A 52,082-nucleotide genomic window follows, 5' to 3' on the forward strand; every position below is an offset into this window, starting at 1 on the left:
TGCCGTCCGCAAGCCTCATCTGCTCCACGACAGAAATGTAATCCGTCCGATTCAAAAAGCCCTCAATCGGACTGTACCCTCCAATCCCGATTAACTCCAGGTCTGAGAGGGCAAATGCATCCATCTCCACCTCATGCGTAATCAATGACAGGTCCGCATGTGGATCAAAGCGATTTACCAGCTTGCCCCCGTGAGGTTTTCCACTCATATAAAACTCCCTCCTCCTATCTATCTTTTATCTATCTTGCGAGATGCAGGCCACACTCTGTTTTGCCCGCTTGCGACCAGCGCCCTGCCCGTGAATCCTCGCCTTCTTTTACCGGTCGGGTGCAAGGTGCGCAGCCGATGCTCGGATAGCTCTGGTCGTGAAGAGGGTTGTAGGGCAATTCAAATGCCCGAATGTACTGCCACACTTCTTCCGACTTCCAATGAATGAGCGGGCAAATTTTGAGTGACTGGAACTTGTCATCGCGATTGATAAACTCGACATTCGCTCTCGTGGCAGACTGCTCTCTGCGAAGTCCTGACATCCAGGCAACCGCGCCAGTCAGCACGCTCTCCATCGGCTGAACCTTGCGGATATGGCAACACAAATCCGGTTGCTTGAGCCACAATTCTTCACCATGCAAATCTGTCTGCTGTGCCAGCGTGATGTCCGGCTGCTTGATCGTCAGACGCAGCGCAGGATACCTCGCTTTCACCTGCTCAATCAAGCTGTAGGTCTCGGAAAAGTGGAGATTGGTATCCAAAAAAGTGACGCGGGCATCCTTTTTCACATCACTGATCATATCGAGTAGCACCATGGCCTCGGCACCAAAGCTACACGAATAAATCAAATCATCTGAAAATGTCTCGTAGGCCCATTTGATTACGTCGATCGTGTCGCCTTTTGCGAGACGGTTATTGATGAAAGCGAGTTGTTCATCTGTAGCTGACGCATATTTCAGCTGACCCATATGCCCCCTCCTTGATCATACAACGTCTATCTTCCCTGCGGAACAGTCGCCGACAGGACAAGAGTCTCCCTGCACTTGGTATTGTCTCGCCACGCAAGGATTCCGTACATATCGCCTGCGTGCTCTGCATGCCTGCCCATTGTTTGCCAGCCCATTTCTCTCGCTGCATCTGCTGTTTCCTTGCCGACGCATAATAACGGTGTCCTCGCCCAAGCATCGCCAGCGAAATGCGCCAGTGCTGGCAGTGTATGAACGTCGTCCGTCGCCAGCCAGTCAAATGACAATCCTGTCCCATTGGCACAAGGGTTGGTCTCATCCCAATCTACCGTGCCTGCTTGGATCACTTGTATCACCCTGCCGTGGCCGAACTGGATCGTTTGCCGCTTGCCTGCCCCAAAATAAAGCGCCTGCTCTTCTTTTGCCAAGGCAAGTAGATCCGGTATTGCCAGCAGGGATGTGTTTTCATCCAGCAGCAGCTCCGGATAAATTCCTCTTTTTTCGAAAGCATCAAGAGCCCGTTGTCCACAAACAGCCAGCTTACACGTCAAGCGCCTGATATCATATCGCTGTTGTCGTAAGGCAGAAGTAAAAAAGGATACGTGCCGCTCATTCTCGAAGACTAGCCAACGATAAGTAGCGAGCTCCGTTAGCGGTGTGTCAAAAGCGTAGTGTTCGATTAATGGAATCGGCATGACTTCTGCGCCGAGCTGCTCCAGTATACTCACGAGCTCGCCTTGTCCTTCATCGCTCGCTCCCCTAGCAACTGCCACCCGTTGCCCGAACAACGGGCGTGATTCGTACCAGTTCAGCGATTCCCGCAGACGAACGACCTCCCCCACGATGATGATGGCGGGTGCAGCAAAACGTGCTTGCTCTACTTCTTTATCGATGGTGCCAAGCTTGCCGATCAACGTTTCCTGCTCGCGTACCGTTCCCCAACGTACCACAGCAACTGGTGTATCTGCGCCTTTTCCATACGCAAGAAGATGCTCCTTGATGCGAGGCAGATTTTTCACACCCATGTAGATGACCAATGTCTCCATGGAGGAGAGGGCTGCCCAGTCCGGCTCCTTGCCTGCATTTTTTTCGCACAAATGCCCGGTGACAAACGCCACGGAGGAGTTGTAGTCACGATGAGTCAGCGGAATACCTGCGTAGAGCGGAGCCGCCATGCCGGAAGTAATCCCCGGCACGATCTCGAACGGGATGGCATGCTCGCGGCACATCTGCGCTTCCTCTCCTACCCGCCCGAACATGCTCGGATCTCCGCCTTTCAGTCGTACGACGTTTTTCCCTTTTTGGGCTTCCCGGATGAGGAGGAGGTTAATCTCCTCTTGCGGCAGCGTATGGTGATCGGCTTCTTTTCCGCAATAAATGAGAGTGGCACCCTTTTTTGTGTGCGAGAGAAGCTGCGGACTGGCGAGGCGATCGTACACGATTACATCCGCCAAGCGAAGCGCCTCCATGCCGCGTATCGTCAACAGCTTGGGGTCACCAGGCCCGGCTCCGACAAAAACGACTCTGCCTGTGTTCATCACTGATCTGTCCTCCTTGCTGTATGGTTTCTTCACAGGAAGAGCCCTACCCGTTTTGGTATCGTTAGCCAAACTGAGAGGTTTCCACTACATACCCTACTCCTTGGCGTCCGAGCGGCTTCTTTTCTACCAAGCTCAGCTCTTTCATACGCGGTGGGGCTATCGTATGCCGCAGGAGATTGTTCTCTGCGGAAGAGAAGGCTCGATCATCCGTTTTGGCTATCACCACAACCGTCAACAATCGTCCTTCCTCTAGTACGGCTTCCAGCTTGTAAAGGTAGCTCTCGGTTTGTTCCTCAGCCATGACACGTCCCTCCTCGACTGAAATACAACCGCACACATTACACTGGTTGCAAAATAGAATCTACCTGAGCCTGGATATGGGAGAGCCCTACCCGCTCCACGTAACGCCAGTATGGTTCGCCTTCCTGACGATCTGCCTTGTAGAGCGTAATCAATTGGGCAAGGAACGGGCCAAGTCTGTCCACGGTGATCCGCGCGTTGAGCTTGCGGTTGAATTGTGGCTCTTCCAATGTCCCACCTACGTGGATGTCGAACGCCTCTACCATTCCGCTCGGTGTCTTGACTAATGCCCCTTGCAGACCGATATCCGCAATCTGACGCTGACCACAAGAATTGGGGCAACCGATCATATGAATTCTGAGAGGTGTATCGAGATCGACTGTATCATCCAAATATTGCGCCAGCGAACGCATCCGCTCCTTGGTCTCCACGATAGCCAGATTGCAGTATTCCGTACCTGTGCACGATACGGCATACCCGACGAACGTATTGGGCGTTAATTTGAAGCGGTTCACGATTATCGGCTCATTGCGAAAAGCTGCGACCCTCTCTTGCGGGATGTTGCGAATCAGGACATTTTGGGTGTTACAGGTGCCAATCGTCCCATCACCATATTCGTCTGCCAGACGGGCCAGTTCATTCAGTTCCCCTGCATTCATCCGCCCAACAGGTACAGACAAGCCTGCGTAGTAGAGTCCTTCTTGGCTCTGCTCGTGAATGCCGTAAAAATATCCGCCATTCCATCCGGAGATCAAATCAATACCGCCTGGCTCAAGCTCGCCAACCAGCTCCATTAATTGCTCCTTGAATTTTTCCGGTCCCCAGTCAGCAACCAAAAACTTGAGACGGGCATGCGTGCGTTTTTGTCGGTAGCCGAAATCGCGGAACAAGGTCGTGACCCCTGCCGCTACTTTGACGACCTTTTCTGGTCGCACGAAAACATCCAGCTGCTTCGCCAAGTACGGCTTTGCCGACAAGCCCCCACCTACCCAGACATGGAATCCGATGACTTCCTCGCCAGCAATGACTTTTTTGGCTGGAGTGAAGGCCAGATCGTTGATTTGCGCATGCGCGGCGTTATGGACATTGGCGGAAACCGATATTTTGTACTTGCGTGGCAGATTGGAGAAGTCGCGATTAAGCAACAAGAATGTTTCCAGCTCTGCTACGATAGGACGTGTATCCAAGACTTCGTGTGGATCAATTCCTGCCAGTGGATTCCCCATAATCTGCCGTGGGCAGTCTCCACATGCTTCAAACGAGGACAGCCCCACTGCTGCAAGCCGAGCAAATATGTCTGCGAGCGATTCTACCGTGAGCCAGTGAAATTGGACGGCCTGACGTGTGGTCACATCCACCAGATCACGTCCATAGTCTTCAGCGATTTTGGCGAGTGTACGCGCCTGCTCACTGCTCAAAATACCTCCTGGAATACGTACGCGCATCATGAAGTGGCCATCCTTTGGACGCTGCGGATAGACTCCTGCCCATTTAAAACGATCCATGTCAGAAGATTCAATCGACGCAAAACCTTCTTTGGAATAGGTGTTTATGATCGTTTCGATGACGTCCAGTCCGTCTTTTTCCAGCTTCGTAAACTCCATATGGTTGAGGGAAGGATCATCAGCCCATTTCCACTGCTTTCTCTCTGCCATGCTCGTACATACTCCTTTGGGAGAAGATGTCAGTAACCAAAGCCATTCGGATGGATTGGGTCATCCAGTCCGCAATCAGAGGATGGGGCAAATACGCACTGCCCTCATAGCGATAATCCACGCCCGCAAGCCGTTTCGGAATCGCTTGTCGCGTGAAGTAGCCCTGGCTGACGAACAGAGGAAGCACGAGAACATCCCCTTTTTGTGCCAGTAAACAGGCTTGTTCGTACAGCGTATCAGGCCTCAGTGTTGCATATCCGGCTGCGGCAAATGCATAGCGGTTTTGCAAGCGGAATGTCAGACGCAGGAGCAGCTTTTCCCAGCGCTCCTCACATCCAGGTAAATCACTGCCATGCCCGACGAGCAGTAATGCTTCCTGACTAGGCAAACGTGATAGACTTGCGATTCGCTCGGACACGATCTGTTCCACGTTTGGGTGATCCTCCAATGGCGGGCACCAGATCAATCTTGACTGAACGGGAACGCGAGTCAGGTCTGTCTCTCCTGTCGGCCACGGGTCCAGTCCCAGCATCGCGCGGATTTCTCCGACGTGATTGCTGCCGGCGGTTGCGAATAGCGGAACGACGACAATGGTTGTCGCTCCCGCTGCTTCCAGACGTTTCACTTCATCGCTGATGCTTCGTCCTTCCACTCCTCCCAAGTAAGCTACCCGGATCGGCAAATCAGTGCGGCACTGCCCAACGGCTGTTTCCACCAACGCCAACCAGTCAGGATCGGGCGAGCCATGAGCAATTACCAAAACCGCTGTTTTCGCCATCGGATAATCCCCTTATTCAAACTTATTTTGTAATTCTTATATGTTTACTCGGAATTATAATTGGGATATTTTGCTCCGTCAATAACAAAATCATATTTCACTTGAACATAGTGGTTTTTGTCGTTGTTGTTGTGGAAGGAAGAAGTTCATTTCCAGTCTACGCTTCGGCCTACGCCCCACAAGGGGGATTGACTGTCCGCTTCGAAAGAAATGGCGGGAGTGCTTCAAACCAGAAAACGCTAAAGCGTTTTTGTATGTGATAAAAGCTGAAATTCCCCGCCATTTCTTCCAAAGCTAAGATGGGCTCCAGAGGCGCTTGGACTGGAAATGAACTTCTTCCTACGCAGCTTTTGTAACCCATTATGAAAGTGATTCAATAGGAGAAAAAAACTGCCAAGTCTGATGACCTGACAGCTAGTTGCCTTCCCTATTCCTCACTCTTTTTCCTCGTTCGACGATACAGCAAATCCACACTTTCTTTGAGCGTTTCATACTCTCGCTCGGTCAAGCTTTCGATCTGCTGGATGTTTGCGATCGCCTGCTTTTTGATCTCTTCGGTCAAGCGATCTGTCTCATCCTTGCTCTTGCTTTCATGTGCCTCTGTCCAATGCGTAGCAAAATTCGCCGTCAAAGCGCCAAGCATTCCAATCCCTGTGATCATCAGGATCGTCGCCATGATTCTTCCACCTGGCGTCACCGGTGAAATATCGCCGTAGCCGACTGTCGTGGTAGTGACGATCGACCACCATAGCGCATCTGGAAAGCTCTTGATGTTCTCGTTCACACCGTATTCGAGCAGATAAATAGCAGTCGAGCTCCACAGCATGATGATCGTGACGACGCCAAATACTTGACGCATGGGCCCAGATCGAATGATCCCCAACAAAAATGGCGAAGCACGCACGATGCGCACAAGCCGAAGTATGCGCATAAATCTGGCTAAATACAAGTAAGAGTCCAATGGAATCATGGCAATCAGATCGAACCAGTTGGCATAAACAAATTTTCGCTTGTCTTTCGCCCTCCATAGCCGGAACAAATACTCAACAATCAGCATGATGATCAGCCCATTGTCTACCTTGTCCATCAGCTCATCAGTCAGCAGAGGATGATTAGAAAAGTCTGCGAACAACAGAATCGCATACGTAATCACAAGCATAATGACAAAAATCTCATACATGACGCGCCAGAACAAAAAGACTCCTCCCTGTGCTCATTAATGCATGTTCAAAAAATTATCTGTTCAGCACCGAAAAAGAGGCGAGAACCTGAAGCGGGAGGAGCCGAATGTAGCTTAGTAGCTGATCAGCGCAGCCATCAACAAGCCCGCTGCAATACTCAACCGCGAAGCGAAAATACCGACGGATACGTTCCCGTTCGGAATTTCAGACACGACTTTAAATGGTGTGACCCATTCGAACAAATAAAAAATGATGACTTGAAATACCATTCCTACAATACCCCAAATGACCAAATCCCACAAGTTAACGGAGTGGTATACAGCCGAAGCGAGGACGATTGCCAAACCGATGATTTTGCCTCCCAGATCGTGGGCTGCGGCTTTTGCTGCTGCCATTTTTTTCGGATCGTCAGTCTGTGCGCCCTGCTTGATCAGATCAAACTCCTTGTAAGGAGTCGTAATAGTAAAAACAAATATTCCCACTGCCAATATCGGAATGGTCACTGCCAAATACGCCAAAAAGTTTAGTACGTAATCCCATTGTCCCAACATGTAAGTTGTCCTCTCCTTTCGCTACCTGTCTATGCCGACCGGCAAATAATATGATAGGTTGTTCGTAATCTGACCACCGACGCGAGCAACAATCGCCGATGCTTCTGTCCCGATCCAGAAGGACCCCCAGAGCAGCCGTCCAGCATAGGCTCCCTTCGTCGTCTGAACCGTTATCTCTGGAAGCTCCGCCCGTTTCTGATAAATCATTGGCTGCTCCCAGTAAAACTCTTCCTGATCCTTCTCTTGCAGTGTACCATCTGAAGCAAACAGCATGACACCGCCACCTTCCCGCCCAAAAATCGGCTTCGTGACGTAGTCCGCCTTGCCTGCAAACCTATTTTCAAAATAAGTCGGCAGCATATAAGCCTCGATGATCGCATGTTCCTCTTCTGTGAAAAACTCATTCGCCTCGTGCAGGTTCCAGATCAGCGCCTGCAAGGCCTTCGTCTGAATGAGAAACGCTGAAGGCGGATTAATGATGGCCAGCTTTTTGCGGGCAATCAGCGAAAGCACATGCTCTCCAGTCGGGTAGCCATCTTCATCCCGTTCTTCCGCCAGCTTTTCCAGAGCATGCAGGCGGTACAGCACATCGACTGGCAGAAGCTCCTCATTCTCTTTTACGTAGAGTCGATCCTGCCAAACACGCAGCTGCTCCAAAGCGGCAAACCGTGCAGACAAACCCGATTGGTTCAGTAAGTACAATGTCGTTCCTTTGTCTTCCTCATGCCAGTCGAGCGAGCTGAACCAGACAGAATCCGTATCATAGCCCCTCTCTCGATACGCGTCGAGTACTTTGCTGAACGCCGATCGAAGCTGCTGCTCCATCCCGTCATTCGGGTCCTCGCACAGGAAATGACGGCAAGCACGACCATTTACGTAAAAAGCCTCAACAATTCCAGTAGGGGTATCACTATTGCACTCCAGCATCTTCAGCCCATCTGTCGTCTGGGCAAAATCAAAACGCCCAATCACAGTAGGCAGCATTTGGGAAACGACAACTCTTACCGCCTGCAGAGCCTGCTTCGGCACTCCTAATTCCAGCAACAAGGAATCCTCTGCACGCTGCAATACCGGAACGACCTTGGTAAAGATTTGCCCAAGGCGATCTGTCGCCAACGCGATTTCCTCTCGAAACGAGGGGGTAATCAGATGCATATCATAAAGCGCGTATTCCTCCCCGTACATCCAGTCCCAGGTAAACACGCCCTCTTCCCGCATCGGGCCGTACAGCGCCTCACGTTCTCGTCGATGGTGATCTGTCACTTCCATCACCTCACCCGGAGCTGGAATAGCCAGAGCTTCCGATACCGCCCTTGGAGCTACTTGTACTTATCCCGCTCGATACACCGGATTTGCTCTTGTACGACTTGTATGTGGAGCCCGAACCCCCACTACTGCTGCTGTCGTCACAATAGCCGTCATTGTCATTATCGTAGCAATCGTCATCATAGTCGTCCCCGGAAGAGCAACCGCTGATCGCAAGTGCTGCCGCGACAAACAGACCGACCACTTTCTTTGATTTCGTTTGTGCCATTTTTCTTCCTCCTACCCTGTCGGCATCGCGTAGTAAACATAAACCTGCCGATCTTCATCCACCTCGGCCGATGTCTTCTCCCATTCGCGCCCATTCAGATACAAATAGTCGCTTTGCAAATGCAAGAGAGCATCGTCATCGTCCTTGAAATAAAACGTGTGTACGAGCGGATAAACGCGTGTGCTTTCCTGATATTCACGCATTTCGATCTGGATGCTGCCCCAGCGAGTGGACACTGCCTCTGCATAATCGACAGCCTGCTCTTCTGTAGAGTGCTTGACATAAATCACATACGTGCCATTTTCGATTGCGCATGACGTCTTTTCATAAACGACATGCCCCTTCACCAAATAATCACAGGCAAAACGCAAGGAGACCTCATCTCTATTCACGTGGTCGTAGTAAAACAGAACAGGGTATCCCCTCGCCTCATCCAGCAGCCGGTATTCCATCCGTGCCATTTTCTCACCTCATTTATCTATCACAGAATAACAAATGATTCGCAACAATTTATACGTACGCCGAAACATTTGGTTGCCAATAAATGAAAAGAAAACCAGCAGAGCCATAAACCGCTACATAAGTCCTGTTTCTTTTGTGCCCGTTACTATCGGATCATGCCGCGAATCGTCTCATGCAAATGTCCGTTGCTCGCCACTAATGATGGAGTGTGATCTTGTTGGAATGGTTCATGCTGATACGGCTTTCCAGCCCAATCCGTGATTGTTGCACCTGCCTCTTGAGCAATAACAATTCCCGCAGCCACATCCATAATACTGGAGCGTTGCATCACGATATAATCGAGCCACCCATTTGCCAGCAAGCACCAATCCAATGCCGGAGCGATATTGCGCATGAGACGCTTGGTCTGGAAAACAAACGGTTCCGTAAAAGCCATTTCTTCTTTCTTCGTAACGGTGTCGCGTCCGCGAATGTACGTACCTACTGCACGTGTGAGGTCTTGGCGACTATTGATGGTTATGCGCTTACCGTTCAAGTAGGCGCCTTTTCCTTTTTCCGCCCAAAACATCTGGTCAGCTACCGGATTGTAGACGACGCCCAGCACCAGCTCACCCTTGTGTTGCAGCGCAATCGAGATTGAGAAATACGGATAGCCAATAAAATAGTTATTTGTTCCATCCAAAGGATCGATAATCCACAGATACTCTTCCTCGCGCGAAACCATTCCGACCTCTTCAGAAAAAATCGTATGTGTCGGAAAGTGACGATGCAGCACCTCAAGGATACGCTTTTCACTGCCCTTATCCTCCGGCAGCTTCACGTCGTTATGCAACTCCTCATCAGGCACGAGCTGTTCGAGAAAACGTTCCTTCAAAAATGCACCTGCGACACTTGCTGCTTCTTTTGCAATCTCTATCATGACATTTCGCTCCTTTTTCTTTTTGAACAACCTTCTAATGCGTGTTCAAAACGTCGGCTTTTCAGCACCGAGAAGATGGCGAAAATCGAACGAAGGAGGAGCGGAGTGTAGGAAGTCTACATGAGCACCGGACTTCGGAGATGAACGCCATATTCGAAGTCGAATTCGCTGTCTTGACTACTTCGTGATCAAAAGACGACTTTTTGAACAACCTTCCACTTGCACTTATACAGGGAACATTACTATCATAGAAAGACACCCGAAGGAGGGGGATATAAATGAACACCGACTTCATTCGGCTGAAAAATATGGAGGGTGAACTCAAATTCACCCAAATGAACAATAGCTACGGCTTCTCTGTCACCACAAAGGAGCTTGTTTTTTTCAAGCCACACATGACCTATCATTTGTTTTTGCAGGATATCGTCAGCATGATCCCGATGAAGCTGGACGTTGCCCCTGTCACGTTTCGGCATCAGAGTGAGACGGTTCACGCCTCATTTGGTTCCGATTACTACAAGCTAACAGCCAAGTGGGCACGAATTGTTTCCAGGTCCGGTATTGTCGAAAAAGAAAACATGGAATTTATCGTGCCGGTTTCATCCAAAATGCTCAATTACATTTCTGAATACAGCGGCCTCGTCGTTATTCGGTAACACCGTTAAGCCTCGCTCTCGCCTTTTTATGTGGAGCGAGGTTTTTTATTTCCGATCTTTTCGGGGAAGCACGATGAACGATCCTGTACCGTGGGCGATCCGCTTGTTCCGATCATCGTAGACACTGCCCTCCATCACCACCAGTGTCTGTCCACGATGCAAAAAGCTCGCCTCTGCACGCAGCCGCTCTCCTTTTCCCGGACGTAAATAATTGAGCTTCAGCTCAGTCGTCACTGCGTAGTAATCGGGTGGCAAGGAACGATTGATCAAGGAGCCCATCGCGGAATCGATCAAGGTAGCCAGAATTCCTCCATGAACAGCTCGTCCTGAATTGTGCATAAAAGGCGTCAGCGGCAATTCGAAGCGGTACGACTGTTTTTCTTCGTCAATAAACTCTCCCTTTAAGCCGAGAAACCCTGAGATAAACGAGCTATTCCGTTCCCGCTTCTGATGAATGGCATGGACGGCCAGCTCGAGTATCCGGCGCTCCTCCTCATTCCCGTCAGACCAGGTGCTTTTTAGTTCATCTAACATTTTGTTCACTCCAACCAAAATAGAATCGATTCTTCTATTTTATCCCAAACACCTTGATTTCGCTATGATTCCTAAGCTTATCGTGATCGAGAGCAGAGTTCCGAACCCTAGAGACTGAGCAAATGTTCAGACTTTTACGGTTGTTTCTCTTATTAAAAATTGATAAGATAGTTCAAAACATAAGACAGGCATTATCCGTATTGGAAGGGAGTTTTTCAAATTGGCCAGACAACGAAGTGATATGATCAAAAAAGGATTTGACCGCGCACCACACCGCAGCTTGCTTCGAGCAGCGGGTGTAAAGGATGAGGATTTCGATAAACCGTTTATCGCCATTTGCAACTCGTACATCGACATTATTCCAGGTCATGTGCATTTGCAGGAGTTTGGAAAACTGGTCAAGGAAGCTGTTCGTGCTGCAGGCATGGTTCCATTCGAATTCAATACGATCGGCGTTGACGATGGAATCGCTATGGGGCATATCGGGATGCGTTACTCCCTCCCGAGCCGCGAGATCATCGCAGACAGCCTGGAAACCGTTGTCGCTGCTCACTGGTTTGACGGCATGATCTGTATTCCGAACTGTGACAAGATCACGCCTGGTATGATCATGGGTGCGCTTCGTGTCAACATTCCAACCGTATTCGTCACCGGTGGCCCGATGAAAGCCGGAAAAACAAGTGATGGTCGTTCCATCTCGCTTTCCTCTGTATTCGAGGGCGTAGGAGCTCACCAAGCTGGCTTGATCAATGACCAGCAGCTCGAAGAACTGGAGCAATATGGATGCCCGACTTGCGGTTCCTGTTCCGGTATGTTTACAGCGAACTCGATGAACTGCCTGCTCGAAGCTATCGGTTTGGCTCTGCCTGGCAACGGTACTGTACTCGCTGTCTCGCCTGAACGTCGCGAGCTGGTACAATCATCTGCTGAAAAACTGAAAAATCTGATTGAGCGTGACATTAAGCCACGCGACATCGTGACACTCGAAGCAATCGACGATGCATTCGCACTCGACATGGCGATGGGTGGATCAACGAATACCGTTCTCCATACACTGGCCATCGCACAAGAAGCAGGCATCGAATATCCGATCGAGCGCATCAACGAGGTAGCGAAGCGCATTCCGCATATTTGCAAGCTCGCGCCTTCCTCCGACTATCATATCGAGGATTGCCACGAAGCAGGCGGCGTATCGGCTGTTCTGAAAGAAATCTCGAATAAAGCAGGCGCGATCCATCCAGATCGCATCACCGTAACAGGTAAAACTCTCGGTGAAAACTTCGCCAATGCTGAAATCAAAAATGATCAAGTCATCCGTCGTCTGGACAACCCGTACAGCGCTTCCGGCGGTCTCGCTGTTCTGTTCGGTAATCTAGCAGAGCAAGGCTCGATCATCAAAACAGGCGGTGTCGATCCTTCTATTAAAAAGCATGAAGGTCCAGCCATCTGCTTCGACTCCCAAGAGGATGCTCTCGCTGGAATCGCCGCTGGCAAAATCAAATCCGGTCATGTTGTCGTCATCCGCTATGAAGGTCCAAAAGGCGGCCCAGGTATGCCAGAAATGCTGGCTCCTACCTCGCAAATCGTCGGCATGGGTCTCGGCAAGGAAGTCGCTCTCGTCACCGACGGACGCTTCTCCGGTGCTTCCCGTGGTATCAGTATCGGTCACGTGTCTCCAGAAGCCGCTGAAGGCGGTCCTATCGCCTTCGTACAGGACGGAGATATCATTTCGATTGACCTCGAGGAGCGCACGATCCAGCTGCTCGTAGATGAAGCCGAGCTGGCTCGTCGCCGCGAAGGCTGGAAAGAATTCGAGCCAAAAGTAAAAACAGGCTATCTGGCTCGTTACTCCAAGCTGGTAACCAATGCGAGCATGGGTGGTATTTTGAAAATCTAGTGTTTCAAGTAAAGGCGAAACCCTTCCTTTGTGAATCACCGTCACATGGGAAGGGTTTTTATATTGACTTTTCCAGCTCCTCCCATCTACAATCAAGTTAATAAATCTTAACTGGTTAAAAGGATCGTGATGGAGTTTGGAGCAAAAGTCGATTTTTATTATCGAAAACTACGATCAGCTAAAAGTCATTAGTGACCCGCTGCGCACGAAGATGCTGATGCATCTCGTGGAAAAGCCACATACTGGGCAACAGCTCTCACAGCTTTTTGGACTGTCCCGCGCGAAGATTCTGTACCACCTGCGTGAACTGGAGAAGCATGGCATCATCCAGTTGGTTAAAAAAGAAGAAAAGGGAGGCAACATTCTCAAATACTATCAGGCGGTCGCCAGAGGCTTCATCCCTGCTGATCATCTGCTCACGTATACGGAGTCAAAGGAGGCTACCAGGCAATCCTATGTCGAAGTCTTGCAACGGGCGAAAACAAGAGCGCTCAGTGCTCCTGAAGAAGCCTTTGCGCTGACTTCATCGGAAGTCGAGAAATGGCCACGCATCTCCCTGCAATCTGAAGTCAGAGTCAGCGAGCAGGCGTTTGTGTCCTTTTTGCAAAAATACCGGAACCTGCTCCACGAATTGCAGCAAAGCTCCCTGGATGACCCATCTGCGAAGAAGGATTACTACCTGATGATTACGGGATTTCAAATCGATGAACCGTCATTTAAAAAGAATAGGCAGGAGTAAAAACCTATTTTGCTAGGTTTTTTCTTTCGGTCTTACGGTTAATATTTTTTAACCGGTTAATTAAAAGGAGAGTTGATACTCATGGAAACGATCCCCAAGCAATCCAGCCCTCCCTCGGCGGATACTTCCCGCTTGTTTACAAAGCCTTTTACCCTACTTTGGATGTCTGCTCTCTGTTCCGGACTCAGTATCTCTCTCTTTCTTTTCTCGCAAACCTGGTATATCATTCAGGTTTTATCTCTTGAGGCCTCATTAGGTATAGTGTTTATGGCTGCGACAATTCCAAGAATCGTTTTCATGCTGGTAGGCGGAACGATCGCGGATCGGATGAGTAAAAAGAGAATCCTGTCGGTCACCAGCTTGCTCAAAGCACTTTTGATGCTGTTGCTTGGGGGAATACTCTGGTGGGGGCATTCCTCGTTTGCGCTGTTTGTTTGGTTCGCTCTCTTCTTCGGTACCATTGATGCCTTTTATTGGCCCGCTCAAAATTCGTTCCTGCCGTCAATCGTACCCTCTTCTTCACTTTTGCGCGCGAATTCTGTGCTGCAAACAACAAACCAAACCTCGCAGCTGATTGGTCCTGTCCTTGCGGGGTTGGTGATTGAGTGGGGAAGCTATCCCCTATTATACGGCTTGGTTGGACTGCTACTTCTTATTGCAGGTATCTCTGCATGGAGTATGCCGAATCAGGAGTTTGTCCTTCTTACAAAACCACAACAAACGCTCAAGGAATCTATAAAGGAAAGCTTCTGTTATGTCAAACAATCGGATTTCCTGCCCTCGCTATTGACCGCCATCATCTGCCTGAACGTATTTTTAATGGGGCCCTTATACATCGGCTTGCCGATTTTTGTAGATCAGGTGTTATCCGGTTCTACCCTGCAGTACAGTTTTCTGGAAGGCGCCCTCGCTTTTGGCATGCTTGCAGGGGCACTCATACTTACCCTCACTACGCTTGGCCAGAACAGATTACAGATCGCCTTTCTTTTCATGATCATGCAAGCGCTCGTTTTCTTTGCTTTTAGTCTCACTCAACAGTTCTGGCTAAGCTTGGTTATTCTTTTTACGCTTGGAATGACGTTTTCTCTTATTAATGTTCCGATCCTCTCCTTTGTTCAGGAAAAAGTGCCGAAAGCCTCATTAGGGAAAATCATGAGTCTGGTCTCGCTCTCCTCTTTAGGCTTGCAGCCGATTTCACAGGCGATGACGAGCCTTTTGATTGCTTGTGGACTTACAGCCAAGGAAGTTATGCTCCTTGCTTCTATCCCCCTCTTTATTGCCTCCTGTTTCTTTTATTGGAGGCAAAAGAACGCTCGGCTCGTAAAGAGATCCCATTGAGAGAGATCCGATTGAGCTTTGCACGAAAGCAAAAAGGGACGATCTGTAATGGATCATCCCTTTTCCCTATTTTATTTGCATCATTTGCCTTTTTTCCAATCGCAACTTCCCAGAGTGCGAAACGTATTAGTAAGTAGAGAGCCAGACGAGCGAATTACAAGACTCGCCGTGCCGAAACGAAGCGCTTATCCCAGGACGTACCCTTGAAGGTCGAATACGTCACTCCTGGCTTTCCATATGTATGTAAGAGTTTGTTGTTGCCTGCATAGATCGCCACATGTGTAATCCTTTTGGACTTCGTCGTCGTACTCGCCTTGAAGAACACCAAGTCTCCCTTTTTCAGGCTCGACTTGGACACACTCTTTCCTACCTTGGCTTGATCTCGAGAAGTACGCGGCAAGCTCTTGCCGACTGCGACCTTAAATACACGTTGTGTAAAGGAAGAGCAATCAAAAACAGCTGTTGTATTTTTGCTCGCACCGAATTTATAAGGAGTACCCAAATACTTTCTTCCCGTGGCAATGACCTTGTCCGCCTTGGATTGCGTCCATGCAGCCTCTGCTACATTTTGCACTCCTGGCAGTGGAGCGACAATCGATGTAACACCAAATGTTACTCCCATTACGATTCCTATGAGGGCTTTATGTAATTTCATGTTGTTCATCCTCCCTTTTCTTTTGAAAAAGATCCCTGCGCAACAAGGGACCATTTTATGCAAAGTTTGGCTGACCTCTCACTTGTTCTCTACTTTACCAAAGCTCACACTCTATGAAATTACCAAAAAGTTACCAAAAACTATTTTTTCAACTGGATATCATTACTGCTTGACGCCTTCGTGCCTGATTTTACAGGCATTCCTCAAATTTTCAGTCTATTTCCTTACCATAATGTCCCTCTCAAATTGGCAAAATTTATCCAGTCTCCATTTGTGTAAACCCGCATCCCATGCGACTTTCGTCCTAGTCCCATTTACAAAAAACCCCTTTCCACTCTTTTTTCTCGTAATCTGCGTCTGGAATCTCGCTTGCCTTTCTTCTCTCTCTACTTGCAACTAGCAGGGAGTCATCGTAAAGTAGATAGGAGTTCGTTTTGAAGGAGGCACATATGCGACTGCGTAACATTCCAGGTGCCGAATCGGCCCTGAGAGAATATCCGACGTTCGTAGACAATCCCCTTTCCTATAAAGGAAACTGGAAGGAACGCTTCGGGAATAACAATCCGATTCATGTGGAGATCGGCTGTGGAAAGGGACGCTTCATTAATACATTGGCCGAGCGTCACCCTGACATCAATTTCATTGCGGTTGAACTGAAGGCGGAGGTCGTTCTGCGCGCTGTCCAGCGTACGGAGTACAAGGCTGTTCCGAATCTGGCTTTTGTCCAATACGACGCTTCCAAGTTGACCGATTTGTTTGCTGATCACGAAATTTCTCGAATCTATTTGAATTTCAGTGATCCGTGGCCAAAAACCCGTCATGCGAAACGCCGCCTCACTTACAAAAGCTTCCTGAACACGTATCGTCAGGTGCTTGTGGCAGACGGCGAGATTCATATGAAGACAGACAATGAGAATCTGTTCGAGTTTTCGCTCAATCAATTCGCAGCCGAGCGGTTCCAGATGCGCAATATCACCTTCGACCTGCACCAGTCCAAGCTGGCGGCAGATAATGTGATGACGGAGTACGAGGAGCGCTTTTCTTCTCGTGGGCAGCGCATTTATCGGGTGGAAGCGAGCTGTGTGATTAAGTAAACAGTTGGGTTAACATAGGGGAGGAGAAGAAAAAGCACAGTTCTCTTCGACTCTGACACGCCCGCAAGGGGGATTCACTGTCCGTCTCCATTTCAAAAAGGGGCCCGTCGAGCCAAAGCCACCCTACGGGCGGAAGTTTCTCAAGGAAGAAGTGTTCGACAAGCGTGGTCCCCTTTTTGAAGTTCCGACTGGGTAGGCGTTGTCAAGGTCTGCGAGCTCTGTGCTTTTTCTTCTCACCAGCTTTGTTGGTTCATCGGTACTTTCTAAAAATCATAACTACCAAAAAAAAGACCCTCCACGCTTTCAAGTAGGTTTTGAATCTTACTTGCGGGCGCGAAGGGTTTTATTATTCTTTTTGCCGTCCGACGCTCTTGTACACGCGCTCTGGACGTCCGACGACACCGTACGAAAGGTCTGCGATGGCGTCTCCTTTGGCTACCAAATATTCTAGGTATCGCCTTGCCGTTGAACGGCTAATGCCTGTTTCCTTGCTGACCAAATCCGTCGTGGCCTCCTGTGTCTGCATGAGAAAGCCTGAAATCTTGTCCAGTGTAATTTGATCAATTCCTTTGACTGCCCGTGTCTCGGTTGTCTTCTTTTGGCCTGTCCGGGCAATGAGTTCATCGATTTGGGCTTGACTGATCTGATCGATGTCTTTTTTCCAATCACTCACCTTTTGCCTGAACTCCTGATAGTTCCGCAGTGTTTGTTGCAGGCGTGCAAAGATAAGTGGCTTGGTAATAAAATCGAATACGCCATAGCGGATCGCCTCTACAACCGCATCTACTTCTTTGGCAGCCGTCAGCATGATGACATCAGTGGTAGGGAACTGCTCCTTTATGATTGACAAAAAATCGAGTCCATCCATATCGGGAAAATAAATGTCCAGTAACACGAGATCGGGCTGCAGGATTTCCATTTGGTCTTTGGCCTCTTGTCCATTCGTGGCAATGCCAATCACCTCGTACCCGTCCACTTTTTCCACGAATCGTCGGTTTACCTCTGCGATTCTCAGGTCGTCTTCAATAACTAATACCCGTATCACCTAAAACGGCCTCCTTCCGTTCTGCCGTGCGTGCATCTTTTGGTATCGTCACGGTAAAAATCGTTCCTCCTACCGGATTTCCCGTATGCGTAATATTGCCGTGTACGTGTAAGACAGCTTGTTTCACTAAATGCAATCCATAGCCATGATTCGGCTGTGACTTGGTGGAGAAGCCCAGATCAAAGATTCGCTCAGCATTTTCTTCAGAGATGCCTGGCCCACGGTCCTCTACTTCTATGAGCAAGACCTCTTCCATATTGAGCAAAAATATCGTGATTTCTGGAGCAAATGCCCCCGGTGATTTAACAGCATCCATCGCATTATCTATCAAATTGCCCAGAATGACAATCAGCTGTGAGCGATCGATAGAGGCAGGAATGTCACGGAAGTTGCTTTCCGGATCAATTTTCAATTCCACTTTACGTTCGTTGGCCTGATTCAGCTTCCCTAGCAACAGTCCTCCGATCAGCGGGTCGGGGACTTCTTGCATAATAAACTTCGTATTGTGGACATGCACATTCAGCTCAGAAGAAATCGTCTCAATGGCTTCCTGATACGATTCAAGCTGGATGAGTCCTGAAATGAGATGCAGCTTGTTGGAATACTCATGCGTCTGGGAACGCAGCACCTCAGCGTACTCCTTTACCCGTGACAGCTCCTGAGTTACCTCGAACAGCTCGGACCGATTGCGAAAGCTCGCTACCGCGCCCATCACATGACGCTCCTTATCCATAATCGGGACGCGGTTCACAACTAAAACATGCTCGTCCACATTCGTTTCGCGGTCAAATTCGGCTTTCCCTGTCTCAATCACCTCATGAAGGCCCAGTGAACGAACTAGCTCGTCCTGTTTCTCCATGATACTGTCTTTCTCTTGAGCCTGCCCTAGCATATGGAGGGCAGTCTGATTCGCGAGTGTGATTGATCCTTTCTTATTGACCGCCACAATGCCTTCGCGAATCGATTCCAGCACAGCTTGATTTTCCTGATACAACCGCCCGATCTGTTCAGGCTCCAAGCCGAATATCGCTTTCTTTACATTTTGCGAAAGAATGAGCGTAGCCGCTACACCCAAGAGCAAGGTGACAATGCCGATGACAATGATCCGGTTGCGATACGATTCGATCGTTTCATTTATATCCTCAAACAAAAAACCGACAGATACGACTCCCATGACCTTTCCTTGCTCATCATAAATCGGTGTCTTCCCTCTAAGGCCGGGCCCAAGCGAGCCGACTGTCTCTGAAATGATCGAGTGCCCCTGAAACACTGCCTCGTTGTCGCCACCCACCATCATTTTCCCGATTTGCTCTGGATCCGGGTGTGAATAGCGGATGCTTTGTAAATTTCCAACGGTGATAAAGGACGCATTCGTGCTTACGCGGATTTTTTCCACGATTGGATTAATAATTTTGGCCGGGTCTTCTGCTGCAAAGGCCTGTTTAATCTCGGACATCTGCGCAACAGTCTTGGCGGTATGCAACGCTCGTGTGCCGATTTCTTTTTCCAGTACATCCGCCAGCATCTGTTCAAACATCGTACCGAGTATGGCAGTCACCCCAAAAAGGAGCGAGCAAATAATCAGCATGAGCTTGCTGTGAAAACGCACATCGTTCCCTCCTCTTCTTCTCATTGTATCTCATTTGGCTCTATGACGAAAAAGAGGCCATGAGCAGGCCTCTTTTTTTCTTCATGATTTAGATGTAGTTTCCTAGAACGAGATCACTCCTGTAAGGATCGCAAGGACAATCATCACCATCGATGTTCCAAATGCCCATTTCAGGATGAACTTCTGGGTTTCCGCATAATCGACCCCGACCATTCCGATCAACAAGTACTGTGCAGCAAACAACGGGCTGAGTACGTGCAATGGTTGTCCCAGAATAGACGCGCGACCGATTTCCGCCGGATCGACTCCATAAGCAGCAGCTGCATTAGCCAGAATCGGAACAATACCGAAATAATACGCATCGTTAGACATGAAATACGTGAATGGCATGCTCGTCAATGCTACGAGCAGAGGCATATGGAGCCGAGTGAATCCGGAATCCAGGAAACGAGTGTGCCTGCCATCGCATCGATCATTTTCGTTTCAGTCAGGATACCTGTAAAGATTCCCGCAGCGAAAACCATCGACACGGTAGCGAGGGCATTAGCCGCGTGTGCAGCAATTCGCTCTTTCTGATCTTGCATCTTCGGATAGTTAATAAACAGGGCAATGGCAAAAGCGAGCATGAACATCGTCGGCAGAGGCAAAAAGCTCGTAATCAGACCAACCATCAGGGCTGCTGTCAAAAGCAGATTGAACCAGATCAGATGCGGGCGCTTCAGAGCAGCTGTCTCGTCGGTCGCCGCTACTTCTTGTCCTGCAAGCGATTGCAATTCTTCATCTGGCAGCTCAATGATTCCTAGACGCTTCCGCTCTTGTTTGCCCAAAATACAGGCGACGATCATAACCCACGCGATTCCGCCAATCATCGCTGGGATAACCGGTACGAAAATTTCAGAAACATCCATATCGAGAACACTCATGACACGTGCCGTCGGTCCACCCCAAGGTGTCATGTTCATCACACCGAGTGCGAGCATCGGCACGACTGCCAAAATCATCGGTTTGATTCCCAGCTTGCGATACAAAGGCAGCATCGCTGTAACCGTAATCATATAAGTCGTGGTTCCATCTCCATCCAGTGCTACCAAGGTAGCGAGGATCGCTGTACCTACAATGACCTTCAATGGGTCACCCTTCACGATTTTCACGATTTTCTTAATTAATGGATCAAACAAGCCTGCATCCATCATGACTCCAAAGTACAAAATGGCAAACAGCAGCATAATTCCCGTAGGCGCAATCTTCTTGATACCTGCAAGCATCATATCGCCAATCTCTGTGCCAAATCCGCTAATCAACGCAAAAACAACAGGAACAACAATCAAAGCAACCAATGCAGAAAGCCGTCTCGACATAATCAAGTACATGAAAACGGCTACCATTAGAAATCCGAGTAATGCCAGCATACGCTAGTTCCCCCTTGCAAGAATGCGCTTACAATGATGTTGTAATAACCATGACGAATGCGCTTTCATATTGTGCTGTCATTATAACAATGTTCGTAAAAATCCGAATAGAATATGCACATAAACTGTTTTAACCGCATTTACACGATTAAAATCATAAAAATCACGAAATGCGCATATGCTGATCGGAGCTTGCATGCACACAAAAAAGAGAACGGCACGAATAAGCCGTTCTCTTTTGGTTTTCTTATACATCTCGCTTTTGAAACACGCGAATGGACAGCCCCAACGCCACAATACCGTATACAAGCGTGTAAATGAGCATGGCACCGCTCGGCGGAGATGTCGTACCGAAGATTCCTTGTGAAGCAAAGGATAACGGATCGTCAGCCGTTTCAAACAGCGAGATCGTCACTTGCCTGAACAACGAATCGGCAGGAAACACCAGACTGGATATAATGCCGATGTTTGTCATCGAGCTGTTGCTAAAAGCGGCACCCAGCTGCTCGATAAAGCCGCCAACGAAGCTGATTCCGTACAGAATGATCAGGATGATACCACCCGTCACAGTCGTAGTCACACTACTCAAGAGCATCGCTACACAGACCAGAATGATCGGCATTCCAACGAAGAAGGCTGCTGCTTTCAGGATTTGGTCAATGCCCACCTGAACAGCCAAAGCACCGCCACCAACAAATTGGTTTATCAGCAAAAGTCCGAAGAACATCAGGAGTGCGTACAGCCCTAACATACTCGTCAGCCCGAAAAATTTCCCCAGTACGTATTTGTAGCGAGGAAGCGCACGGGCAAGCCACGTGTCGATTTGATGGCTTTCGATTTCAGATGCAATGCTCCCGACACTGCTCAAAATCGCCAGGAGTGCCGTAATGACAGACCCAAAGTACAACCCCATCCCCAGAAGCTGAGTGGAGAAGAAGTTTTTTTGCAGCACAGCTTCTGGACCCGCGGCCCCGAACGATTCCTCCATTTCCTTGATCGCAAAGCCGGTTGCCAGTCCAAACAGCAGTAGGAAGGCCAGCGACATGATCAGCGTAATCGTAAAAATACGCTTCGAGATCATCTCTCTATACGTGATTTTGATGATGGGCCACATGTCCTTCCTCCTCCTTCCTCTGCACCCAGTACAGGAATACGTCCTCCAGTGATTGCTGCTTGCGCACGACCTCGTGAACCAGAGTACCTGATGCAATCAACTGTTGCAAAAGTGCGGGCACCCGATTGTCCTGATCTAGCGTCATCAGCCATGTTTCACGCTCTTCCTCTTGTCTGACGATGTGACTCGCTGTAACGAAAGAAGGAAGCCCGTTTGGAAGGCCTGCACTAGCTTTATCCACTGTCAGTTCAATTTGTGGAAGGACATTGCTCAGCTTGCGCCATTCGCCATGGACAACCAGCTCACTGCGGTGAATGATCCCCACGTAATTACACACCGTCTCCATTTCGCTCAAGAGATGACTGTTGAGAAAAATTGTTTTTCCTTGGTCACGCAGCCTCGCAATCAGCTCACGTACTTCTTTTCGGCCGATTGGGTCTAGAGCCGAGGTTGGTTCATCAAGGAAAATCAGTTCTGGATCGGATAAGAGGGCGCAGGCAATCCCGATACGCTGCTGCATGCCTTTGGAATAGCCCCGGATACGTTCTCGCTCACGCCCAGCCATTCCGACCTGCTCGACGACGCTTTTTATCACTTCTTTGCTCTCGCGATGCGTCAATCCACACAGCTCGGCATGATGCTCCAAGAGCTGCTGACCCGTCAACCAGTCAGGATAACGGAACAGCTCTGGCAGGTACCCTACTTTTTTTCGTGATTCTGTACTGCCTATCGGTTGGCCAAGCATGACCGCTTTTCCATTAGTCGGGTGCAACAGCCCGAGCATCGTCCTGACAAAGGTACTCTTGCCCGCTCCATTTTGACCGAGGAAACCAAATACAGAGCCACTCGGTACTTGTAGGGTAATATTTTTGCAGCCCGCTTTACCGTTGTATTGCTTCGTCAGGCCCCAGGTTTCAATTACGTAATCTGACATCGCTTGCCTCACTTTCTTCCCTGTAAACGGGACAAAGCAGAGCTCTCCATTTCAGGAAAACTCTGCCAATCCCCTCTATTTGCTTTGACTATTTCAGCTGTTTCGCAAAATCCAACAGTCCGTCGGCATTCTTTTCGCTGCCTTCCAGTATGTGAATCTGTCCATCCTGCTGCCACATCAGATGAGCATTGTATTCACCTGAGATCAACATTCCGTTTTGTCCGTTCACTTTTACGTCCTTCATCTTGCTTTCGCCGTCTGCCATGTATGGGACAGGGAGGGTATGCTGCCAGTCTTCGATGCTAATCATCTGCTTTTTCACTTGATCCGGAATGAATGGCAGGGCCAAGAGTGTCTCGCGAAGCTGTGCCAGATCAACTCCCTCTGGAGCTGTTAGCTCAGGTGCGTCCATGACAGAGTAGCCATAGCTTTCTTTTCCTGCGGTCATCCAGACATTCTGCATCTGTGGAATCTTCAAGGAGAAGCGTTTGCCACTCAGCTTCTCGTCAAAGCGTGCCTCTACCTGCAATTGAGCCAACAGCTTGTTTGCACGATCAGCATCGATCTCCATGTGCATGGTGTAAGGAGAATTGACGTCTACGCTATCCACCGTGACATCCTGTGGCAGCTCCGGCAGCTTCACTCCAGCCTTTTGGGCGGCTTCTTTGCTGTTGTAATAATGGTTTCTTTGTTCGAGCTTCTCTTGATCATTTTCATCAATCCAGATTTTCCCTATTCCCTTCAGCTCCATCTCGCCTACATCGCCGTTTGCGATCCATTGCTCGAGCTCTTGCATATCCTCTTGCGTCACTTTGACGAACTCTACTTTATCCATGCGGAAAATGGACAGGAAATCATTCGCTGCTGCCTGTACCTGCGGGAAGGACAAGGACACAGCCAATACTGCTGCTGCCGAAGCGCCTGTCACCCATCTTTTTGTTTGCTTGTTCATCTGTTTCCAGCTCCTTCTGATTGTTGCTCGATTCGTTGTCATGCTTCGCTCTTGTGAATATGTGTTGGTTGGTTTATCGATTGTCTCCGAAAAGCGCTGCCATGCTGCTTCCGTATTGACCTTCACATCACTTGTCTCGGAAAAAGCATGCTCCATCTTCTCACGCGTCCAGCTATCCAACGCGGACAGTTCGTCCAGCTGTGTGCGGCATTGTTTACACTGCTCCAGATGAAGCAGGAATTGCTCACTTTCTTTTGCGCTGCACTCGCCATCCAGGAACGCCTGGACAAAGCCTGTATCTGCACATTTCATTCCTCTTCCCCCCTCATCCGGCCATATATGGTGCGAAACTTACTTTTTGCTCTCGCTAGTAACGTTCCCACCGAGCTGATCTGCGTACCAGTCGCCTTGGCTAACTCCGCATAAGGAAATCCGGAATATTTCATGACCAGCAAGGTTCGTTCCCGCTCATCCAGCTCCTCTAGCACTTCGCGAACGACACTCTGGGACTCTTTTGTGAGCCAAATCTCTTCTGTAGAAGGACTGACATGCTCTTGCTCAGATGCACTTCGCTCTTGTCTTGCGTACCTGCGTTTTTCTGAACGAAGATGATTGTACGCAGCGTATAAGGCGGACTTGGACAGCCATGCCGGGATATGCTCTATCACCGAACGATCTGTATGATAAAAGGAGAGAAATACATCCTGTGCAATGTCTTCTGCTGTTTGTTGGTCCTTCACAATTCGCATAATCTGTCTGACCACAAACGGGTAATAGGTCGTAAACAATTGTTGAAAGGAATCTGCTTGATCCTCTGCTCGAGCACGGTTCATCACCAGGTTTGCTTGCACCTCCACTGGAATTCCTCCTTCCTGCGTACGCCATTGACGTTAGTCTCTATTGCTTCGTTCATCTAATAGAAACCGCCAAGAGGATTTTTGTGACAGGAAGAATAAAATTATTTTTCATTTAAAAAAAGATCTGGCTTCTCCAGGAATCGGCGCGTCAATTGATAGTGCTCCGTGTCGCGATAATTCACCTCTTGGACAGGCGACTGATCGAAATTGAGAATTTTTGCGCCTGGGTAGCCCAGCAGAATCGGTGAGTGCGTCGCAATAATAAATTGAGCTCCTTCTTCCACCAAGTCACGCATGAGATACAGAAAAGCAATCTGACGCTTTGGTGAAAGAGCAGCCTCGGGCTCATCCAGCAAGTAGATTCCCCTGCCGTTGAAGCGATTGGCAAACAGCGAGAAAAAAGATTCTCCGTGCGACTGCTCATGAAGCGAGCGTCCGCCGTAATTTCGATAGCCTCTTGCGCCCATCTCATCGATATGGCTTGCAAAATGATAAAAGCTCTCTGCCCGCAGGAAGAAGCCATTCGTCATTTTAGGCAACCACGACAGGCGTATGTAGTCACCCAAGCTCGCCTCCGAACGGTGTACCTCGTAATAATTATTCCGCGATCCTCCAGCGGTATTAAAACCGCATTGATAGGCAATCGATTCCAGCAAGGTCGATTTACCCGAGCCATTCTCTCCTACAAAAAAAGTGACGCTGCTCGCAAGCTCGATCGCTTCCAGCTTGCGCAAGGAGGGCAAGTGAAACGGATATTCTTTCGTGTTCGGAAATTCCTCTCGCAGCAGCTTGATCGTTCGTAAATAAACCATTTTTGACCTCCAGTCTCATTATTTTCCCTGCTCACGCCGATACAACCTTATAGAGGTAGTTCAAAAAATCGACTTTTGATCACGATGTAAGTCTGGAAGCTGAAAAGTCGACTTTTTGAACACGGATGATTATGGGGGAGAAGTATCCGTGGACAAGGTTTCCTTTCTTCAGGAAAAAAGTACATTTCATATGAAGTATCCGGATCAAAGCGACCTCGCTTTTTACCGGTGGTATACGACTCAGTATCCGAATGAAGCCATCGGTTGGTTTCACCTTGGCCAAGAACGAGAGGCACAAGGCAACTCGGAACAGGCTCTCGAAGCGTACAGGCGTGGTCTGGTATCCAAACAAGGCCCGTATTACAACGAGACGCGTGACGCTTATCACAGACTGCTGCGGGAACGACAGCGCAATTCGTGGGGCCATCGAACACGTTTACTCTTGGCTTCACTCTTGTTTCTCTATTTTCAATTCGCCTTTTCGCCCGGACTGTTGAGAGATGCTTCATCCTTCGCAACGCCGCAGGCAGCCAAACAGCCTGTACCGACAACTGCTCAAACGCAGCCGCATGTCGAGGTCATCGCCGTTCCTCCTACGCTTAATGCCCGTGAGCTATCTGAACAGGTCCGGCGTTATGTAGAGTCCAGGCGTCCTGCCCTTACACAGCCTTATACGGTCATTGTCGTTCCAGAAGTGCCCGGTTCACCATTGTTTCGCCCCTTGCTGTTTTATCAGCCGCGCGAGGTCCGCGGCGTCTTGCGTTACAATCCGACGAGTCGGACAGTCACGAGCGAAAAATGGTGGGATAAACCTGTACAGTTTGAACGCGAACCGACGCTTGCCACAGTAAAGGCAGAGCTCACAGATGAGCAGTTAACTCTCCAGCATGTGCTGATCTTGCGCAATGCCTTGTATCGCTATTATCAGCAAACCGGTACGTTGCCTGCCCAGCTCTCTGATCTGGCTGGCGCTTATCCAGGCAATTATTTGCCGCAGATTCCCATTCCTCCTAAGAGGCTATTGATAAAAAGCTATCCGTATCATCCCAATGCCTTCTTGCCAGAGTCTGCGTGGGACAGCTTGCGCAATGTACTTCCGCTCCCCGGCTATCCAGAGCCAGTGACGCCTTTCGAACCGTTGCAGCTTCACTTAACGACATCAACACATTCGATGAAGCTCATCAGCGGTTCCCATCTGGTTCGAAGCTATCCAGTCGCCATTGGCAAAAACGGCTCTACACCGGAAGGCTACTATACCATTCAGCAAAAAATCAACCAACCCCGCGGTCACGACAATATTTACGGAACGAGGGGCATGGTCTTTCAGGAAAACGGATATGCCATCCACGGGACAAACCATCCTGAGAGCATCGGCACCTCTGTTTCACTCGGCTGTGTTCGTTTGCACAATGCCGCTGTAGAGGAGCTGTACTCGTTTGTTTCACTGGGGACAGAATTCATCATCTCCAATGGTCCGTCCGTAGCCCAGCCTTGGAGCAACCCTGTTCCGTTCGTTCTTCCCGCTGGTCCTGAGGAAGAGACTCCACAGGTGATTTACAATTGGCTCCATTGATTCATTGTCTACGTAAAGAAAAGACGTGCGGAACGCTGTATCGTTACTCGTTGATTTTTACCAAAAGCCTCGCAAACCAAAAAAGCGCGTTCCCATTTGCGGGAACGCGCCATCTTTTTACATACACATTTATTTTTCTTCTTCCAATTCCCTGATTGATTCTTCTTGTTCTTCTTCCGGGTTCCAATAATCGAGCACTTTTCCTTGCAGAACTTTGCCTTTAATGAATTCTACCTGCTGCTCACTGAAATCCTCTGTCCACTCAATACCCAACTGTTCAGCCAAACGTACGACGGTCAACAGTTCTGACCAGGCCACGTAACGTTTGTACCAGAAAAACTGCGGCTGCTCGTTCATGTATGGGTAAAGATCATCGAAATCGGTGTGTTTACAGTCAAGAGCTCGCTCAAAATTCACCTTGGTTTGCAGTAACTGTTCCTTGAAAAATGTGGGTAGATCCCTTTGTGCGTAGCCAGACATGGACTGTCCCCCCTGTCTCCCGATTTATTGGTATTGTACCACGCGAAAGAAGTTGTGCAAATAGTCGAATCGGTTTTGAATGGTTCTTGCAGGGCTAATCTTTAGCCGTTTGATGCATCCGGGAACTGATTCTGCCCCTCCTCTTGTGGAGGTGGCGGTAATTGAATTTCGTTTGAGGAACCATCTGTCTGACTAGGATCTGGAGTCATGATGTCCGGTGGAACCTCACCTGTTCCTGGATTTGGCGATTGGCTACCATCCCCATTATTTGTATGCTCACCATTTTCTCCGGTACCTTGGTCAGGTGGAATTTCACCGTTGCCATCTTCCGTACCTTCCGGATTTTGCCCCTGATCGCTGCCGTCCTCGTTATGTCCCGGATCGTCATTAATCAGATTCTCCAGCTTCTTGGAGTCGATTGGGACTTCTGGTGATGGTGTCCCTTCCTCACCTTGTGCATTCCGTGGAACGACTTGATAGCGATACTGTTTTGGACTATCCAGCACATCTACGAACAAGGTTTCCTTCATCCCCTCAGCAATGAGCTGTCTTTCCCCATTTTCGCTAATACGGTACAAATCGTACGTATCACCTTCAGCTCCGCCAATCCAGCTAAGCACGACCTTCAACTGGTTGTTATCCAACGTCATGTCTGCAGCCAACTGGATCGCTGGTTCCACTTCCACAGGCTTTTGTTCTACCACACCAGCTGGTTTAACGAAGTCCGTGGACGGCACTCCTTTTAAGGAGGTTGCCAGCACTTTGGAGAACATTTGCGCAGTCATGCTACTTCCTTGACGCATCAAATGCTGTTTGTCCTCTGGATCGAAGCCCATCCAGACAGCACCGACGTATTCCGGTGTATAGCCTACAAACCAGGCATCCTTGTTCGCTTTGCCATCTCCTGCCATCGATTGGGTCGTACCTGTTTTACCAGCAACGTGACGGCCAGAGATACGTGCTGCTTTCCCTGTTCCTTCCTGAACCGCTTTCTCCAGCATGGTATGAACTTCCCAAGCTGCTTCCGGCTTCAGAGCCTCCGTTTGTTTCGGCTTATATTCACGGACGACACCCTCATCCTTGTTCTCCACCTTCGTGATCGAGTGCGTCTCGGACACTACCCCTCCATTGACAAAAGGCGTGTATGCCTGAGCCATTTCCATCGGGGACGTACCTGTACTCAAGCCGCCGAGGGCAATTGCCAGGTTTCGGTCGTTCGGAGTCAGCTCAATGCCAACTTTCTTGAGGTATTCCAAGCTTTCTGTTACACCGATTTCATTAAGCAGCCATACGGGCGGGATGTTCGCTGAGTCGATCATCGCCCGGTTCATGCTCATCGTTTCACTGTATCGGTTATTGTAGTTGCGCGGCTCATAGCCATTGAAGCTCTGCCGTTTATTGCTCAGCTGCGAATTCGAGTTCCATTTGTTGATATCTTTATTTACCGCCGGAGCGAACACCGCAATCGGCTTAAAGCTGGAGCCCGGTTGACGTTTCATGTCTGTCGCATAGTTAAAGCCTTTTGCCGCATAATTGCGTCCGCCCACCATCCCGGCAATTCCGCCTGTTTTCGCGTCGATGACAATCATTGCTGATTCTACGCCGCGCTTGGCTCCGTCTTTCGGGAAGTTTTTGGCGTTGGCATATTCCTCTACCATGGCATCCTGTACTTTCGGATCGAAGGTCGTGTAAATGTTCCAGCCTCCGCGGTACATCTCTTCTTCCGTTACACCAAATTGGGCTTCGGATTCTTCCACCATATGGTCAAAAAACGCACGATAGCCTTTTTTCAAGCTGGCACCCGCTACTTCATGCGGTTCCGTTGGCAACGGCTCTGCTTGAGCCGCTTCCTTTTGCTCCTCTGTAATGATCCCTTGCTCATGCATCAGACGAATGACGGTGTCTCGACGGAGCTTGGCTTTCTCTGGATTGTTAAATGGTGAATAAGTGGTCGGTGCTTTTGGAATGGCCGCCAGCATCGCTGCTTCCGCAATCGTAAACTTCTCATCGCTTACCGACTTGCCGAAGTAATACTTGGCAGCATCCTCCACCCCGAATTCCCCTTCACCCAAATAAACGCGATTCAAGTACATCTCCAAAATTTGATCCTTGGAATACTTGCGCTCCAAACCAATCGCAATACTCATTTCTTTTGTTTTGCGCCAGAACGTTTGATCTAGGGTGAGAAAGACGTTTCTTGCCAGCTGTTGGGTAATCGTACTTCCCCCTTCAGCTAACGATCCTTTTTTGATGTCGTTGACGATGGCGCCACCGATCCGAATCATATCGACGCCCTTGTGCTCGTAAAAGCGCTTATCCTCAACAGCGAGGAATGCATTAATCAAAATCTTTGGCATTTCATTAATTGGTTTGTAAATACGGTTCTTCTGACGAATCAGACTCGTCATCTCTTGCCCGTTTTTGTCGTATATGACAGTTGGTTCAGCTTTCAAATCATTTAACTTCTGTACGTTTTGCTCAATCATCCGGTCTCCCGCATACAGCAGGGCGAAGTAGCCCCCAATCACACTAAGGAAAAGGAAAATTGCAAACGATACGGCAATCATCAGCAAGTTGTTCTTTTTCTTCCTGACTTTCTTCTTGGCCTTTGCTGCCATTATTTACCTCCTGGTCTTCTCTCTCTCCCCCACATCTTATATAGACGGTGCCATTTCAAAAAAGTTTCTGTTTTGGGTCGTAGTCTATCATTCCATATTGAACATGGTTTGTCACTGGAAAAGCCTATCTCCTTAAACAGAAGATAGGCTTTTTCCTTAGGTAAAACGATTTATTTCAGCAGCTTTTCAGCTTCTGCAACGACATTTTCGACAGTGAAGCCATATTCCTTCATAATACGCTCACCTGGTGCGGATGCGCCAAACTGATTGATTGCGATAACCGTACCGTTATCGCCAGCGTAACGCTCCCAGCCCATTGGAGAGCCCATTTCTACCGCTACACGTGCTTTTACAGCCGGTGGAATCACAGCGTCGCGATACTCTTTCGGCTGACGCTCGAACAGGTTCCAGCTCGGCATGGAAACAACGCGTGTTTCAATACCTTTCGCAAGGAGTTGCTCACGTGCCTGCATCACGAGGGATACCTCAGAGCCAGTTGCCAACAGGATGAGCTGCGGGTTGCCGCTTGGCGCGTCTGCGAGGACATACGCACCTTTGCTCACACCTTCTGCCGCTTTTTCGAGCGTCTCTTGCAGGACAGGCAGGTTTTGACGAGTCAGCACGAGTACAACTGGCTCATCTGTGCGGGATACAGCATATTTCCAAGCCTCGTTCGTCTCCACTGCATCAGACGGACGAAGAATGGTCAAGCCTGGCATCGCACGCAAGGAAGCGAGCTGTTCAATCGGCTCATGTGTCGGGCCGTCTTCACCAACCGCGATAGAGTCATGTGTAAATACGTAGACAACTGGCTGTTTCATCAGTGCAGAGAGGCGAATCGCCGGACGCACGTAGTCGGAGAATACGAAGAACGTACCGCCGTATACTTTTACGCCACCGTGGAGTGCCATACCGTTGAGGGCTGCACCCATCGCGAATTCGCGAACACCAAACCAAATGTTGCGGCCATCATAAGAGCCTGGCAGGAAGTTGCCCGCTTCTTTAATTACCGTGTTGTTGGAATGTGCCAAGTCAGCAGAGCCGCCCAGGAAGAACGGAACGCTGTTTGCCAATGCGTTGATCGCGTTTCCGGAGGCAACACGCGTCGCCAGCTTCGCGCCAGCTTCATACGTCGGCATATGGTTGTCCCAGCCAGCAGGCAGATGACCTTCTTGTGCAGTTGTAAATTGCAGAGCCAGCTCCGGATACGCTTTTGCGTAAGCGGCAAACAGGTCGCTCCAAGCAGCTTCTGCTTTTTCCCCTGCATCAGCCAATCCTGCATAGAAATCAGTCACTTCTTGCGGTACGTGGAACTCACCTTCATGGTGCCATTCGTAGTTCGCTTTTGTCAGCTTCACTTCTTCTTTTCCAAGCGGAGCGCCGTGGGAAGAGCTGGAGCCGCCTTTGTTCGGGCTTCCGTATCCAATGACGGTTTTTACTTCGATCAAGGTAGGACGATCCAAATCTTTTTTCGCTTCTGCGATTGCTGCATCAATGGCAGCCAGATCATTGCCGTCTTCTACGCGAATGTATTGCCAACCATATGCTTGGTAGCGGCCCGCTACATTTTCAGAGAAGGAACGGGAAAGCTCGCCATCCAAGGAGATATCGTTCGAATCGTAGAGCACGATCATTTTGCCCAGTTTCAGGTGAGCAGCCAGGGAAGAAGCCTCGCTGGATACACCCTCCATCAGGTCACCATCGCCGCAGATTACGTATGTGTAATGGTCAACGATGTCAAAATTGTCGCGGTTGTAAACAGCTGCCATGTGCTTTTCAGCCATCGCCATACCGACTGCCATCGCGATCCCTTGTCCCAGAGGACCAGTCGTCGCGTCAACACCAGCCGTGTGTCCAAACTCAGGGTGACCAGGTGTTTTGCTGCCCCATTGACGGAAGTTATGTAGGTCTTCCAGCGAAACATCGTATTTCATCAGATGCAACATCGAGTATAATAGCATAGAGCCATGTCCTGCTGAGAGGACAAAACGGTCACGGTCAATCCATTTTGGATTGCTCGGATTTACTTTCATAAAACGGCTCCACAGAACATGAGCCATAGGGGCTGCACCCATCGGCATTCCCGGGTGACCGGAATTCGCCTTCTCGATGGCATCAATCGCCAACGTGCGGATGGTATTAATGGATAGCTGATCGACAGACGTATGCTGAGTCATCTCGCAAAATCCTCCCTGCGTTTTCTAGAAATTACTACCGAGAATCAGGTAAAAACACACTGTGCCATTATAGCATAGTTCCCAGTTAGAATCATGTTCGCTTTGCATGAAATAAGGAGGTCTTTTTCAATGAATTGGCTGTATCTTACAATCGGAATCGTCTTGGGCGCTGCTGGCATTATTATGCTGCTTATGGCCTTGACCAGCTCGCCTATTTTGAAAAAAAACAGACTGGAGCGGCGTAGACAGGCTGCAGAGAATCATCGTCCGGAAGAATATCGTCAATAGAGGAGAATCAAGATGCCAAGAGAACGCTTCGCGATGCAGGTTGCCGTTCACCTTTTCCTAGTGAGAGGCTCGCAAGTTTTGTTGTTACGTCGCTACAATACCGGCTATGAAGACGGCAATTACAGTGTTCCCGCCGGACATTTGGATGGAAATGAAGAAGTGAAGAAAGCTGCGATCCGAGAAGCCAAGGAAGAATGCGGTATCGACATCGATCCATCTAGCTTGGAGGTTGTCGGGGTCATGCATCGCCTGTCTGCCGATGAACGTATTGACTTTTTTGTCGCTGCCTCCGAATGGCATGGAGAAATCATCAATGCAGAGCCAAATAAATGCGATGAGCTCGTGTGGATGGACATGGATAAATTACCCCCGAACGTCATTCCTTATGTGAGACAAGCCATCTCGAATTTTAGAGAGCAACGATGGTTTGACAGCTTCGGTTGGGAGCATGCGGTAGAGTTGAAGCACTAAAAAAATCGTGGAGGCTGTCTCAAAAGTAGATTACTCTACTTACGGACAGCCTCTTTCTTCACTGGCAGATAAACCTTTTCAATGCCGAAATTTATAAAGTTGTTGTTCCTCATATTCATTCATTTTCTTGTCCAAATAGATCGTGTTATCTATGCTGGTCTCATTGTGCGGTCTATTGGGCTTTTTAGCCACGAGTGGTATCACTGCCTTCACTCATTTGCAGCAAAAAATGAACTGCCTTTTTCCAACGATCACGCAGCCTTTTTCTTACCGCTTCATCAAGCTGCGGATCATAACGTCGGCCTACCTTCATGCGTGCCTGCAATTCCTGCTCCGTCCACCAGCCGCACTCTTCCCCGAGTAAAAACGCAATCCCCATCACCGTCGTTTCGTTCATCTCGGGCACCTCAACCGGAATCCCCAGCAGATCTGCCTGAAACTGCATCAAATACGGATTTTGTGTCAAACCGCCGTCCACACGCAGGATGGAAATCTTTTGTCCGACTGCCTGCTCCATCGTAACAAACACATCTGCTACACGATGGGCGATCCCTTCCAGCATCGCTTTTACCATCAAGGGCCGGTCTGTATGCTGGGATAGTCCGAGAAACATCCCTCTCGCCTCAGAGTTCCAGTACGGCGTGCCGATCCCGTTCAATGCCGGGATAAACAAAAGGCTGCCTGGCGCGTCTCCCCTCCCCAGCTCGTCATACCAATGCTCCGACCATCGTTGCAGCTCGTCTATATCCTGATACAGTCCAAGCTGCTCCCTGCCCCATTCGATTGCAGAGCCCGCCGCATAAATGGCGCCATCAAGTGCATAAGTATGCTCTTTCTCGCGTTTCCAAACAAGCGTCGTCAAGAGTCCACTCTCTTTGGTCGCAGGCGGCTCGTTTCCGACGTTCATATAAGCGAAGCAGCCCGTACCATATGTACATTTGGACATGCCCGGCACGGTGCAGAGATGACCGTACAGGGCGGCTGGTTGATCCACCTGGCTGACGAGGATAGGTGCCTGGATGCCGCAAAATGAATCCGGATTCGTTCGGCCAAACGAGCCAACTGTTGGACGAACCTGCGGCAGCCACTCCTCCTCAATCTCCAAATAGCGTAAGATTTCCTCATCCCATTTCCCCTGACGATGATGAAACAACAGCGTTCTGGCTGCGGTGGACGCGTCCGTTACATATGACGCGCCCCCTGTCATTTGCCAGATCAACCAGGAATCAAGCGTGCTGCAATAAGCCTGCCGCTGTCGAATCCTTTCCTGCACCAGAGGCACTTCTTCCATCATCCATCTGATTTTGGTAGCAGAAAAATATGGATCAATCAAGAGTCCGGTTCTCTCCGCCACCTTTTGTGCCCACTCGCCATCAGCCCTCCAGCGCTCGGCGATTTGGTCGGAGCGGCGGCATGACCAGACGACTGCCGGGTAAAGTGGCTCACCGTTGGCCGAATCCCAGAAGAGGACGGTCTCTCCCTGATTGGCGAGACCAACCGCTTCCACCTGTTCCGGTGCGATTTGGCCTTGAAGCAGCGCATCAGCCACTCCCGCCAGCACCTTCTCCCAGATTTCCTGTGGCTTGTGCTCAACCCATCCGGACTGTGGATAATATTGGGTGTGCTTCTGATAACTTTCGGCAGCAACCAGTCCCTGGCGGTTTACCAGCAGTACCTTGGTTCCGGTTGTTCCCTGATCGATCGACAGCAAATACTTCTCCATGCAAGCCAGACTCCTTTTTCATTATTCTAGGCTGAATGATCTTCTTTCTCGTCACCAAATCCGAATGTTCTGTCTTTAATTCCGATACGTCCTTCCTTAATCCCTTTGTGGAACAGCAGATGATACAAAAGGACGCCAACAGCCAGCAATGTCGCTGCCACGATTGCTACACTATGGAATTTTTCCGGTACGGTCAAAATGCCAATCTCAAAGATTAACCATGCGATCGCTAGGAAAGTGAGCGGCGTACGCCATTTACCAAGGTCAAAGTGCTCTGACTTGGGCAGTTCCTTGCGTTTCCATGCATAAGCAGCAATCGTTGTCAGGTAGAGAAGTGCAGGCAGAACTGAGGTCGCCCCTACCAGTAAGGTCAAGGAATCAGCGAATAGCACAGCGAAAATGCCAAGAACGAGAACAAGCAAAACCGCGTTTGTAGGGACCGAGGTTGAAGGTGATACTTTCTTGAAGATAGAGGAAGCGAAGAATACATTGTCGCGTGACAACGCATAGATGAGTCGGGAAGCAGAGGCCATGATGATCAAGCCGCACGCGAAGATAGAAATGAGGCAAAGCACCAAGAAGAAGCTGGATACGGCAGAGCCAAGACTTGTTTGCAAAATGTACGGAATCGGATTCGCTGCACCGAGCACTGTAGGCAAATCGGTAATGGCTACCGAGATGACAATCAAGAGCAAGAAGCCGATCACACCACTCAGTAATACGGATAAAATCATGGCACGAGGCACTGTTTTCTTCGCATTGATCGTTTCCTCGGAGAGATTGGCGGCAGCCTCAAATCCGACCAGCGTAAAGGACCCCATCAGCGCTGCCATGATAAAAGCACCAAGGTACGAGCTGTCTGATTGAGTAGCAGCGGTACCAATATCGGTCAGCATGCTCCAGTTCGCCCCGTTGTACATCACAAATGCTCCCAGCACAACAACGATCCCGACCATTCCGATCACTTCGGTGTAGACGGCGATATCGTTAATACGGGTAGCCAGCTTCACGCCATAAATGTTCAGTAAAGCCTGTACGACCAGCGTACCAATCACGATCCAGACCAGCGTCTTGGAGCCCGTATCCCAGCCAAACATCTCGGCAATGATTGGTGCTAACGCATAGTCAACGGTTGGAACGACAATGACGAGAAAGCAAAACGCGATCCATCCAGCAAACCAACCCAGTCCGGGATTGGCAAGTCGCGTCACCCATTGATAGGAGTAACCGCTCAGTGGAATTCTTCCAGCCAATTCTGCAAAAATAATCGCAACTAACAGATGCCCAATGGTTACAATCGGCCAGGTCCAAATACCAGCCGGCCCTGCCGTACTAAGTACAAATCCATAATTGCTAAAAATACCTGTGGTAATGGAAATGAAAGAAAACGCGACGGCAAACGAACTAAACAACTTCAAGGTACGTCTTAATTCTTGTTTATAATGATACGTTTGCATATCTTGCGAATCATTTGCTTGTACCGATTGTTTCTCCATTGATTGCCTCCCTCACCATTTGCCTTACATTATGTCTTAGCAACGATGACTTGCAATCCTTCCTGAGCCAGACACTCAGCAAGAGATTGGGGTAGTTCCTCATCTGTGATCACTACGTCGATTTCGGACAGCTCCGCTACTTTAGCGAAAGCGGTTACATTTATTTTGGAATGATCGATCAGTGCATAAGTCTCTTTGGCGTTTTTGAGCATCAGCTGTCTAATGTCTGACTCGCCCACGTGGTAATCCGTAAAACCAGTTTCTGCTGCCAATCCCCCCACACCAATAAAAGCTTTGTCTACAAAAAACCCTTCAATGCTTTTTCTGGCAATCGGACCCGACATCGCCAGATCACCTGCGCGCAACTCACCTCCACTTAATATCACCTTTGCATCCGGGTGATGAGATAGCTCCAATGCAACCATTAGCGCATTGGTTATCACCGTAATCCCTTTTTTATGGTAAAGGTGTTTGGCGAACAATTGTGTCGTCGTGCCCAAATCAATATAGATTGCGTCGCCATCCTCCACAAAAGAAGAGGCGGCGACCGCAATCGCCTCCTTCTCTGCCAAGTTCAAACTACTCCGCTTGGCATAAGGAGGCTCTACGTTGGTTTTATTCAGAATCGCACCACCATGCACCTTCTTAAGTAATCCCTGCTGCTCCATTTCATATAAATCACGCCTGATTGTTTCGCGCGTCACCATTAATCGGCTGCATAGCTCTGCAATACGAACGGATTGATTTTCTTGTAGCATTTGCAGGATCCGCTGCTGTCTTTCTTCCTGTAGCATGGTTTATGATCACCAACTTCTATTAATTGTAAATCTCTTGACTCGACTGGAACATGCTTTGGACATTCGTCGCGAATTCTTCCGCCTTTTTCTTCACAGTCCCCTTCATCAGTATATCTCCTAACGATGCCAGTCGTCCTGTCATTTGCAAATCCATCTCGTATTGCACCAGCGTGGTACCCGGCTGTTCCTCTTTGAGATGAAGCTGCAATTGATTGCGGAACAACCCTGCTAGCGCTACCGGTTGTCCGGTCATCTCGACCTGCAGTGATTCTCCTTCTACTGCTTCTTTTAATTCCCCTGTTACGCGAAAGTGAAGCGTCATGAACTGGATCTTCACTTCCATGCTTGCGTCATAGCGGGTAGGGCTGCTCATTTTTACTTCCTTGCAGCCTGGTACGCACCCTGACAGCTTTTCTACATCCATAAAGACTGACCATACATCCGCTTTGCTTGCCTGAATCGTAAACGAGTCGGATAGCTTCATCTTTACGTCTCCCTTCTGATGATCGCGTTAAAAGAGATGCTTGGCTGTTTCTTTTGCCAACGCAATCGAATTGGTGTGGTCATCATCACCTAAGCAGGTACAGCTCCCTGCTGCGTATATATCAGGCAGATTTGTTTTGCCACTGGCATCTACGACGATCGCATCGTGATGATCTCGCTCGATTGGCGTTCCTTTTAAGAAAAACGTGCAGGGTACCCTTCCTTTTGCAAAGATGAGGGTATCGCAAGCCACTTCGTTTCTCTCATCCGTCATTCGATTTCGCAGCTGTACACCCTCTACACGAGAAAGCCCTTTGACGGAGGTAAGCTCCCAATCCGACTCGGCATATTTCACTAGATTGCTCGTCTCTTTTCCCAGCAAAACTGCTGTACTGCGAGAGATTCTGCCATTTTCGATCAAAACGATCTTGCGGCCCGGCTGATATCCCCGCTCCAAGAGCTGCGCGGCCATCATTGGAGTCATGACTCCTGCTGGACGTGTCCCGGGAATTTTGTGCGCCTCACGTGGCTTTTCCAGCGAGCCTGAGGCGATCAGTACCTTTTTTGCCTCAACTGAATAGGTGCCCATCGGCGATTGGACATACAACTGGTGCAGCTGACCGTTTCCGCCTGGGAAAAAACCGACGACAGTTGATTGTTCGTGAATCTCGTAGGGAAGCGATGCCGTTTTCTCCAGCAGCTCCCGTTCTAGGGCAAACTCATCAGAGCTCCAATACGGTAGGGTGAAGCCACCTCTTCTCTTCTGGTAATCTATGATCAGAACAGAGCTGACTCCTCCTTCCCATGCTGAAAGTGCAGCCGTCAAACCCGAGATTCCCGCTCCAATGATCACCAATTCATACATCATGTATGCTTCTCTCCTTGTGATACAGCTAGATAAGAGTTTCTTACTCCTTTTAAAGGCTGTTTCCCGGTCTGTACAGGATAGGTTTCGGCCATGACGTCGATGATTTTGGGAATACAGCAGTTTCCTTGGCATTCGCCCAAGGTGGCGCCAGTTCGTCGCTTCACGCCATCAATGGTTAGCGGCGTCAGCGGACGTTTCAGCGAATTGACGATCTCGCTCCGAGTAATGGAGCGGCATAGACAGATAATCTCCCCAGTATCCTGCTCCTCTGAAAACAAATCAGGCAGGGCGTGCTGGGCCTGTTCATTTGGTTGCAGCGCAAGTCCGGTCTTCTGAAGAGTTTCTACTACCAGCTCAGCTATGCCAGGGGAAGCTGAGAGTCCGGTGGAACGAATTCCGGCGGCGTGAACCAGGCGTGGCTGTGCAGCGGATGGACGGATGACAAAATCACCTTCACTGCATACCGCTCTGACTCCGGCAAACTGACGTATCGTAGAAAACTTCCGGGAGTCGGGAACCAGCTTCTCACAGCCTGCCAGTACCGATTCCATTCCGGCGCGAGAGGTGGAACGATCCCATTTGTCCTCCTGATCCTCCGCTGTTGGCCCAAGCAGAAAACCTCCGAACACGACTGGCGAAACCAGCACACCCTTGGAAGTTTTGGTTGGAACAGGCAGGATAATCGAGGAGATGGAAATCGCTTCTTCGGTCAGGATAAACTGACCTTTTCGCGGAGAAATCGCGAAGCTCTCGTCACCCACCATCCGGGCAATTTCATCTGACCATAATCCAGCCGCGTTCACCGCATAACGGGTCGTCACCGTATCTCCATTTTCAAGAGTGAGGAGCAGGCCATCCCCATCTGGTGCGGTCTTGATGCTTGCGACACCTTGCCCTAGCACGACCTCTGCTCCGTTTAACACAGCTATCTCTCCGAAGGCTCTGGTGGCCCAGAATGGATCGCAGATCGCTTCACCTGGAACAGCCAATCCGCCTGTCACCTTGTCTGTCACAGCTGGGTTCATCTCCAGAATCTCCTCAGCAGACATCCAGTGCACATCTACGTCATTCGCCTTTGCATTGGGAACATAGGTGGTTTCGATGATTTGCTTCTCTTCCTCGTTTGTCGCTACCATCACAGCGCCACAGGGAATGAAGGGGATTCTCAGGTTCTCCACCAACATCGGCCATAGACTGCGAGAGCGGCGAAGGCATTCCGCCTCAACCGTACCTGGCTTTGCATCGAATCCAGTATGAACAATCCCGCTGTTCGCCTTGCTTGTTCCTTCACAAACGTCTGGCTGCTTCTCGATCAGCAGCAGCTTCAGCTGATAAAAGGAAAGGGCGCGTAAGATGGCTGTACCGACTACTCCACCACCAATCACCACAACATCGTACTTATGGTTTTGCATTCTGTTCCACCAACCTCGGGTTTTTGTTTGCAAAATATTGCTTTCGTTTGCTTTATTTCGTATTCATTATATTCTGACTTGTATTTTTCTGTCAACAAACGAACTGCTACCATCTCAGACAGCAGCAGTTCGTCATTTTGCATTTTTTTGCAAACCGTGGTTAGAGTGTGAAACGGTTGATCATTTGCTGTAATTCTTTTGCCATCTGGTTTAACTGCTCAGCGGATGTAGAGAGCTGATTCATCGAAATACGCTGCTCTTCCGTAGAAGCAGCCACGCTAGATGCACTTGAGGCAGATTCTTTTGCAATCGAGGACAGCTGCAAAATGGAAGCTGTCACCTGTTCTGTAGCCGCTGACATTTGCTCTGCTACTGAGGATATCTCCTGAATCTGGTCAGCTACATCCTGAGTGGATTCCATAATCCGACGGAACGCTTCCCCTGTGTCCTTCGCAACCTGGATACCCGTTTCAACCTCACGAGTTCCCTCATCCATCGCAATAACCGCGGAGGTTGTTTCCCGCTGGATTTCCGTAATCAGATTCGCGATCTGGTTGGCTGAGTCGTTGGACTGCTCTGCCAGCTTGCGCACTTCATCCGCTACAACTGCAAATCCTCTTCCCTGCTCACCTGCCCTCGCTGCTTCAATCGCCGCATTGAGTGCCAACAGGTTCGTCTGTGAGGCGATGCTTGCGATTACCTCAACAATTTGTGAAATTTCTGCCGAACGGCTGTCCAGTGAACGAACCACATCGGCCGAATGGCTTACGGATCGGTTGATCGAATCCATCTGCCCTGACACCTTGTCTATCGATTGGTTGCCAGCAACCGCTTCGTTCGCCATATTTTTCGATGATTCGGCCATCGTGGAAGACGCTTCTGCAATCCGCTGTATACCAATTGCCATCTCTTCCATTGCCCGCGCACTTTCCTCAGCACTGTGCTGCTGATTCTCCGTACCGCTGGCTACCTCCTGAAACGAGGATGCTACCTGACCAAAAGCTTGCCTCGCTTCGTTGGCCTTTTCCGCAGAGGTTGCAGAGACCGTCCCTACTTGCCCGGTATAGCCGCTAATATTTTTCATCATGCCGTGCAGGTCCACGATAAACGTATTCACTGCTGTTGCCACATCGCCGATCTCATCCTTACGCTGGATCGGGATCGTCTGGGTTAAATCCTTTTTTTCCACCAGGTTGACGATACCTGCTTTCAGCTGCAGCAATGGACGTGCTACCTGTCGATTGATAAACCAGTACAAGAGCACGAGGAAAATACTGATGGAGACACCGAAAATGATCAGGCTGGTGTAAAAATATTGGGCAATCGGGCCATTAATCTCTGCTGCTGGCATGACCGTAGCAAGAGTCATACCTGTTTCCCCGATAGGAGCAAATGTGACGTATTGCGTGTGCCCTCCAATGCTAGCTTGGGTCATCCCCGTTGTAGTCGCTTCTGTAATATTTTTCGCAATGTCGCGAAGTCCCGTTTCAGATTCGTCCGTAATCTTTGCCTGCAAATTTTTTTGTGCGTCGCGATGGGAGACGTAAATGCCTGACTTGGAGACGATAAAGCCGTAACCCGTTTCGCCTACCTTCAGATTTTCGATGCTTTTGTTTAGCTCGGTAAGCCCGATATCGAGTGTAGTCGTACCACTGATCTTTCCCCCTGTTCTGATAGGTGCAATCGCTGTGACCATCGGGACTTTGGAGATCGGATCAGCATAAGGCTCCGTCCACACATACGGCTTGTCGACCATCCCCGCTTTGTACCAGTCCTGTGCAAGATAATCATAGCTGCCGTCGCTGTAAGCCGGATCGAGCTCTACTTTGTCGTTATTGCGGATGGCGTATCTGCCGTACAGCTTTTGCGTACTGTCGAAGCTAAACGGCTCCATCCAAAATCCTCCGCCCACAATCAATGGATCAGACGCAACGACATCGACCAGCGTTCCTTCGATCTGCTTGATCGTTTCTTTGGAGCCATGCGAGACAGAATAGGTGAGTGTCTCCGAGAGCTTTCCTGTCTTGTCCAGCATGCCGTTCAAATAAGCTGCTTCTTTGGCTACCTGCATTTGCAGCTTCGCCTCTACTTCATCTGAAATAATTTGTTCAAACTGGAGAAAACCAAACAATAGCTGAAGAATAAAAATACCGATGGTGATGGCAGCCAGGATGGTTACCAGCACGTTTTTTATGCTCCTCATGTAAAAGCCTCCAATCACACAAATTAAAAAATGAAAATCATGACGCGACGACATTTGGTAATCTACCCCATAACTACCATATGTAAACTTCTTTTTTCGCAAACTTTTGAAAATGTCAGAACATAACGAAAAGACGCCCACTATCCAAGTGGCACATGGATAGGAAGGCGCCGTACTCACACATGCTGAAACTTACGAAACTGGCGGTCGCTTATTCGCTCCCGATTCTTTCATCATACCAAGACGCTTCAGTTGGCGAATCATGATGTATAGAAGCCCTAATAAACAAACGATCGAGAGCGTAATCTTGCTATATTGAAAAACTCCCGTAACCATCATTTCTAATTGATCGGGGAACCAATAGCCTACAACAAAGTAATGCATGGTCCACACGATACTGCTAGGCAAAAAGAATAGGAGGAATGGCCGAAGAGGCATACGGCTGGCACCAGCGAGAATGGGCACGATATGACGAATAATCGGAAGAAAGATACCAAAAGCAAGCAACCAGCCCATAGACCCGTGCAATGACGCGAATAACTCGGCCCGAAAGCCTAGATGACGAGCCATCCAGCCAAATACCTTCGCTCCCAGCAAGTACCCCGCTCCTGAAATGATGAAAAAAACGAGGTAAATGACTGCAAATGCTGTAAAAAAGTCCGCTCCTGAAATGGCAACCTGTGCCCCCACGGTCATGACCGTAATTTAATCAGGAATCATCTTTCCCAGCATGCCTGTAACCATCTCCCTGAACAATTCGTAATACCCTGCATACTCCACCTGTGCCACCTCCTTTCTCTATGCTCTCTATCCTAACGGGTAAACCTTTCAAAAGTAGACAGAAATCCTTAAGAAAGGGATAAGTAATTCTGAAGAATTTCTTACGAAGTGCGCAAAAAAGCTCATTCCGCCTTATCAAGTCGGAATAAGCTTTTGAAAGTTGATTGGTTAATTACTTTTTTTAGCCCAATACCCCTCTATTTCATTGATAGCATTCACCGCATCAGCTCTAATACTTCGGTTCTCATGATTAGCGTACCTTGTCAAAAGAGATAAATACTTCTTTTTATAGGTAAAACTTAATGTCGTAAATGCAGAATGAAGACATTCTTCGGATAAATTCTCAAGATTATCCGCCAAAATATCAAAGTTAATTTTATCGATGTCATTATAAGTTGCTGCTGTGAGTATTGTATTAAATATTTCTTCCTTTAGTTCAGGATTTTGTTCGTTTATTCCGAAATCAAGTAAAACTAAAATTAATTCTTCAAAGTTATCAATTACAGTATTATAAGATTCAAAGATATCACAAAGGTGACTTAAAATTACTATTTTTTCTTCATGATCCGGGCCTGAAAGTATTTCCTTTAATTCTTCTACTTGCAAAATTCTCGCCTCACTTCATTATGGTTTAAACGGGATATGAGTATCATTAGCAATTGATTCATCATAATAAGGACTTTTCTCACGAAGGACATTTTCTTTGTGAAAGTTCCCATTTGAGTCCATTGTCCACTTCCATTTAGGATTAACTTGCTTAACCTCTACTCTATAAATCCAGCCATTTGCAGCATTGCTGCCAGGTGGTGCAGTTGGATCTTCACTATGAGCTCGGACATCCCATGTCTTACCTGATTCGTCAACCCATCTGAATTTAACGCCGTCCTTAGCTCCTCTCGGTACTTCTCTCCATGGAATTTGCTTAGCATCAGCAGGTATCCTTGAAATTAAATCATTTACGTCTTTAACGTCTTGGAAATTCCCAATCTGTCCAGTACCGATTTTATTTATGTCGATGTCTGGAGATTGTGGCCTCCTATTATTTACATTCGCTAACCCATCCCACAAATCCTCAGCATTTTTGCTTCTCCCCACCGTAAGTGCCGCAAAAACAATCCCGCCGACTGCGTCTGCATCGGCAATGTTTAGTTGATCATCCCGCAACGTATCCAAGTCTTCCTGAATCGGCTCTACATAGCTTTCTTGGACAAACACGTTAACACCCTTCGGCAAATCCTCTGCAGCCTTTTGCAAACCTTTTGGCAAATCATTTGCTGCTTTCTCCAGAGCCCCTGGAAGCTCACTTGCCGCTTTTTGCATCGCAGCAGGAACGTCTCCCAGCTTCGATATTCCTTTGACGAAGTTATCTAACATGCTTTGCTTTTCCTGTGGCTTCTCGCAAGCTGGTCCTTGTCCAAAGGGTGCTGACGGCCCACTATTTGCTGATGACTGATTTCCTATCGTCACACCACCCAAATCCTGTCCGTCATCTTCAATCTTGACCAGTCCGCAGTGAAGACACATATTCGTGGATTTGTTCAGCAATGCGGGGTGTCCGCCGACCATTTTGTCTGCTTTGCCATCTATCCATGGCATGGTCATCACTGGTGTGCACGGCATTGGTGTAAGTACACCGTTATTGGCTGCTGTGGCAGAGGCAACCGCGGGATTTTTCAAGCTGCTGCACTTTCCAAATGGCATGATATTGATGTTGGGAACGAAGTCCATGATGTTCATTTGCGGCTTCCCTTTTACAAAAACACCATGGCTGAATGGCATTTTCAACCGGCTTAGTTGACTTCCGCTGCTGCATGATAAAATAGCACCAACAACTACGTAGCTCTTGCGTTCCGCATTCGACTTCTGGATGGAGATTCCTTCTATATTGGGCATACGTCTCCCCCTCTCTGTAAAGTTTCGATACAGACGGAAGAAGTTCATGCTGATAAATAATGACTGGTATCCAATTCTATATAAAAAGGAAATACTGCCCATATATTTTAGTATCGGATTTTGGAAGAATGACAGAAAATAGGTATATAGTTATAAAAATTCCAATCAACGAGGGTACCAAACAAAAAACGTGCTTACCATCACCGCAAACGAACTCGGCCTGATAAACACGCTCTCTTCTGTCTTCTGCCTTCCCTATCCTCTCCCGTCAGCCTTTCGCTTGCTGCGCAACGCTGACATGGCTTCAATGAACTCTTCCTTGTCAATCACGTTCAGCTCATATAACTCCCGAATTTCATCCTCTATCAACAACAAATCCCCTTCAGGATCGCCTGTATAAATAAATAATCCGAAACGGTGCAGAAACGCCTTCAAATCGAATTCATTCGGGTTCGTTTTCAATGAGCTCCCTCCAGATCGATTTCCATCCTAGCGAGGACGGCATCGTAATCAAACTCGACAGCAAAGCCGGTAATGACGATGATCTTCGCGTGTGGATACGCTTCTTGCCACGCCTCCTCCTCATCCGGTTTCAATCCGACGATATACATTGGGTCTGCAGATAGCTGTGGATGCTGCTGCCACAATCGCAAAAACTCCTTGCATCTCTCCTGTTCGACAGCCGCATTCAGAACGAGGACGGCTCGCTCCACTTCTTGGGACTCTCTTTGTTTAGCCAGCAGCTCAAATGTTTTTACAGAAGGTACAATTGCGTTGACCTCAGGAAAACGATCGAGGACCTCGTCCAGCCAATCATCTTCATGCCAGGCCAGGTAGTAAAGCATCGCAGTAGACATGTAACAAACACCTCATGGATATATACTTGACAATATACGTAGCCATTCTTAATTTCTTTTCCATTATAGCACGTCTATTCATTACTGCCCACGTTGCTGGCTTGACTTCGACATTTCCTTCACGTAAGGTGGAAAAAGCAAACTATCAGCTTGAAAAGATTTTTGTGCGAAAAGAGGTATATGTAGTGAATAAGAAGCACCTTGCCCTCTTGTTCTTTATTGCTTTTTTCATCATGCTCGGTTTTGGCATCATTATCCCCATTCTTCCCTTTTTTGCGGAAAAATTGGGTGCGACTTCGTTTCAAATCGGTGTGCTTTTTGCCAGCTACAATATCATGCAGTTGGTGTTCGCGCCTATTTGGGGAGCACTCTCAGACAAAATCGGGCGAAAGCCACTCATATCATTCGGTCTGTTCGGCTTTTCCATCACCTTCATCCTGTTTGGACTAGCTGACAGCTATACAGAAATGCTCGTGTACCGCATTCTGGGTGGAATCGTCTCGGCTGCCGCCTTGCCAACGGTAACCGCAATGGTAGCTGATCTCTTTCCTTCTGAAGAACGTGCAAAAGGGATGGGTGTTATTGGCGCCGGGATTGGGCTTAGCTTTGTGTTTGGTCCTGTGATTGGTGGTTTGCTCAGCGAATACGGTTTTGCCGTCCCATTCTACGCATCGGGTATCGTGGCGTTGCTTACCTTTTTCCTCATCATGTTCGCTTTGCCGGAGAGCCTGCCAAAAGAAAAACGGGCGAGCCTGCAAAAAGAGGCGCGGCAAAATCCGCTTGTCTCTTTATTCGGCTCTATGTCCTTGCTGTACGGTATTTTGTTTATCGTCTCTTTCGCCTTTTCGGGACTGGAGACGACCTTTGCCCTGTACATAAGTGATTTGTACGGCTTTACCTCCAAGGACTTAGGCTATATGTTTCTCGTCATGGGCTTGATCGCTGCCGCGGTCCAAGGCGGACTCATCGGCAGAATGGTCAAGCAGCTAGGGGAAGCGAGTGTCCTCGTCATTGGGATGATTCTTTATGGCATTGGATTTTTCGCGATTCCTCTGTCAGGCAACTTTTGGGTGCTGGCGCTGATCCTCTCTTTATTCGGGGCCGGTCAAGGAATGATCAGAGCGACGGCTACAGCAATGATCACCCAACGAACGACGCAAGGACAAGGCGTGACGAGTGGTGCAATCAGCTCGATGGACAGCCTGGGACGCATCTTGGGGCCGTTAGCTGGAGGGGCCGTTTACCAAGTCTCCCACAGCGGGCCATTCTTCCTCGGAGGGGTCTTAATGGTACTGATCCTTCTCTGGTTCGTCACCAGCTATCGTCGCTTGCCCGAACCAACCACACAAGCACAATCGTAAGTCATGCAACATGCAGCACCGCCAGCTCACATCATAGCCGGCGGTGCTATTATTTTGCGATCTAGTTTTCCTGAAGCTCCATCCAGGCCATAAATGTGACGTCCATCTCTTGCTGCACCTGATCGATCTCTCCTTGCCAAGCAACCAATTGCTCGTAATCTACCCCTTCACTTAGGAGCAAGGCCGCAAGCTCGCTTTTTCTTTCTTCTAGCACAGCTATTTTTTGTTCGAGCTCTGCAAGTTTGTACGGATTCGGACGTTTGGCTGCCGCATTCGTCACGACTGTCTCCTGGACCTGCGGGACCTGCGTAACAACTGCTGGTTGCTTCCTTTCCATTTCTCCCGGCTTACCCGCGCGAGAAGCGACCCTCTGTCGTTGTTTTTCCCTCGCTTCCTCATAGGAACCTACATCGTGTACAAGTCGCTTATCTTCTACCCAGAACACGCCATTTGCCATCTTTTGCAGAAAATAGCGATCGTGGGAGACGATAAACAGCGACCCACGAAAATCCGCCAGCGCTTCCTCCAAAGTTTCGCGTGCTTCAATATCGAGATGGTTCGTCGGTTCGTCCAGAATGAGCAGATTGATTTCCTGATGCATCATTTGGGCCAGTCTCAATCGCATCCGCTCTCCGCCGCTCAGCTGTCCGATCCGCTTGAATACTTGTTCGCCGTAAAACATAAATCGCGCGAGTAAATGTCGTGCTTCCGGCTCCGCAACTCTTGCCACCTCACGGAAAAGATCGATCAGCCGCTGGTTTTGGTCCCCTTCCAACGCTTGCTGCGACAAGTAACCTACCTTGACGCTACTGCCAATTTTCAATGTACCCCCATCTGGCTGTACCTCTCCTAACAGCATGCGAATCAGCGTAGATTTTCCACAGCCATTTGGTCCGAGCAGCGCTTTTCGCTCTCCGTAGCGCAATAAAAAGCTGGCATCCGCAAACAGCTGTTTTCCGCCAAATGCTTTCTGCACCCCAGTCGCTATCAGCACATCCTGCCCGCTGCGATCGGTCTTCATAAACTGCAAACCCATGCGATCCGCTTCCATTTTCGGTCTCTCGATACGCTCGATTCGCGCCAGTGCTTTTTCCATGCTTTTCGCCCTTCGGTGAAAAGCCTCGTTCGGAGGATTGGAGCGATTGCCCCACTCTTTGAGTCGCTTGATCGTCTCTTTCATTTTCTTGATCTGCTTCTGCTGTTCCTGATAAGCAGCGAACTGACGCAGCAAGCGCTCTTCACGCTCCGTGGCAAACGCACTGTAATTACCGATATAGTGTTCAGCTTCGCCTCCGTCGACATGATAGACAGAGGTGACAACAGCATCCAAGAAATAACGGTCATGGGAGATGATCAGAATCGTACCCGCATAATTGCGTAAAAACTCCTCCAGCCACTCCATCGACTCGACATCCAAATGGTTCGTCGGCTCATCCAGAAGCAGAACATCACTTTGCTGACAGAGCAGCTTCGCAAGACCAGCCTTCGTCTTTTCGCCTCCACTCAGCTGGGCAAAAGGCGTAGCTAACAGCTCGGTACTCACCCCTAAGCCCTGTGTCACCTGAGCCATCTTCGTCTCCCACTGGTAGCCATCCAGTTGTTCGAATTCGTCCTGCAGCTTCTGATAGCGCAGCATGAGACGATTCAGCTCTTGTTCATTTTCGTGAAGCAATCCCATCTGCTGTTCCAGCTCGCGCATCTGCTCCTGCAGCTTTTTGACATCAGAGAAAGCACTGGCGACGACATCTTCTCCCGTCCAACCCTCGGGATAGTTAGGTGTTTGCGGCAAATACGCCCACACGGTTCCTTTTGCCCGAAAAAGCTCCCCAGAATCGGGGCTTTCAATACCTGCCAGCAGCTTGAACAAAGTGGTTTTGCCTGCTCCATTCGGCCCGACGATCCCGACGCGTTCGCCTGCCTTGATTTCTAACGTAATATCTTGTATAACCGGATCTGCTCCGTACGATTTCTGCAATTGCTGTGTCGCGACAATAATCATGGTTGTTTCCTCCTGGAAATGTTGGTAACGATTCAAAATAATGGATTCCCTGGTGGCCCCGGCACAATTTTTGAGCCCACACCGCACGCGCGAGTGGACGCAAAAAAGCCGCAGGCCATTACCTGCGGCATCGTGAAAAGGGACCGACCTTTCGTCAGTTACCCATTATAGTCAAGAACAAACCGCCCCTGATCGATGCATGGTACGCCTATGGAAACTCCGTTCAGTTGTATGCGCAAAAAAGGACAGACTGGTCCCGTTGAATGTTACATCATGCGTCATACTGGAAGTTTCTACCACAAACCATGCCTGAAGAGTTCCGAACACGTACATACACCTCCATTTCTCAAGGGATAGGAAATCACAACCATATCTTACCTTAGGTTGCATACAAAAACAAGCGCATATTCATGCGCTTGGATCGGCTTTTCTTATCGATTTCCATTACTGTCTGTGGCAAACAGCGGCTTTTTCGTCTCTGCATCCAGAAATGTAATCGTGGTGTAAGGTGGCAGCTTCACTTTTGCCGCCAGATACGGGTAGGAAATCACTTGCGGGTACATTCTGCCCGGATCAGGCTGCGTTTGCTTGACATACACAAAAAGCTGCTCCCAGCTCTGCTCGACTTTCGTTACTTGCAGTCCGTAGCCAGGATTCGGTGATGACCCGCGTGCGATGACGTAGAGATCTCCCTGCTTATGAATGCCTTGCTGCTCTTTTACCGAGTCAATAAACGAACGTTCCTGTTCTGTCAGCTTCTCGGCATCGACTAGCGTAAAGGCATTCTGTTCCCCCGCAACCACAATTTCCACCGCCTTTTTCTCCGCATTCCACGTGATTTGATGTCCGGCCTGCTCTGCCATCCATCTCAGCGGCAAATACACTTGCTTGTCACGCACGATTGCACCCTGCCCGTTTTGCAGCCACTTACCGTTCAGTGCTACTTTTCCCGTAGCGAGTTCAAACGTCAACGTGCCTTTTGCCAGCTTCATTTCTCCATTCTTTGCATCCTTCTTCCAGGTTGCTTGGAATATCTTGCTCGCATCCTCGGCAGATACATACGTCTTCTGCGCAACGAGAATGGGTGCCTTTTGCAAAGGAGCCTGCTCCCCATTTACCATAATGGCAGTATTCGTAGTTCCGACAGTTCCTGCCGCTTGCACAGGATAAGCTGCCAACAGTTGAAATGTCATTGCAACAGCCAGAATAGACTTGCCTCTCATCAGTTGTTCCTCCATCCATACTCATCGTAATCGAGATTCTTACTTGTATGACATAGGTTTCCTCTGATTCGTTTCACTATGATGGAGAGATTAGTGCAACAGCCAATTCCCCATGACCAAAACAACTGGAATGGACAGCAGCGCTAGCAGAGTGGAACAAACGGTCGTCATGGCGCCCATCTCTTCATCCGCCGAATACCGACCGAACAGGATCGAGGCCAATGTCAGCGTAGGCATGGCCACTTGCACGAGAGAAACGCTGACGATATCGCTGTCTAATGAAAAAACGGACAACAGAAACGCCGTCATCAGCGGAAAAACAACGAGCTTAAACGCGAGCGGCATACTCAAAAGTCGAAGCGACACTTGCGGTTTATTTCGCAAAAACAGAGGCAAAAGCATCCCAATGTACATCATGGCTAACGGGGAGGCGAGCTTGGACAACGTCCCAAACAGCTGCTTCACAGGCTCAGGCGGCACAAACCCGATCATGGCAGAGCCGAGACCAAATACAATGGCAATCATCGGGATGTTAATGAGTGTTTTAAGTCCCTTCAAGGAAAAGGTTCCTTTTTCCTGAAGCATCATCACGCCCACTGTCCACAGCACAACATCCACGCCTGCGTCGAAAATAGCGGCCAAGAGCGCTCCTTTTGGCCCGAACAATGCCGCACAGAGGGGCAAACCGATGAAGCCTGTATTTCCCAAGCCGGACAAGAGCGCAATCTCTCGGCGTTTCTTCACAGGAAGCGGCAGGGCACGCGCACCTAACCAGCCAATAAAAATGCCCAGACAGTTGAGTACAATCGAAATGAAGAATATTGCAAAAATTTGGTTCAAAACTTGACTGTCAATCGTCGTCTGAAAGATCCCGTCCAAGATAATACACGGCATGGCAACGTTTACAATTATCGTAATGACGAGCTGGCGGGAATCCGCCGTCAGGGGCTGTCGGTAGCCAATTAAGCTACCGATCCCAATAATGACGGCCATGATCAGGATGGACTGCTGCAACGTTTGTAGTTCCATGCTGCCCTCCCGCCTACATTTCTACCGGAAGCCATTCGAGTGTGGCAGGCTCCCCTTTTTCACATGTTCTCAGCAAATCTCCGCACAAGGGGACTACTTGCTCAAGCGGAACACACCAGGAAAGTGGAAAGGCAACCTCGCTCCCCTCAATGACCAGCGATGACATAACCGCCGACTGCTTGTCAGCTGCCAATACAAAATGCTGCTCAACCGGCTCGTGTTCTTTCCATTGAACCAATACCTTGCCATTGTTCCCGCCAGCCACGACCAAATCTACATGGTCTCCGTACGCTGCGTGGACCAATGTCCGTGTAACTCCATCCAACTGGGCGATTTCCTTCAACACTTCATGCCAAGCTACGTGCTTCTGCTCCATTCCACTCACATCTGTATACATACGCCAGTCGTTTAACATGTTGATTGACTCCTTTTAGCGCCTAATTGCCTGTAGGCCTTTCAATTCGTACTAATTGTACGCTTCTTGACGAGGAACCTCAACCACTACTTCTGCGACGAATTTTGTATCAAGCACATAGCGCCCGTATGAATGGAGAACCTTAAAAAGAGATAACAAGCGTGACCGTTACTGTAGTGGTGGGGAGGAAACAGGAGAAAACGCTCAGATTCTTGTCCCACCCGCTGTGGGATTGACTGCCCGCCTCCATGCCAAAAGCGAAACCGCGTCCAAAGTAGAGGTTCAGGGATGTTTCTCAGAGGTGGACGCTTAAGAGCGTGTTTCTCTTTTGGCATTCCGGCTCGGTCGGTGTACCAAAGATCTTCGCTTTTTCGTATTATGAGGTCAGCCAGAATAAAACTGGCTGGCCATTTTTCA

Annotated in this window: 49 protein-coding genes and 2 pseudogenes (1 of these 51 cut by a window edge); 9 read left to right on the forward strand and 42 right to left on the reverse strand. The window is 49.0% G+C overall.

The genetic code is table 11. From position 1 onward, the window contains the following. From sat to AB1L17_RS10110, 12 genes are all read right to left on the reverse strand, one after another. Positions 1 to 208 carry the 5' portion of a sulfate adenylyltransferase gene (gene sat / locus AB1L17_RS10055; RefSeq protein WP_412844597.1) on the reverse strand. The gene continues 932 nt to the left of window position 1, outside the view, so only the first 208 of its 1,140 coding nucleotides appear in the window; the start codon lies at positions 206 to 208; its stop codon lies beyond the left edge, outside the window. Positions 209 to 239: 31 nt separating this feature from the next. Continuing rightward, on the reverse strand, positions 240 to 956 hold the full coding sequence (locus AB1L17_RS10060; RefSeq protein ID WP_412844596.1) for a phosphoadenylyl-sulfate reductase: 717 nt from the start codon (positions 954 to 956) through the stop codon (positions 240 to 242). A gap of 26 nt (positions 957 to 982) precedes the next feature. Beyond that, positions 983 to 2,491 carry a uroporphyrinogen-III C-methyltransferase gene (gene cobA / locus AB1L17_RS10065; protein ID WP_412844595.1) on the reverse strand — a complete coding sequence of 503 codons (1,509 nt, stop codon included), beginning with the start codon at positions 2,489 to 2,491 and terminating at the stop codon, positions 983 to 985. 64 nt (positions 2,492 to 2,555) lie between these two features. Next, on the reverse strand, positions 2,556 to 2,795 hold the full coding sequence (locus tag AB1L17_RS10070; RefSeq protein WP_412844594.1) for a DUF3906 family protein: 240 nt from the start codon (positions 2,793 to 2,795) through the stop codon (positions 2,556 to 2,558). A 37-nt stretch (positions 2,796 to 2,832) separates the two neighbouring features. After that, complete coding sequence (locus tag AB1L17_RS10075) at positions 2,833 to 4,449, reverse strand: nitrite/sulfite reductase (protein ID WP_412844593.1); 1,617 nt, start codon at positions 4,447 to 4,449, stop codon at positions 2,833 to 2,835. After that, the gene (locus AB1L17_RS10080; RefSeq protein ID WP_412844592.1) at positions 4,418 to 5,227 is read right to left on the reverse strand and encodes a sirohydrochlorin chelatase; all 810 of its coding nucleotides are present in this window, start codon (positions 5,225 to 5,227) and stop codon (positions 4,418 to 4,420) included. Before AB1L17_RS10080 ends, AB1L17_RS10075 begins: the two co-directional genes overlap by 32 nt. Positions 5,228 to 5,654: 427 nt before the next feature. Beyond that, positions 5,655 to 6,422: a potassium channel family protein gene (locus AB1L17_RS10085; RefSeq protein ID WP_412844591.1), complete on the reverse strand. Its 768-nt coding sequence runs from the start codon at positions 6,420 to 6,422 to the stop codon at positions 5,655 to 5,657. Between the two features lie 99 nt (positions 6,423 to 6,521). Then, a complete protein-coding gene (locus tag AB1L17_RS10090; protein ID WP_412844590.1) occupies positions 6,522 to 6,959 on the reverse strand; it encodes a DUF350 domain-containing protein in 438 nt (145 codons plus the stop codon). Positions 6,960 to 6,980: 21 nt separating this feature from the next. Next, positions 6,981 to 8,228, reverse strand: coding sequence for a glutathionylspermidine synthase family protein (locus AB1L17_RS10095; RefSeq protein WP_412844589.1), 1,248 nt, complete (start codon positions 8,226 to 8,228; stop codon positions 6,981 to 6,983). A gap of 4 nt (positions 8,229 to 8,232) precedes the next feature. Further along, on the reverse strand, positions 8,233 to 8,493 hold the full coding sequence (locus tag AB1L17_RS10100; protein ID WP_412844588.1) for a hypothetical protein: 261 nt from the start codon (positions 8,491 to 8,493) through the stop codon (positions 8,233 to 8,235). An 11-nt stretch (positions 8,494 to 8,504) separates the two neighbouring features. Next, the gene (locus AB1L17_RS10105; RefSeq protein WP_412844587.1) at positions 8,505 to 8,954 is read right to left on the reverse strand and encodes a hypothetical protein; all 450 of its coding nucleotides are present in this window, start codon (positions 8,952 to 8,954) and stop codon (positions 8,505 to 8,507) included. A 146-nt stretch (positions 8,955 to 9,100) separates the two neighbouring features. Next, a complete protein-coding gene (locus tag AB1L17_RS10110) occupies positions 9,101 to 9,874 on the reverse strand; it encodes an inositol monophosphatase family protein (RefSeq protein WP_412844586.1) in 774 nt (257 codons plus the stop codon). Between the two features lie 278 nt (positions 9,875 to 10,152). Here AB1L17_RS10110 and AB1L17_RS10115 point away from each other — a divergent pair, with 278 nt between their 5' ends. Beyond that, positions 10,153 to 10,530, forward strand: coding sequence for a hypothetical protein (locus AB1L17_RS10115; RefSeq protein ID WP_412844585.1), 378 nt, complete (start codon positions 10,153 to 10,155; stop codon positions 10,528 to 10,530). 45 nt (positions 10,531 to 10,575) lie between these two features. Here the strand turns inward: AB1L17_RS10115 and AB1L17_RS10120 are convergent, their stop codons facing one another. Further along, positions 10,576 to 11,064, reverse strand: a complete 489-nt coding sequence (locus AB1L17_RS10120) for a PaaI family thioesterase (RefSeq protein WP_412844584.1) — start codon at positions 11,062 to 11,064, stop codon at positions 10,576 to 10,578. 220 nt (positions 11,065 to 11,284) lie between these two features. On the opposite strand from AB1L17_RS10120, the gene ilvD reads away from it, so the two are divergent. The 3 genes from ilvD to AB1L17_RS10135 all read left to right on the forward strand — a co-directional run bounded on the left by ilvD (position 11,285) and on the right by AB1L17_RS10135 (position 15,038). Next, positions 11,285 to 12,961 (forward strand): dihydroxy-acid dehydratase, encoded by a 1,677-nt coding sequence (ilvD, locus tag AB1L17_RS10125; protein ID WP_412844583.1) that lies wholly within the window; start codon positions 11,285 to 11,287, stop codon positions 12,959 to 12,961. A gap of 136 nt (positions 12,962 to 13,097) precedes the next feature. Continuing rightward, the gene (locus tag AB1L17_RS10130) at positions 13,098 to 13,700 is read left to right on the forward strand and encodes an ArsR/SmtB family transcription factor (RefSeq protein ID WP_412844582.1); all 603 of its coding nucleotides are present in this window, start codon (positions 13,098 to 13,100) and stop codon (positions 13,698 to 13,700) included. A gap of 81 nt (positions 13,701 to 13,781) precedes the next feature. Continuing rightward, positions 13,782 to 15,038, forward strand: coding sequence for an MFS transporter (locus AB1L17_RS10135; protein WP_412844581.1), 1,257 nt, complete (start codon positions 13,782 to 13,784; stop codon positions 15,036 to 15,038). Positions 15,039 to 15,192: 154 nt separating this feature from the next. Here the strand turns inward: AB1L17_RS10135 and AB1L17_RS10140 are convergent, their stop codons facing one another. Continuing rightward, complete coding sequence (locus tag AB1L17_RS10140; protein WP_412844580.1) at positions 15,193 to 15,693, reverse strand: C40 family peptidase; 501 nt, start codon at positions 15,691 to 15,693, stop codon at positions 15,193 to 15,195. A 449-nt stretch (positions 15,694 to 16,142) separates the two neighbouring features. Here AB1L17_RS10140 and trmB point away from each other — a divergent pair, with 449 nt between their 5' ends. Next, the gene (gene trmB / locus AB1L17_RS10145; protein WP_412844579.1) at positions 16,143 to 16,787 is read left to right on the forward strand and encodes a tRNA (guanosine(46)-N7)-methyltransferase TrmB; all 645 of its coding nucleotides are present in this window, start codon (positions 16,143 to 16,145) and stop codon (positions 16,785 to 16,787) included. A 346-nt stretch (positions 16,788 to 17,133) separates the two neighbouring features. Here trmB and AB1L17_RS10150 read toward each other — a convergent pair whose 3' ends face one another. The 8 genes and pseudogenes from AB1L17_RS10150 to AB1L17_RS10185 form a co-directional block, all read right to left on the reverse strand. Next, on the reverse strand, positions 17,134 to 17,832 hold the full coding sequence (locus AB1L17_RS10150; RefSeq protein ID WP_412844578.1) for a DUF977 family protein: 699 nt from the start codon (positions 17,830 to 17,832) through the stop codon (positions 17,134 to 17,136). Continuing rightward, positions 17,810 to 19,441, reverse strand: coding sequence for an ATP-binding protein (locus tag AB1L17_RS10155; RefSeq protein ID WP_486599049.1), 1,632 nt, complete (start codon positions 19,439 to 19,441; stop codon positions 17,810 to 17,812). The genes AB1L17_RS10150 and AB1L17_RS10155 overlap by 23 nt, the downstream gene beginning before the upstream one ends. 102 nt (positions 19,442 to 19,543) lie before the next feature. Further along, positions 19,544 to 20,850: pseudogene (locus AB1L17_RS10160) on the reverse strand (CitMHS family transporter). 247 nt (positions 20,851 to 21,097) lie between these two features. Then, the gene (locus tag AB1L17_RS10165) at positions 21,098 to 21,964 is read right to left on the reverse strand and encodes an ABC transporter permease subunit (RefSeq protein ID WP_412844576.1); all 867 of its coding nucleotides are present in this window, start codon (positions 21,962 to 21,964) and stop codon (positions 21,098 to 21,100) included. Continuing rightward, positions 21,936 to 22,898 carry an ABC transporter ATP-binding protein gene (locus AB1L17_RS10170; protein ID WP_412844575.1) on the reverse strand — a complete coding sequence of 321 codons (963 nt, stop codon included), beginning with the start codon at positions 22,896 to 22,898 and terminating at the stop codon, positions 21,936 to 21,938. Before AB1L17_RS10170 ends, AB1L17_RS10165 begins: the two co-directional genes overlap by 29 nt. A gap of 88 nt (positions 22,899 to 22,986) precedes the next feature. Further along, entirely contained in the window at positions 22,987 to 24,162 is a 1,176-nt protein-coding gene (locus AB1L17_RS10175; protein WP_412844574.1) for an anti-sigma factor family protein, read from the reverse strand. Continuing rightward, a complete protein-coding gene (locus tag AB1L17_RS10180) occupies positions 24,159 to 24,707 on the reverse strand; it encodes an RNA polymerase sigma factor SigX (RefSeq protein ID WP_412844573.1) in 549 nt (182 codons plus the stop codon). The genes AB1L17_RS10175 and AB1L17_RS10180 overlap by 4 nt, the downstream gene beginning before the upstream one ends. Before the next feature lie 101 nt (positions 24,708 to 24,808). Next, positions 24,809 to 25,519: an AAA family ATPase gene (locus tag AB1L17_RS10185; RefSeq protein WP_412844572.1), complete on the reverse strand. Its 711-nt coding sequence runs from the start codon at positions 25,517 to 25,519 to the stop codon at positions 24,809 to 24,811. Between the two features lie 148 nt (positions 25,520 to 25,667). Between AB1L17_RS10185 and AB1L17_RS10190 the strand changes: the two genes are divergently transcribed. Further along, on the forward strand, positions 25,668 to 27,092 hold the full coding sequence (locus tag AB1L17_RS10190; RefSeq protein WP_412844571.1) for a L,D-transpeptidase family protein: 1,425 nt from the start codon (positions 25,668 to 25,670) through the stop codon (positions 27,090 to 27,092). A 129-nt stretch (positions 27,093 to 27,221) separates the two neighbouring features. On the opposite strand, the gene AB1L17_RS10195 is transcribed toward AB1L17_RS10190, so the two are convergent. The 3 genes from AB1L17_RS10195 to tkt form a co-directional block, all read right to left on the reverse strand. Further along, a complete protein-coding gene (locus tag AB1L17_RS10195) occupies positions 27,222 to 27,572 on the reverse strand; it encodes a hypothetical protein (RefSeq protein WP_412844570.1) in 351 nt (116 codons plus the stop codon). A gap of 101 nt (positions 27,573 to 27,673) precedes the next feature. Then, positions 27,674 to 30,190 (reverse strand): PBP1A family penicillin-binding protein, encoded by a 2,517-nt coding sequence (locus tag AB1L17_RS10200; RefSeq protein ID WP_412844569.1) that lies wholly within the window; start codon positions 30,188 to 30,190, stop codon positions 27,674 to 27,676. Positions 30,191 to 30,360: 170 nt separating this feature from the next. Further along, positions 30,361 to 32,367, reverse strand: coding sequence for a transketolase (gene tkt, locus AB1L17_RS10205; RefSeq protein ID WP_412844568.1), 2,007 nt, complete (start codon positions 32,365 to 32,367; stop codon positions 30,361 to 30,363). A gap of 129 nt (positions 32,368 to 32,496) precedes the next feature. Between tkt and AB1L17_RS10210 the strand changes: the two genes are divergently transcribed. Together AB1L17_RS10210 and AB1L17_RS10215 are read left to right on the forward strand one after the other, a co-directional pair. Further along, positions 32,497 to 32,655 carry a hypothetical protein gene (locus AB1L17_RS10210; RefSeq protein WP_409175079.1) on the forward strand — a complete coding sequence of 53 codons (159 nt, stop codon included), beginning with the start codon at positions 32,497 to 32,499 and terminating at the stop codon, positions 32,653 to 32,655. Positions 32,656 to 32,667: 12 nt separating this feature from the next. Continuing rightward, a complete protein-coding gene (locus AB1L17_RS10215) occupies positions 32,668 to 33,126 on the forward strand; it encodes an NUDIX hydrolase (protein ID WP_412844567.1) in 459 nt (152 codons plus the stop codon). 184 nt (positions 33,127 to 33,310) lie between these two features. On the opposite strand, the gene AB1L17_RS10220 is transcribed toward AB1L17_RS10215, so the two are convergent. The 13 genes and pseudogenes from AB1L17_RS10220 to AB1L17_RS10280 all read right to left on the reverse strand — a co-directional run bounded on the left by AB1L17_RS10220 (position 33,311) and on the right by AB1L17_RS10280 (position 45,638). Further along, positions 33,311 to 34,849, reverse strand: coding sequence for an FGGY family carbohydrate kinase (locus tag AB1L17_RS10220; RefSeq protein WP_412844566.1), 1,539 nt, complete (start codon positions 34,847 to 34,849; stop codon positions 33,311 to 33,313). Between the two features lie 26 nt (positions 34,850 to 34,875). After that, positions 34,876 to 36,345, reverse strand: coding sequence for an APC family permease (locus tag AB1L17_RS10225; protein WP_412844565.1), 1,470 nt, complete (start codon positions 36,343 to 36,345; stop codon positions 34,876 to 34,878). A gap of 29 nt (positions 36,346 to 36,374) precedes the next feature. After that, the gene (locus AB1L17_RS10230; protein WP_412844564.1) at positions 36,375 to 37,139 is read right to left on the reverse strand and encodes a DeoR/GlpR family DNA-binding transcription regulator; all 765 of its coding nucleotides are present in this window, start codon (positions 37,137 to 37,139) and stop codon (positions 36,375 to 36,377) included. 22 nt (positions 37,140 to 37,161) lie between these two features. Further along, a complete protein-coding gene (locus tag AB1L17_RS10235) occupies positions 37,162 to 37,626 on the reverse strand; it encodes an SRPBCC family protein (protein WP_412844563.1) in 465 nt (154 codons plus the stop codon). 27 nt (positions 37,627 to 37,653) lie between these two features. Further along, on the reverse strand, positions 37,654 to 38,493 hold the full coding sequence (locus tag AB1L17_RS10240; RefSeq protein WP_412844562.1) for an NAD(P)/FAD-dependent oxidoreductase: 840 nt from the start codon (positions 38,491 to 38,493) through the stop codon (positions 37,654 to 37,656). After that, positions 38,490 to 39,905, reverse strand: a complete 1,416-nt coding sequence (locus tag AB1L17_RS10245; protein ID WP_412844561.1) for an NAD(P)/FAD-dependent oxidoreductase — start codon at positions 39,903 to 39,905, stop codon at positions 38,490 to 38,492. Before AB1L17_RS10245 ends, AB1L17_RS10240 begins: the two co-directional genes overlap by 4 nt. A 160-nt stretch (positions 39,906 to 40,065) precedes the next feature. Next, positions 40,066 to 42,108 (reverse strand): methyl-accepting chemotaxis protein, encoded by a 2,043-nt coding sequence (locus AB1L17_RS10250; protein ID WP_412844560.1) that lies wholly within the window; start codon positions 42,106 to 42,108, stop codon positions 40,066 to 40,068. A gap of 192 nt (positions 42,109 to 42,300) precedes the next feature. Next, on the reverse strand, positions 42,301 to 42,705 hold the full coding sequence (locus AB1L17_RS10255) for a DedA family protein (RefSeq protein ID WP_412844559.1): 405 nt from the start codon (positions 42,703 to 42,705) through the stop codon (positions 42,301 to 42,303). Positions 42,706 to 43,056: 351 nt separating this feature from the next. After that, positions 43,057 to 43,494, reverse strand: coding sequence for a hypothetical protein (locus AB1L17_RS10260; protein WP_412844558.1), 438 nt, complete (start codon positions 43,492 to 43,494; stop codon positions 43,057 to 43,059). An 18-nt stretch (positions 43,495 to 43,512) separates the two neighbouring features. Then, positions 43,513 to 44,262, reverse strand: a complete 750-nt coding sequence (locus tag AB1L17_RS10265; protein WP_412848868.1) for a polymorphic toxin type 30 domain-containing protein — start codon at positions 44,260 to 44,262, stop codon at positions 43,513 to 43,515. A gap of 99 nt (positions 44,263 to 44,361) precedes the next feature. Further along, positions 44,362 to 44,781, reverse strand: a pseudogene (locus AB1L17_RS10270) (DUF4280 domain-containing protein); the annotation flags it as partial. A gap of 255 nt (positions 44,782 to 45,036) precedes the next feature. Further along, entirely contained in the window at positions 45,037 to 45,243 is a 207-nt protein-coding gene (locus tag AB1L17_RS10275) for a YqgQ family protein (protein ID WP_412844557.1), read from the reverse strand. Beyond that, positions 45,240 to 45,638: a hypothetical protein gene (locus AB1L17_RS10280; protein ID WP_412844556.1), complete on the reverse strand. Its 399-nt coding sequence runs from the start codon at positions 45,636 to 45,638 to the stop codon at positions 45,240 to 45,242. The genes AB1L17_RS10275 and AB1L17_RS10280 overlap by 4 nt, the downstream gene beginning before the upstream one ends. Positions 45,639 to 45,652: 14 nt before the next feature. On the opposite strand from AB1L17_RS10280, the gene AB1L17_RS10285 reads away from it, so the two are divergent. Next, the gene (locus AB1L17_RS10285) at positions 45,653 to 46,999 is read left to right on the forward strand and encodes an MFS transporter (RefSeq protein ID WP_412844555.1); all 1,347 of its coding nucleotides are present in this window, start codon (positions 45,653 to 45,655) and stop codon (positions 46,997 to 46,999) included. 61 nt (positions 47,000 to 47,060) lie between these two features. Here the strand turns inward: AB1L17_RS10285 and abc-f are convergent, their stop codons facing one another. The 4 genes from abc-f to AB1L17_RS10305 form a co-directional block, all read right to left on the reverse strand. Continuing rightward, positions 47,061 to 48,998 carry a ribosomal protection-like ABC-F family protein gene (abc-f, locus tag AB1L17_RS10290; RefSeq protein ID WP_412844554.1) on the reverse strand — a complete coding sequence of 646 codons (1,938 nt, stop codon included), beginning with the start codon at positions 48,996 to 48,998 and terminating at the stop codon, positions 47,061 to 47,063. 431 nt (positions 48,999 to 49,429) lie between these two features. Further along, the gene (locus AB1L17_RS10295; RefSeq protein WP_412844553.1) at positions 49,430 to 50,221 is read right to left on the reverse strand and encodes a stalk domain-containing protein; all 792 of its coding nucleotides are present in this window, start codon (positions 50,219 to 50,221) and stop codon (positions 49,430 to 49,432) included. Between the two features lie 90 nt (positions 50,222 to 50,311). Then, positions 50,312 to 51,250, reverse strand: a complete 939-nt coding sequence (locus AB1L17_RS10300) for an AEC family transporter (protein WP_412844552.1) — start codon at positions 51,248 to 51,250, stop codon at positions 50,312 to 50,314. 13 nt (positions 51,251 to 51,263) lie between these two features. Then, positions 51,264 to 51,665 carry a hypothetical protein gene (locus AB1L17_RS10305; protein WP_412844551.1) on the reverse strand — a complete coding sequence of 134 codons (402 nt, stop codon included), beginning with the start codon at positions 51,663 to 51,665 and terminating at the stop codon, positions 51,264 to 51,266. Between the last annotated feature and the right edge of the window lie 417 nt (positions 51,666 to 52,082).

This window comes from Brevibacillus jepli, from assembly GCF_047229145.1.
In the GTDB taxonomy this organism is placed as follows: Bacteria; Bacillota; Bacilli; order Brevibacillales; family Brevibacillaceae; genus Brevibacillus.

Bases quoted from the DNA above. Each gene is read 5' to 3' on its own strand.
- AB1L17_RS10060 (WP_412844596.1), bottom strand. From the start codon at position 956: ATGGGTCAGCTGAAATATGCGTCAGCTACAGATGAACAACTCGCTTTC.
- cobA (WP_412844595.1), bottom strand. From the start codon at position 2,491: ATGAACACAGGCAGAGTCGTTTTTGTCGGAGCCGGGCCTGGTGACCCC.
- AB1L17_RS10070 (WP_412844594.1), bottom strand. From the start codon at position 2,795: ATGGCTGAGGAACAAACCGAGAGCTACCTTTACAAGCTGGAAGCCGTA.
- AB1L17_RS10075 (WP_412844593.1), bottom strand. From the start codon at position 4,449: ATGGCAGAGAGAAAGCAGTGGAAATGGGCTGATGATCCTTCCCTCAAC.
- AB1L17_RS10080 (WP_412844592.1), bottom strand. From the start codon at position 5,227: ATGGCGAAAACAGCGGTTTTGGTAATTGCTCATGGCTCGCCCGATCCT.
- AB1L17_RS10090 (WP_412844590.1), bottom strand. From the start codon at position 6,959: ATGTTGGGACAATGGGATTACGTACTAAACTTTTTGGCGTATTTGGCA.
- AB1L17_RS10095 (WP_412844589.1), bottom strand. From the start codon at position 8,228: ATGGAAGTGACAGATCACCATCGACGAGAACGTGAGGCGCTGTACGGC.
- AB1L17_RS10100 (WP_412844588.1), bottom strand. From the start codon at position 8,493: ATGGCACAAACGAAATCAAAGAAAGTGGTCGGTCTGTTTGTCGCGGCA.
- AB1L17_RS10105 (WP_412844587.1), bottom strand. From the start codon at position 8,954: ATGGCACGGATGGAATACCGGCTGCTGGATGAGGCGAGGGGATACCCT.
- AB1L17_RS10110 (WP_412844586.1), bottom strand. From the start codon at position 9,874: ATGATAGAGATTGCAAAAGAAGCAGCAAGTGTCGCAGGTGCATTTTTG.
- AB1L17_RS10115 (WP_412844585.1), top strand. From the start codon at position 10,153: ATGAACACCGACTTCATTCGGCTGAAAAATATGGAGGGTGAACTCAAA.
- AB1L17_RS10120 (WP_412844584.1), bottom strand. From the start codon at position 11,064: ATGTTAGATGAACTAAAAAGCACCTGGTCTGACGGGAATGAGGAGGAG.
- AB1L17_RS10135 (WP_412844581.1), top strand. From the start codon at position 13,782: ATGGAAACGATCCCCAAGCAATCCAGCCCTCCCTCGGCGGATACTTCC.
- AB1L17_RS10140 (WP_412844580.1), bottom strand. From the start codon at position 15,693: ATGAAATTACATAAAGCCCTCATAGGAATCGTAATGGGAGTAACATTT.
- trmB (WP_412844579.1), top strand. From the start codon at position 16,143: ATGCGACTGCGTAACATTCCAGGTGCCGAATCGGCCCTGAGAGAATAT.
- AB1L17_RS10165 (WP_412844576.1), bottom strand. From the start codon at position 21,964: ATGTGGCCCATCATCAAAATCACGTATAGAGAGATGATCTCGAAGCGT.
- AB1L17_RS10170 (WP_412844575.1), bottom strand. From the start codon at position 22,898: ATGTCAGATTACGTAATTGAAACCTGGGGCCTGACGAAGCAATACAAC.
- AB1L17_RS10175 (WP_412844574.1), bottom strand. From the start codon at position 24,162: ATGAAATGTGCAGATACAGGCTTTGTCCAGGCGTTCCTGGATGGCGAG.
- AB1L17_RS10185 (WP_412844572.1), bottom strand. From the start codon at position 25,519: ATGGTTTATTTACGAACGATCAAGCTGCTGCGAGAGGAATTTCCGAAC.
- AB1L17_RS10195 (WP_412844570.1), bottom strand. From the start codon at position 27,572: ATGTCTGGCTACGCACAAAGGGATCTACCCACATTTTTCAAGGAACAG.
- AB1L17_RS10200 (WP_412844569.1), bottom strand. From the start codon at position 30,190: ATGGCAGCAAAGGCCAAGAAGAAAGTCAGGAAGAAAAAGAACAACTTG.
- tkt (WP_412844568.1), bottom strand. From the start codon at position 32,367: ATGACTCAGCATACGTCTGTCGATCAGCTATCCATTAATACCATCCGC.
- AB1L17_RS10210 (WP_409175079.1), top strand. From the start codon at position 32,497: ATGAATTGGCTGTATCTTACAATCGGAATCGTCTTGGGCGCTGCTGGC.
- AB1L17_RS10215 (WP_412844567.1), top strand. From the start codon at position 32,668: ATGCCAAGAGAACGCTTCGCGATGCAGGTTGCCGTTCACCTTTTCCTA.
- AB1L17_RS10220 (WP_412844566.1), bottom strand. From the start codon at position 34,849: ATGGAGAAGTATTTGCTGTCGATCGATCAGGGAACAACCGGAACCAAG.
- AB1L17_RS10225 (WP_412844565.1), bottom strand. From the start codon at position 36,345: ATGGAGAAACAATCGGTACAAGCAAATGATTCGCAAGATATGCAAACG.
- AB1L17_RS10230 (WP_412844564.1), bottom strand. From the start codon at position 37,139: ATGCTACAGGAAGAAAGACAGCAGCGGATCCTGCAAATGCTACAAGAA.
- AB1L17_RS10235 (WP_412844563.1), bottom strand. From the start codon at position 37,626: ATGAAGCTATCCGACTCGTTTACGATTCAGGCAAGCAAAGCGGATGTA.
- AB1L17_RS10240 (WP_412844562.1), bottom strand. From the start codon at position 38,493: ATGATGTATGAATTGGTGATCATTGGAGCGGGAATCTCGGGTTTGACG.
- AB1L17_RS10245 (WP_412844561.1), bottom strand. From the start codon at position 39,905: ATGCAAAACCATAAGTACGATGTTGTGGTGATTGGTGGTGGAGTAGTC.
- AB1L17_RS10250 (WP_412844560.1), bottom strand. From the start codon at position 42,108: ATGAGGAGCATAAAAAACGTGCTGGTAACCATCCTGGCTGCCATCACC.
- AB1L17_RS10265 (WP_412848868.1), bottom strand. From the start codon at position 44,262: ATGTTAGATAACTTCGTCAAAGGAATATCGAAGCTGGGAGACGTTCCT.
- AB1L17_RS10280 (WP_412844556.1), bottom strand. From the start codon at position 45,638: ATGTCTACTGCGATGCTTTACTACCTGGCCTGGCATGAAGATGATTGG.
- AB1L17_RS10285 (WP_412844555.1), top strand. From the start codon at position 45,653: ATGGATATATACTTGACAATATACGTAGCCATTCTTAATTTCTTTTCC.
- abc-f (WP_412844554.1), bottom strand. From the start codon at position 48,998: ATGATTATTGTCGCGACACAGCAATTGCAGAAATCGTACGGAGCAGAT.
- AB1L17_RS10295 (WP_412844553.1), bottom strand. From the start codon at position 50,221: ATGAGAGGCAAGTCTATTCTGGCTGTTGCAATGACATTTCAACTGTTG.
- AB1L17_RS10300 (WP_412844552.1), bottom strand. From the start codon at position 51,250: ATGGAACTACAAACGTTGCAGCAGTCCATCCTGATCATGGCCGTCATT.
- AB1L17_RS10305 (WP_412844551.1), bottom strand. From the start codon at position 51,665: ATGTTAAACGACTGGCGTATGTATACAGATGTGAGTGGAATGGAGCAG.